Consider the following 57342-nt stretch of genomic DNA (forward strand, 5'->3'; position numbering starts at 1 on the left):
CGCGATCGAACAATCGCTCAGGCTGGGCAGTTCATCGATGATCCAGTGATCGAAACGCCTGCACAGTTCCAGGTAATCCATCACTGCGGTGGGTTGGTCGCACAGGTCGCTGAAGGTAAAAAAGACCGTTCGGCCTTCGTAGTAGCGGGCAGGCAGATGTCGCGTCCCGACCGGCAGCGCGAGGGCGGCGGTGCTTTCTGGCAGGTTCAGCGCCTGTCGCTGAGAGGGTGTCGCCGGCCAGACATATCGGCCCTCGGTGAATACCTGATGAGCGTGGGGTCTCGCCTGGCTTCTGTAGTCATGCGGACCGCCGACCTCCATGACCTGCATGCGTGTGTTGATCAGGTCGATCACCGGTTTGAAACGCGCATGGTAGAGCGGGTTGGGCAGCAAACCCTCCGGTGGGTAATTGGAGGTGACCAACAGCAGGATGCTCCGGCGAAACAACGCCTTGAACAGTCGGGCGATGAGCATCGCATCGCCGATGTCGTGGACGTGAAACTCGTCGAAACACAACACCCGGCAATCCTGCAATAGCTCGTCCAGGGTGGTCGCCAATGCGTCGGGTTGTTCGCGATGGCTGAACATGCCCTGATGCAATTGGGCGAAAAACTCGTGAAAGTGCAGGCGCTGCTTTTGGGCAATGGGGATGGCCTGGAAAAACCCGTCCAGCAACCAGCTCTTGCCGCGTCCAACAGCGCCATACAGGTATAGGCCCGGCAGGGTTTTCGCCGATGTCCCCAGCAGCGTTGTCGCCTGCTGGGCCATGCAGTCGATCACCCGTCGCTGGCTGTGACTGAGGGTATAGCCCTGCGTGAGCGCCTTGTGGTGAAAGTACTCGTGGATAACCCGGTGGCTGCCACTGCCGCTGACAGGCGGGACAACCGCCTTGCCAAGCAAACGGCGCAGTGCGGGCCAGCGCGGTGTGAGTCGTGAACGGATAGGCGGTCGAACGGCCACGATAATGTCCCCCGGGTTCTTCAAGCCGGCCCATCGAGCTGCGGCGGCGTAGTTTAACCATTTGGTGAATCGCCCTACCACCCGTGCAGATATTCACAGGATGCAGTGAGACAAAATTCTGCGGTGTGTACAGCTTATTTCCCTTGTGTGTTTCGGTGTTTTTCCAACAAATCGATACAAAATCCCTCCACTTTGCGCCGGCGCACGGGGGCGGATAACTGGCGAATTCCCGTTGCGTTGCTAACCTGATTTTCAGGAGTGACCCCTCGCAAGGAATGAGGCCGTGAAAGGACTTTGGTTTTTGGCAATCCTGGGCATGATGCCCGGCACACAGGCAGTGGCCGCAGAGTTGCAGGTGCAAGTGCGCGTGGACGTGCAGCGTGGCTGTCAGTTGGTCGCGCAACCGCGCAGCGCAGGCGTCGAGCAACTGGGCCTGCTGGATTTCGGCAGCACGGCGCGGCTGGATGACCCGGCCGGCCCCTTGAGCGCGGCGCTGATGAGCGAGCGCCTGCCGCGTCTGGAATGCAACCCCGACACCCCTTATCAATTACGCGTCGATGGCGGCCAGCACGGTGGCGTCGGCGATGTGCGCTACATGGCGGGTTCCGCCGAACACAGCAAACCCATTCCTTATCGGCTTTATCAGGACCCCGCGCGGCTGATCCCGCTGGCGGTAAATGTCCCGATGAGCGGCCGTGTGCCGGACTCCGGCTCCGTGGATTTACCTTTGTATGCCCGTATCGAGCGACTGGCGGAGATTCCCCGTGTCAGTCGTTATTCAGACCTGGTGAAGGTCACTGTCACCTGGTAGCAGCAACCGTACAACTTGCCCCCGACGGAATCGGGTGGCGCAGGGAAGGGGACGTTCCTCGTTGAGCGTCCGGGTTTTGATGTCCTGAGGGAATTGGGATTGGCACGATGACAAGCAAGCACTGGATGGTTATCGCCGTGGGCGTACTGTTGTTGCTCGCCGAGGACGCCTACGCGGCAGTCAGCGGGCAGATCCACGCGCGCCTGACCATCATCGCCGGGTGTGAAGTGACCAATGGCGCCAGCCCCGGCAGCCCCGGCAGCCCGGTCAGTGACTTCGGCAATCTGGATTTCGGCCAGCAAGGCCCGACCTGGACCAATCCGATCAAGGCCAGCCTCAGTGACAACGCCAGCGGCAAGTTGAATGTCGCCTGCAACCCTTCGGTCACCGGGTTCACCGTCACCATCGACGGCGGCGCCCATGGCGACGGCACCACGCGGCGCCTGAGCAACGGTAGCCAGACCCTCCCTTATCATTTGTTCCTCGATGCCTCGGGCAGTCAGAGCTACAGCATCGGCCAACAACACAATTTCGCTGTCACCAGCGCGGCCCAGGTACCGATCCCGGTATTTGGCTCGGTGGTGGCGAATACCCGCGCGGTACCGGCCGGGGTCTATACCGACACCCTCACGGTGACGCTCGATTGGTAAACCCGTAGAGGACGGACACCATGCATACGCTTGTATCAAGGATCGGTTTGTCATTGCTCGGCCTGACGCTGGCGTCCAGCGCCGGGGCGGCCACCACGGTCACCGGCCAGATCACCTCCAGCCTGATCCTGATCAGCAGTTGTCAGGTGAACGGCGCCGGGGGTTCCAGCGGCTTGAACTTCGGTGCGTTGAACTTCGGCACCGCCAACAGCCTGTTCACCACCGCTGATGCCCAGGTGCTCGGCGGCGGTGGCGGGGCGCTGTCGATTCTGTGCTCCAGCGGCACTTCACCGACGGTGAAAGTCCGGGCGGGCAGCCATGACGGGCAATCCACGGGGGGCACTCGGGCGTTGGCCGATGGCTCGGGCAACTTCGTGCCCTACGACTTTTACACCGACTCCGGTCACTCGCAGATCCTGGCCATCGACGGGGTGATCAACCTCGCGGCCAGCACCGGGGTGGCGCAGACCGTGAACATCTACGGCAGGGCCGTGGGCAAGGCCGGGTTGCCGGCCGGGACCTACTCCGACACCGTCGCCGTCGAACTGACGTTCTAGTGCGATGGCCCGCCATGGATGTGCGGCGCTGGCCCTGCTGTGTGCGAGCAGTCTGCCCTTGCCGCTGGCGGCGGTGACCAGCCAGAGCTTCCAGGTCAGCGCGACGATCACGGCCGGTTGCCTGGTGGTGGGAGGCGTGTCGAATTACGGCAGCCTCAACTTTGGCAGCCTCTCGGCCCTGGCCACCAACACCGTGCAAGTGTCGTTGAGCGGCGGTGTGCAGTTGCAATGCACGCCGGGGGTGACGCTGAACATGAGCGTCGATGGCGGCCAGTACAACAGCAGCGGGCGGCACATGCAGCTCACCACCGGCAGCAATCGCGTGGCGTATTCGCTGTTTCGCGATGCCGCGTTCAGCCAGAGCCTGGGCATCGGTCAGAGCGTGGCGGTGGCTTACACCGATGCGAACAACATCAGCCTGCCGATTTACGGGCAGGTGCAATTACCGGGCAATCAGCCTGGGGGGACGTACAGCGATGTGCTGCAGGTGCAGTTGTCGTGGTGATGGGGCGTTTGAAAAAGGAGCGGCAAAATGGGGTCACAGGTCTTGCGCTATACAGCGCTGGCGATGGTGTTACTGGGGGCTGCGAATGCGCAGGCCGCCAGCTCGGTGCTGATTTGGCCGATCGACCCGGTGCTGGAGGCCGATCAACAGGCCAGTGCCTTGTGGCTGGAAAACCGTGGCAGCGAGACCGCCAACCTGCAGATCCGCGTTTTCGCCTGGAGCCAGAGCGGTTTCAACGACCAGTACCAGAACCAGCGCGACGTGATCGGCAGCCCGCCGGTGGCCAAGATCGAACCGGGCCAGAAGCAGTTGGTACGGCTGACCCGCACCCGGGAAATTCCACCGGGCCAGGAACTGGCTTACCGCATCATCATCGACGAAATCCCCTCGGCCAGACCGCCCGCCGCCGAAGACGGCAAGACTGCGGCGGCGATCCGTTTCCAGATGCGTTATTCGGTGCCGCTGTTTGCCTACGGCGCCGGGCTGTGGAGCAAGGAAGACACCACCCGCCCGCGTGATCCCAAGGGCATCGGCCTGCCGGACCTGAGCTGGCGCACGGTGGCGGTGGACGGTCATGCCTATGTGGAGGTCCGCAACCAGGGCGCGGTGCATGCACGGCTGACTGATGTCGCGCTCAAGCAGGGCGGCCAGACCCAACCACTGGTGGAAGGCTTGCTCGGCTACGTATTGCCCGGCGCCATCATGCGCTGGCCCGCGCCAGGGCCGATGGCCGGGGAGCCAGCGTTGCAGGTGCGGGTGAATGGGGCGAGTCAGGTGCAAAGCATTGCGCCCGCGCGGTGACCACTTGTAGGAGCACGGCTTGCCGGCGATGGCGTCCTTGAAACCGTCATCGCGAGCAAGCTTCGCTCCTACAAAAAAGGATGTGGAGGGACCTGTCCATTGACGGACATAAAGCGCGAATGAGCCAGGGTTGGGCTCGCAGTTTCCAGTGTCCGTTGTGGGCGGCGACTTGCGCGTGTTGGCTGGTGATCGTCCCTCGTACCGAGGCCGGCGATCTGCCGCCACCGCCCAGCGGCATGGAGGCTGTGGCCGATGCACAGTTGTTTCTGGAGTTGGTGGTCAATCAGATGAATACCGGACGAGTCGTCGCGGTGGATCAACGGGGCGGGCGATTCTTTCTGCCCGCCACCGCTCTGCGCGACAGCGGCATGAAACTACCGGAAAACATTGGTGCCGAAGTCGACCTCGACAGCCTGCCCGGCCTGCACAGCGAGTACGACAGCGCCGGTCAACGCTTGCTGCTCAATGTGCCGCCGGACTGGCTGCCGGAGCAGTTCATCGGCAATCGCCAAGCTTATCCGCGCACCCCGGCGCTCAGCAGTTTCGGGGCTTTGCTCAACTACGACCTGTACCTCAACGACGCCGATGACGCCGGCACCTACCTCGCGGCGTGGAACGAAGTACGGCTGTTCGACGGTTGGGGCACGCTGTCCAACACCGGGCAGTACCGTCGCACCTTGTCGGGTGATGCGGTCGGCACCTTGAACAACGGCTACTTGCGCTACGACACCACATGGCGCTATTCCGATGACGAGCGTCTGCTGACCTATGAGGCCGGCGATCTGGTCAGCGGCGCCTTGCCCTGGAGCAGCTCGGTGCGACTCGGTGGGGTCCAGCTCTCGAGGGACTTCGGTGTCCGCCCGGACCTGGTGACCTACCCGTTGCCGCAGTTTGCCGGTGAGGCGGCGGTGCCGTCCTCGGTGGATTTGTTCATCAACGGCTACAAATCCAGCAGCGCCGACCTGCAACCGGGGCCGTACACCCTGACCAATATTCCGTTTATCAACGGGGCGGGCGAAGCGGTGGTCGTCACCACGGATGCGTTGGGACGGCAGGTCTCCACTACCGTGCCGTTCTACGTCACCAGCAGTTTGCTGCAAAAGGGCTTGAGCGATTTTTCCGTGGCGGCCGGTACGTTGCGTCGAAACTACGGCCTCAAGGATTTTGGCTACGGCCCTGGCGTCACCTCCGGCAGTTTGCGTTATGGCGTGAGCGACAACTTCACCCTGGAAAGTCACGCCGAAGCCTCGGACGCCCTGACCCTCGGCGGTTTGGGCGGCAACCTGCGCCTGGGCAATTTCGGCGTACTCAACACGGCGCTTAGCCAAAGCCAGTTCGATGGCGAAAACGGTCAGCAGTTGAGCCTCGGCTATCAGTACAGCAGCCAGCGTTACAGCTTCTCTTATCAGCGCTTGCAACGGCGTGACCAGTACGCCGACCTGACAGTGATCGACAGCCCTTACACAACCCTGAGCAAACGCAGCGAACAGGCGACCCTGAGCTTGAACCTCGACACCTGGGGCAGCCTCGGCGTCGGCTATTTCGACGTGCGCGCGGCGGACGATTCGCGCACCCGATTGCTCAACCTGACCTGGAGCAAACCGCTGTGGCGCAACACCAGTTTCTACCTGTCGGGCAACCGCGAGATCGGTGACAGCAACTGGGCGGTGCAGGCACAACTGGTGATTCCATTCGACCTGCGGGGCAGTCTGGCCATCAGCAGCGAGCGCAGCAAAACCGGGCAGAGTCAGCAGCGGGTCAACTACAGCCGTGCGGTGCCGAGCGAAGGCGGGGTCGGTTTTAATCTCGGTTACGCCCAGGGCGATGGGCCGGCGTATCGTCAGGCCGACCTGACCTGGCGCCTGCAATCGGTGCAATTGCAGGCCGGGGTGTATGGCACCAACGAGGCCGAAACCCGCTGGGCCGATGCCAGTGGCTCACTGGTGTGGATGGACCGCCAGGTGTTCGCGGCCAACCGCATCGACGATGCTTTTGTAGTGGTCAGCACCGATGGTTACGCCGACATTCCGGTGCGCTACGAAAACCAGCAGGTCGGCCAGACCGACCGTAACGGCCATTTGCTGGTGCCGTGGAGCAGCGCCTATTACCGTGGCAAATACGAAATCGATCCGCTGAACCTGCCGGCCAACGTGCGCAGCCCCAACGTTGAACAACGCATCGCAGTGCGCCGTGGTAGCGGCTATCTGCTGGAGTTTCCATTAAGCCGGGTGATCGCCGCGAGCATCGTGCTGGTGGATGCCCGGCAGCAGGATTTGCCCCTGGGCAGTGGCGTCGTCCACGAACAGAGCGGCACGCAGACTGTGGTCGGTTGGGACGGGCTGGTGTACCTGGAAAACCTCCAGGCGCAAAACAGCTTGAGGGTGACCCTGGCCGACGGCAGTACGTGTCAGGTGCAGTTTGCCGTGGACGTGAAACAGGACCAGATCCCGTTGATCGGGCCGTTGGTGTGTAAATGAAGGGGTGGTTATTGCTGGCGCTGTGGCTGCCGGGTTCGGCGTGGGCCTTGTGCTCGGTGGTCAGCACCACGCCGGTGGCGTTCGGTTCGTTGAGCTCAATTGCACTGCGCACCACCTCGCAGTCCAGTTCAACCACCAATGCGGGATTGAGTTGTACCGGCTCGTTGCTGTCGTTGTTGACCACCAATGACCATTTCTACGCCACGGTCACTTCCACGCAAACCGGGCTGCTTGGCCCGACCGGCGACATCATTGGCTACACGCTGTACGCCAACAACTCCACCAGTTACCCGCTGACCCGTGGCGTGGCGTTCGACTTTGCGCGCAACGGCATCATCGATGCGCTGGGATTACTCGGCAGTGTGGTGCCCAAGACCGCGCCGATTTTTCTGGGAACCACCGTTGGCAGCAACGTCGCGGCGGGCATTTATACCGAGACCCTGAGCATCGCCTGGAGCTGGAATTATTGCTCGGGCATTGGCGCCGGCAGTCTTTGCCTGGGCCGCGACATCAACAGCGGCAACACGACCCTGACGGTCAACCTGACGGTGGCCAACGACTGCACCATCACCGCGCCGAACATCAGTTTCGGCAGCGCCCCGGTGATCAGCGCATTCACCGCCGTCACCGGCCAGACCATCAACCTTGCGTGCACCAAGGGCAGCGCCTACACCGTGGGCCTGAGCGATGGTCAGCAAGCTGTGAGTGTGGGTGGGCGGCGACGGATGATTTCCGGCAGCAATTACCTGGCTTACGACATCTTCAAAAGCGCCGGCACCACGCGCTGGGGCAGTGTCGGCAGCGCACGCCGGGCCAGCTCCGATGCGGAGGTCAACCCTGGCAACGGACTGGGGACGGGCAGTCAGGTGTTCAACTACAACGCGAAAATCTACACCGACCAGACCACCCCGCCGGCCGGGACTTACCTCGACAGCGTAGTGCTCGACGTAGGTTTCTAATCTTGCGCACCCCCCCGTAGGAGCTGCCGAAGGCTGCGATCTTTTGACTTTGACCTTCAAGATCAAGATCAAAAGATCGCAGCCTTCGGCAGCTCCTACGGGACCCGTGTCGCCGTTCTAGCGTTCGATACTGCGATTCCACCGCGCATTCCACGCCGGGCGCTGTTCATTGACCTGGTCCCAATCAATCGCAATCGCCGTTTCCAGGTATTGCTTCATCGCCTCGACCTGGCCACGGGTCTTGTCGGTGGTCGGGGTGTTGGGGTTGGACGGGATCTGGTCGCCATCTTCAAGCGCTGCCGCTTGCGCGTCCGGTGTCAGCAGGAACGCCGCGAGTTTTTGCGCCAGTTCCGGTTGGGTGTTGTTGGCGATCGCGCATTCGGCGACGTTGAGCACCACAGCGCCTTCCTTCGGTTGCGCATACTCGACCGGCATGCCTTTGAGTTTCAGCGCGGTGACCTGGGTCGGCGTCAGTGGGAACAGCGCCGCCTCATCGGTTTGCAGCATTTCGGAAATCTTCGCCGAGCTTGGGATGTACTCCAGCACATTGCGCCCCACGGTGTTCGGCCAGGCTTTGAAACCCGGCTCGACGTCGGTTTCGCTGCCGCCCTGAATCCGGTTGAACATCAGGAAACCGTGCAGGCCGAAGGTCGAAGAGGCCATCGACTGGAACACCACTTTGTCCTTGAAGCGCGGGTCGGCCATGTCCATCCACGAGGTCGGCGCGGCCCAGCCTTTTTCCTTGAACAGCCGCGTGTTGTACGCCAATCCGGTGACCCCGAGGCTGACCGCCACGGCCTCATCCTTGATGCGTCCCTTGGCCGGAATCTGTGCCAGGGTCGGGCTGTCCTGGAGTTTGTCGCACAGGCCCATGGAGATCGCGCGGTACATGATGCCGTCGTCGAGGAACATCACGTGCAACTGCGGGTTGCCCTTGCTGGCCTGGACCTTGGCCAGGATGTCGGCGGAGGTGCCCGGCACGATCACCACTTTGACGTTGTTGGCTTTCTCGAACACCGGCAGCACCTTGTCGGCGTAGAGCCGCTCCATGGTCCCGCCGTTCATGCCCAGGTAAAGCGTCGGTTCGGCCTGGGCCTGAGTGACCGTGAGCAGGGCGCTCAGGCAGGACAATCCGAGCAGTGCAGTGCGTTTGACGTTATTCATTGGCGCGACCTTCCTCTATCAAGCTACGGAGATGGAGTGAAACCGGGTGATGGAAAACGCATCCAGCGACGTTGTTGACGCGCCGCTGCAGATGATCTCGGTGAGCGCCTGGCCCACCGCCGGGCCGATCTGGAAACCGGCGCCGGCAAAGCCAAACCCGTGCAACAGACCAGGTTGGGTGCCGCTGTGTCCGATCACCGGTTGGCGATCAGGCAAGTAACCTTCGGTGCCGCTCCAGGTGCGAATCGCCTGGGCGCCTTCAAGAAACGGGTAGAGCTCGACGGCTTGGCGGAGGATCTCCAGCACCGCGTGCTGGCCGGGGCGGGCGCGGGCATCGTCGAGGGCAAACCCCTGGCCGCCGCCCAGCACGCAATTGCCGCGCGTGACTTGGCGCGCGTAAATCCCACCGCCCTCGACGCCAGTGCTGGCGTTCATCACCAGGGGCAACGGCTCGGTGACCAGCATGGCCGGGTGTCCGGCGTGCATTGGCACCGCTTCGCCAAACTGTTCGGCCAATTTGCCGGCCCAGGCCCCGGCGCAATTCAGCAGCCACGGTGCGCGAAGCTCGAGGCCGTTCGCGGTGTTGACGCGGAAGCGCTGGCCGTCGTGTTCAACGGCGGTGACCGCGCATTGCTCATGAACCTGGGCGCCGTGACGCCGCGCCGTTTGGGCAAACGCCGGGGACACCAGTCGCGGGTTGGCGTGGCCGTCGTCGGGGCAGAAAGAAGCACCGACCGCCACATCACCGACCCACGGGAAACGTGCACGCAGTTCATTGCGGTCGAGAAGCTGCAAGTCGAGGCCAAAGCCCTGGCTGCTGGCGGCATAGTCCTGCAAGGCGCGCAGGTCGTTAATGCTGCGGGCCAGTTTCAAGTGACCGCTGCGCTGGTATTCGCCGTCGATGCCGAGCAACTGCGGCAGTTGCGCCCAGATCTCGTGAGCCTGTTGCGACAGTGGCAGTTGCGACAATGGTCGACCCTGACGCCGCACGCCGCCGTAGTTCACGCCGCTGGAGTGCGAGCCGCAAAAGTCCCGTTCCAGCAGCGCCACGCGACGGCCGGCCTTGCTCAGAAACAGGGCGGCCGAGGCGCCGACAATGCCGCCGCCAATGATGATGGCATCGACTTCGATCATGGCTCGACCTCCAGGCCAAACGGCAGCGGTTTGATCGGCGACTGAGCGCGCAAGCGACCGATGTCCGGCACGCCACGCTGGCTTTCGCAGGCGATGATTTCTGCGGCCGCGGCGCCGCACATCCGGCCCTGGCAGCGGCCCATGCCGACCCGGCAATGGGCCTTGACCCGGTTGATTTCCCAGTGGCCTTCACGCACCACCTGGCGGATCTCGCCGGCGCGTACTTCTTCGCAGCGGCAGATGATCAGGTTGTCGGCGGCGTTGGCGGCCCAGTCCTCGGGGAAGGCGAAGGCTTGTTCCAGTCCTTTGCGGAATGAGCCGATGCGGTTAAGGGCGTGTTCCAATTGATTGCCGCGTTGCGGTGGGATGAGGTAGCCGCTGTCTTCGAGCACTGCCAACGCGGCGCGCTCGCCGGCCATTTCGGCGGCGTCGGCACCCATGATCCCGGCACCGTCACCGGCCAGGTAGACCTCGGGGATACTGCTGCGCCCGGCGCTGTCTCGTTGCGGTAGCCAGGCGCGGTTGAGCGGGTTCCAGGCGAACTCGCAACCGAGCAAATCGGCGAGTTGGGTTTCGCTGCGCAGGCCATGGGCGAAGGCAACCGCGTCGCACTCGAGGTGCTGTGAGCCTTTGGCGTTGCGCCAGTTCAGCGATTGGACACGTTGTTCGCCGTTGACCTGAACCAGGCTGGCGCCCTGATGCACGGGAATGCCGTGGGCGGTCAGCCAACTGCGGTAATAAATGCCTTTGGCCAGGGTCGCTGGTTGCGACAGCAGGCCGGGCAGGGCGCGGGCCTGGGCGCTGAAGGGCGAGCTGTCGAGCACCGCCAATACGTTCGCTCCAGCCTTGGCGTATTGATAAGCGACCAGATACAGCAACGGACCGCTGCCGGCGAACACCACCCGCTCACCGATGGCGCAGCCCTGGAATTTCAGCGCAATCTGCGCCGCGCCGAGGCTGTAGACCCCCGGCAGCGTCCAGCCCGGCACCGGCAGAACCCGGTCGGTGGCGCCGGTGGCGACGATCACCCGGGAGAACTCCAGGCGCGTGGCGCGACCGTCGTGCAAGGTGTCGAGGGCAGCGGTTTCGGCGTTCCACACCAGGGTGTCCGGGCGGTAGTCGAGCTGCTCGCGCAGGTCGTCGATGGTTTGATGAATCGCACTAGCCTTGTGCGCTTCAAAGCCATACAGCTTGACCGCCGAACGCTTGAAGTTGGCCGGTTGCCGCCGATAAATCTGCCCGCCGCCGCGTGCAGCTTCATCCAGCAATATCGGCCGCACACCATGGGCCACCAGGGTTTGCGCGGCGCGAATTCCGGCGGGGCCGGCGCCAATGATAACCACCGGACTCATATCGACCTCTCGAATTTCAAGATCAAAAGATCGCAGGCTTCGCCAGCTCCTACAGGGGATCGCGTAAGGCTGCGATCTTTTGCGCGCACCGGATAAATGACGGTCATACGCGGCGCCCCGGTTCGCGGCTGATCTGTTGGCCAGGTTCGAGCAACGTTGCGCAGGCTCGCACCCGGCGGCCATCGCCCAGGCGCACCCAGCAATCCTGGCACGCGCCCATCAGGCAGAAACCGGCGCGGGGTTCGGCGCTGAAGTCGCTGCCGCGCAGGTGGTCGCTGCAGGTCAGCACGGCGGTCAGCACGGTGTCGCCGAGCAAACCGCTGGCAGGTTTGCCGTCGAGGGTAAAGTCCAGGGCCGGGCGGTCGCCTTCGGCCAATCGTTTCAGCAGAGCCATGGCGCCCTCATTGTTTACCCACCAGAACCCGATCCAGGCCATAGACCCGATCGAGCAGAATCATCGTCAATGCCGTCAGGCCAATCACCAGTGCCGACACCGCCGCCATCATCGGATCGATGGACTCGGTGGCGTACACGTACATCCGCACCGGCAACGTCTGCGTGGCCGGCGAGGTGACGAAAATCGACAACGTCACCTCATCGAAACTATTGATAAACGCCAGCAACCAACCCCCGGCCACACCGGGCAAAATCATCGGCAAGGTAATCTGCCGAAACAGCGTGAACCGCCCGGCCCCCAGGGATTGCGCGGCATGTTCGGCGCTGCGGTCGAGGCCAATCGCCGAGGCCAGCACCAGTCGCAGCACATACGGCGTAATCACCAGCACATGGGCGAAGATCAGCCAGCCGAAGCTGCCGTTCACACCCATCAGCGCAAACAGACGCAGCAGTGCCACGCCCAGCACCAAGTGCGGAATGATGATCGGCGACAGAAACAAGCCGTTGAAAAAGCCCCGTCCCGGAAACTCGAAACGGGTGATGGCCAGCGCCGCCGGCACCGCAATCAGCGTTGCCAGGGTGGCGGCGCAGAAGGCCAGGATCAGGCTGTTGTAGAACGCATCGACGAAATCGGCGCGCTCGAAAACCGCACGAAACCAACGCAGGGAAAAGTGCGTCGTCGGCAAGCTCAGGGTGTTTTCCGGGGTGAAAGCCACCAGGCACACCACCACCAGCGGCGCGAGCATGAACAGCACCACCAGGGTATGAAACAGCAGGGCGAAAGGACCGTTCTTGGACATGTCGAGTTATCCCAATGACTTCTTGTAGCGGCCTTCGATCATCCGGTTCCACGACAGCATGATCAGCAGGTTGAGCAGCAGCAGGGCCACGGCAATCGCCGCGCCCATCGGCCAGTTGAGCTCCGACAGGTATTGGTCGTAGATCAGCGTCGCGACCATTTTCAAGCGGCGCCCGCCGAGCAATCCGGGGATCGCAAACGAGCTGGCCGCGAGGCCGAACACAATCAACGTGCCGGACAACACGCCGGGCATGATTTGCGGCAGCACCACTTTGCGCATCACCGTGAGGTGGCTGGCACCCAGGGACAGCGCGGCTTGTTCGGCGGCCGGGTCGAGTTTCTGCAGCGAGGTCCAGACCGGAATGATCATGAACGGCAGCATCACGTGCACCAGCGCAATCACCACCGCGAACGGCGTGTAGAGCAGCTTCATCGGCGAGCCGCCGAGGGCTTGCAGGGTCTGGTTGACCAGGCCGTCGGCGCCGAGCAACAGGCTCCAGCCAAACGCGCGCACCACCACCGAAATCAGCAGCGGGGTGAGGATCAGAATCAGGAAAATCGAACGCCACGGCGTGCCCATGCGGCTGAGGATGTAGGCCTCGGGCACCCCGATCACCACACACAGCAGCGTGGTCAGGCCGCTGATCCAGAACGTGCGCAGGAAAATTTCGTAGAAGTACGGATCGCCCAGCAGGCTGCTGTAGTGGTCGAGGGTGTAGGCGTTGCTGTTGATCCCTGAGCTGTAGTCGAAGACGTTGAACGACAGCACCAGGGTCAGCAGCAAAGGAATAACCAGCAGGCACACATACAACGCCAGTGCCGGTGCCGACAGTAAATAACCCTGGCGTCCCTGACGGATCGAGGCGAACAGGCTCATGCCGACACCTCGTCCACACTCAGCACCCGCAGCAGCGCCGCGTCCCAGTCCAGGCCTACCGCCGTGCCTTCGGCCAGGGGTGCCGAACCGTCGTTGCGACGCACCACACTGAGTTCGCCCAGCGATGTCGAGACGCCGTACAACCATTGGCTGCCGAGGAAGAAGCGGCTGACGATGTTGCCTTGCAGACGGCCGAGTTCTTTATCCCGCAGATCAATTTTTTCCGGGCGCAGGCTCAGGGTCAGGTCGCCGCCGCTTTGCACTTGAACCACACCCGCCGCATCACGCGCGCCGGGCAACAGGTTGGCCTTGCCGACAAACCCGGAAATGAACTCGGTGCGCGGGTGTTCGTAGAGGGTGTAGGGCGCGTCGATCTGGGTGATACGCCCGGCCTGCATCACCACCACCCGGTCACTGATGGACAGCGCTTCGGACTGGTCGTGGGTGACCATCAACGTGGTGATCCCGACTTCACGCTGGATGCGGCGGATCTCGAACTGCATCTCTTCGCGCAGGTTGGCGTCGAGGTTGGACAGCGGCTCATCGAGCAGCAGCACCGGAGGCTCGATCACCAAGGCCCGGGCCAACGCGACACGCTGGCGCTGACCGCCGGACAACTCCCGTGGATAGCGTTCGGCGTGCTGGTCCAGGCGCACCAGTTTCAGCACCCGCGCCACCCGCTGCTGCAGTTCGGTGTTGGGCACTTTGCGCATCCGCAGGCCGAAGGCGACGTTGTCTTGCACGCTCATGTGCGGGAACAACGCGTAACTCTGGAACACCACGCCCAGGCCACGACTGGCGGGTTTGGCGTGGGTGATGTCGCGACCGTCCAACACAATGCGCCCGCTGCTGACGTCGACGAAGCCGGCGATCATTTGCAGGGTGGTGGTTTTACCGCAACCGGAAGGGCCGAGCAGGGAGACGAATTCGCCCTTTTCCACCGAGAGGTTGGTGGCGACGACCGCGTCGATTGCACCGTAACGTTTACCGAGGTTTTCAAGTTGCACAAAGGCCATAGCTGCGCTCCACCTGAGATTGTTATGCGCGGCCTGAAGGCGCGCTTTTTTGTATGGGCAGATACGAAAGGATGTTGCGGGGTGCGTTGGCGCTCGACTTGGGTCGGCTGCCGCTGTTGTTCGAATCGCCCCTGTATGGACGCAGAGTAGGACGAAGAATAGGATGGGCTCAATGGACAATTTCACTGAGACGATAACTATTTTCAGTTTCATTCGGTGAGTGAATTTTTAATCGAGAAAAACCATGTCTGATTCCATTGAACGGAATGAAAATAAAAATGAAGTCGGCGTCGGTGCGGTCTCCCGGCTCTTTGCGGTGCTGCGCAGCCTCGGTGATACGGTCGAGGGCGGCGAGCGGGTGACGCAACTGGCCCAGCGCATCGGTTTGTCGCAACCGACGACCCATCGGTTGCTGCGCAGCCTGATGGACGAGGGCATGGTCGAGCAGGACGCGCGCAGTAAACGCTATCGCTTGAGCCTGGACTTCTTTGCCCTGGCGGCCCGCGCCGGCAACACCGGCAACCTGCGTGAACTGGCGCGCCCGGCGTTGTTGCGGTTGTCGGCGTCGCTGGGGGATTCGTTGTTTTTACTGGCGCGCAGCGGGTTTGATGCGATCTGCCTGGATCGCAGCGAAGGGCCGTTTCCGATTCGCACCTTTACCGGCGATATCGGCGGCCGGGTGGCGTTGGGGGTGGGGCAGGGCAGCCTGGCGATCCTGGCGTTTCTGCCGGAGGAAGAGCGGGACACGGTGATTCACTACAACCTGCCGCGACTCAAGGATTTTCACCTGTATGACGAGGTATTCCTGCGCTCGGAAGTCGAGAACGTGCGAGCGCTGGGGTATGCCGGGCGTAACACCGGGGTGTTGCAGGGCATGGCCGGGGTGGCGGTGCCGATTCTGGATCGTGACGGGCGGGCGGTGGCGGCGTTGAGTGTGGCCACGATCAGCGATCGGCTGGGGCCGGATCGCCTGCCGACGGTGGTGGAGATGCTCAAGCGCGAAGCGGCATTGATCGGGCCGCGGATTAACCCGTTTGATCCGTTGTTGCGCCGGCCTTCGCAGGTGTTTGGGCAGGGTTGAAAAAGATCGCAGCCTGCGGCAGCTCCTACAGAAGCACGCGATCCCCTGTAGGAGTTGCCGCCGGCTGCGATCTTTTGATCTTCTAAAACTGCACGGTTTGCTTGAGCATCCGCGCCGCCGGCGTATCGCTCGGGCTGACCATCGCATAGTTGTACCCGGCCCCCGACCAATACTCGGCCTGTAACTCGCCGTCACTGCGACTGCCTCGGGGCAACAGGTAGTTTTTCGGGCCCGGCGGGCGGACATAGAAACTGATCTTGTGCCCGGTCGAGTCTTCGTAAACGACCATCGCCGCCGGCCCTTGCTCGGTGCTGAGCAGGCGCCCGCTGACCGGTTTGAAACCTGCGCCCGCCAGGTCCGGCAAGCGATTGGCCTGGGTGAAATACCGGTCCAGCCAGTGCTGCATGTCGCCGTCATCGCTGACCTTGTAGTCCGCCGGCAAGATGCCTTGCTGCGCAATCAAACGGTACGCCTGCAGGGCGTCGGTCATTGGCAGTTGAGTGCTGACCAGCGTCATCTCCCGCGCCTGCCAGCCACTGATTCCACCGACACTGACCGCCATCAGCAACACCGCCGCGCTGGCCAGATGTCGCCGGGATTGGCGTTTGAGGCGTTGGCGAATCAGCGCCGGATCGAGTTCCGGGTTGGCCGGTTGCTGCAACGCACCGCTCAACGCCGCGCGCAGTTGTTGAGCGTCCTGCTGCCAGGCGCGCACTTGCTCGGAAATTTCCGCGTTGCTGGCCAGAAAAGTCTCCACCAGACGTCGGTCGGCGTCGTTTAGCTGGTGGTCGACGTAGGCGTGCAGGTCACGTTCGCTTGGGGGCATGCTGATCATTTGAGTCTCCGCAGAGAAGGGCGGCTGATTTCGCCGTCGCTGAGTTCGCGCAAAGCCTGGCGGGCGCGGGACAGGCGGGACATCACGGTGCCAGTCGGGACGCCAAGAATCTCGGCGACCTCTTTATAGGTCAGGCCTTCCACCGACACCCACAGCAGCAGGGCGCGCTGTTCGGTGTTGAGCTGGTCGAAGGCTTGCAGGGTGGTTTGGGCAATCACCGTGCGCTCGGCCGAGGGTTGGGCATCGTCGCGGCCGGTGAAAAACTCGAGCATCCGCGCATAACGCCGGGAGCGCCGGTGAGCGTCGAGAAACTGCCGATACAGAATCGAAAACAGCCAGGCGCGCAGGTCGCCGTCGGGGCGTTTGTCGTTCCAGCTCGACAGCGCTCGCTCCAGACTGGCTTGCACGAGGTCGTCGGCACTGCTGGGGTTGCGCGTGAGTGACACGGCAAACCGGCGCAATCTGGGAATGATTTCACTCAGTTGTTCGTCGATATCGTTCATGAGTTTCTGGCTAGTCACTACGCTGGGACTAGGAAGACGCCCGGCACCTGAGGTTATTCCACGCCCGAAAAAATAAATACGGCGCGATGGAATAAAGCTGCGCGGGGTGCGTCTGCTTGGTTCTTCTTACTTGTGGCCGATGGCCCTGGAGTCTTTCATGGTAGATCGCTCATCACCGCCCAGCCGGCCGCCGCTGAGTGCCGCCAGCCTGACACTGCGCCTGGCCGGCATCGCCGTCATTGTTGCGGCAGTGGCCGGGGCTTTTGCCTACGTCAACGGCACCTTTGACCCACAGCGTCTGACGCCGAAAAAGCTGATCAACGTTTTGGAAACCAACAACGGCGTGCACCCGGGGTTTCGGCGTAACCATTCCAAAGGCGTGTGCGTGATCGGGCATTTCGAGAGCAGCGGCGAGGCGCGCAGCTATTCCAGCGCCCAGGTGTTCAATGAGCCACAGACTCCGGTGGTCGGACGTTTCGCCTTGCCGGCCGGCAATCCTTACGCGCCGGATACGGCCGTGCCGATTCGCAGTCTGGCGTTGCGCTTCACCCAGGCCAACGGTCAGCAGTGGCGCACCGGGATGAACAGCATGCCAGTGTTCCCGGTGGGCACGCCCGAAGCGTTCTATCAACTGCAACAGGCGCAGTCGCCGGACCCGGCCACGGGCAAACCCAACCCGGCGGCGGTCCCGGCGTTCTTTGGTTCACATCCGGAAGCGGGGCCTTTCCTGGCCTGGATCAAAACCGCCAAACCGTCGGCCAGTTACGTGACGGAAACCTACAACAGCATCAACGCGTTTTACCTGGTGAATGCGGCCGGGCAGAAGCAAGCGGTGCGCTGGAGCATGGTCCCGGTGGTCAAGGATGCGGCGGGTGCCACGGCGCCTGAAGGAAGTGATTTTCTTGAGAAGGATTTGGTGCAGCGTATCGCCTCGGGGCCACTGCGCTGGCAGTTGAACATCACCCTGGCCAACCCCGGTGATCCGGTGAATGACGCCAGCAAGACGTGGCCGGATGGCCGCAAAGTGATCAACGCCGGGACTTTGGTGCTCGAAGCGACCCAGCCACAACTCAACGGCGAGTGTCGTGACATCAATTACGACCCGCTGGTTTTGCCGGCCGGGATCGAAGGGTCCGACGACCCGCTGCTCGCCGCACGCTCCGCCGGTTATGCCAGTTCCTACCTGCGTCGCACCAGCGAAGTCAGCCAGTTGCCCGCCGCCAAACAGGAGGCTCAACAATGAGCGCCCAACCCAAGCATTTCGCCCCGCTGGCGCGCCTGCTGCACTGGCTGATGGCCCTGATGATCATCGCGATGCTGTTTATCGGCGCGGGCATGGTGGCCTCGGTGTCCGAACGGCATGAATGGCTGATCCACCTGCACAAACCGTTGGGCATTGCGATTCTGCTGCTGGTGATCGTGCGTTTGGCCGTGCGGTTTTCCACCCAGCAACCACCGCTGCCGGCGGACCTGCCGGGTTGGCAGGTGCTGGCGGCCAAGGCGTCCCATTTCTTGCTGTATGCGCTGATGCTGATTTTGCCGCTGCTGGGCTGGGCGATGATTTCGGCGGCGGGTGACCCGGTGATGCTCAGCAGTTCGTTACAATTGCCGTCGATCGTGCCGGCAAATGCGCAGATGTTTGCGTTTCTGCGCAAGGCTCACGGGTATCTGGCGTATCTGTTGTTCCTGACGGTGCTGCTGCATCTGGCGGCGGCGTTGTTTCATGGCTGGGTGCGTCGTGATGACGTGCTGGACAGCATGTTGCGGGGCAAGGATCGCGGCTGAGTTTCAGTTGCTGAGCCCCTGTGAGAGCGGGCTTGCTCGCGAAGTCGGAGTGTCAGTCGGTAGTTATGTCTCTGACAGAGCGCTTTCGCGAGCAAGCCCGCTCCCACAAGATTGCGGTGTTTTGGTCGCCAAGGTTCGCCACCAATAAAGTAACGCCACCGCGTTGATCCCTGCACCCAGCAGGCACACGCCCATCCACCCGCCCCACGCATACATCGCCGTGGAGGCAATCGACCCCAGCGCACTGCCCATCGAATAAAACAGCATGTAGCCAGCGGTCAATCGGCTTTGCGCTTGCGGCCGGACGCTGTAGATCATGCTCTGGCTGGTGACGTGCACCGCTTGCAACCCCAAATCCAGCGTAATGACCCCCAGCAACAGCGCACACAGCGACGATTGGGTGAAGGCGATGGGCAGCCACGACGCCAGCATCAGTAACAGCGACGCCCCACTGGTCCATTGCCCCAGACCACGATCAGCCAGATGTCCGGCGCGGGCCGCCGCCAATGCACCGGCCGCACCGGCCAGTCCGAATAATCCGATTTGCGTGTGGGACAACGACAGTGGCGGGGCGGCGAGGGGCAGCACCATTGGCGTCCACAGCACCATGGCGCTGGCGAAGGTCAGGAACGCGAGGATCGCCCGTTGGCGCAGCACCGGTTCTTCCTTGAACAAGATGAAGACCGAACTGATCAGCGCTATGTAAGTGTGGGGCGGTTGCGCGGTTTCTTGTTTGGGCAGCACACGAAACAACAGCGCCGCCATCAACAGGGTCAAACCCGCCGACAACAGATAGATCGAGCGCCAGCCCGACAGGTCCGCCATCCCGCCGGCCACGGTACGCGCCAACAGAATGCCGACGACAATGCCACTGGTGACCACGCCGACCACGCGCCCGCGCTGAGCCGGTATCGCCAAGGTCGCCGCGTACGCCACCAGCACCTGCGTCACCACCGCCAACAACCCGGTCAACGCCATGCCGATCAGCAACCAGGCACTGTTTTGCGCGAACGCGATTATCAGCAATGCCAGCGCCGACAGCAGCGTTTGCGTGACGATCAAGCGCCGCCGATTGAGCAAATCCCCCAGTGGCACCAGCAACAACAGCCCGACGCCGTAACCGATCTGGGTCAGGGTGACGACGATGCCGATGGTCGTCGGGTTCATGGCAAACGCCTCGGCCATGGCGTCCAGCAGCGGTTGGGCGTAATACACATTGCCGACGGCCAGGCCGCAGGCGACAGCGAACAGCAAGATCACGCCGCTGCTCAATGAATGGTCGGGTTTCATGCCGGGCTCCTAATATGGTTTCAAAATAAAACCAGTTGTACGGTAAGGAGGCTGGTTTTATATTGCAACCACATTTGCAGTCGGTGGGCGCAGTCATGGTTAAACGCACAAGCATGGAAAGCGCCGAATGCCCGGTCGCCCGGTCACTGGATGCCATTGGCGATGGGTGGTCATTGCTGATCGTGCGCGATGCGTTCGATGGGCTTCGCCGGTTCGGCGAGTTTCAGCGCAATTTGGGCATGGCCAAGAACATTCTGTCGACGCGATTGCGCACGTTGGTGGCCCACGGGATTTTCGATCTGGTGCCGGCATCGGATGGCAGCGCGTATCAGGAATACGTGCTGACGGAGAAGGGCAAAGGCCTGTTCCCGTTGATCATCGGGTTGCGGCAGTGGGGCGAGGCGTTTTTCTTTGAACCGGGGGAGGCGCATTCACGGGTGGTTGATCGTGAGCACGGGCGGCCAGTGCGAACGTTGGAATTGCGCGCCGAGGATGGGCGGTTGTTGGGGCCGGAGGATTGTGTGCGGGTGGCCGCTGAATAAACGATCAACAGATCGCGCCTTCGCAGGAGTTGCCGAAGGCTGCGATCTTTTGATCTTAAGGAGCAATCAACGCAAAGTACCCACCATCTCCGCAACGGTGGTCAGCAGGTCTTTACCCAACTGCTTGGAGCGTTTGCCCGACCAGCCCGTCAACGCATTCGGCGCATCGTTATTGTCCTTGAACGGCATCTCCAGGGTCAGCGACAGGCAGTCGAACTTCTTGCCGACGCTGTTGCAGGCCAGGGTCATGTTGGCTTTGCCAGGCAGGTCGCGGGTGTAGCCGTGTTTGGTCTGGAAGTCCTTGGTCAGGTGCTTCAGGTGATCGCGGAAATGGGTTTCGAGCTGCTCGATCCGCGGGGTGTAGCCGGGGTTGCCTTCGCAACCGGCGGTGAACACGTAGGGGATTTCTTCATCACCGTGGACGTCGATGAACAGATCGACGCCGTACTGTTCCATCTGCTGCTGCACAAACAGCACTTCCGGGCTCATCTCCTGGCTGGCGCTCTGCCAGGCACGGTTGAGGTCCTGGCCCATGGCGTTGGTGCGCAAGTGGCCGTGGAAAGCGCCGTCCGGGTTCATGTTCGGCACCAGGTACAGGTCGGCGCCGGCCAGTAGTTTTTTCAGTACAGGGTCGTCATGGTTTTCCAGACGTTCAATCACGCCTTCCATGAACCACTCGGCCATGTGTTCGCCCGGGTGCTGTTGCGCGATGATCCAGACCTTGCGCTGGCCCTCGGCGCCCGTGCCTTTACGCAGTAACTGAATGTCTCGGCCTTCAGCGCTTTTGCCGGTGGTCAGCAACTCGGTACCTGCCTTGGTCAGTGCCTGCTCGATCAGCCAGTCATGACGCCCACGGCTGTACGGTTCGAAGTAGGCAAACCAGGCGTGGGTGGCCGTGGCCTCGAGGCTGAAGCGCAGGCAATCGCCTTCAAAGATCGTCGGCACCCGGAACCAGTTGACGTGGTCGTAGGACGCCACTGCCTGATAACCGTCCCAGGCCTTGTTATACGAGGATTTGCTGGCGTTGTTCAGGCGAAACCAATGCTCTTGACCGACATGCAGACCGCTGGCCTTGAAGTGGAACCACTGGAAATGCTGGCTGCGGGTGTCTGGCTTGATCGCCAACAGGGCTTGCAGCGGATTGCTGATGTCCAGGACTTCAATGTTGCCGCTGTCGAAGTTGGCACTGATGTCGAAAGAGGATTTAGCCACGGTCATAGTCGATTCCTGATTATGATTTATGGCTGCTACTTTACACGCAAGGTGGGAATGAATCGGCGGAAAATTGCGGGGCGAAGCGGGGGGGCGTCCTCCTTGACGCCGAAGCAGCTTAGAGGCTGTGCGATTGATTCTCAAGTGCTATTTATCATTAGTTTGCCCCAATGCGGCCGGGCTTCTCTTGCCAACAGATATTCTTTTGATATCATACGCGCCATTGAATTTGCAGCACGTACAGTCTTCATTAGCCTGAAGCCAAAGCCAGAATAACTGGCAAAAAAAGACCCGGCAAAAAGCCGGGTCAAAAACCGTGATTAGCCTGATGAGGAGATAGTCCAGGAGACCGACCTAAGGTCCTCTGGTCCATCGACTGATCTCGCGACCAGCTGCATGCAATAATAATCATTCTCGTTTGCAAGTCAAATGATTTTATCTGCACGATTGGAAAATTCTTTCCTGTCCTCCTCGAAAATACCTTTGCCTCAGTCGTTCTGATCGCCATCCAGGGATCGGTCGACCATCGCCTGCGCCATATCGATCATGTGCACCACCGAAAACGCCAATGCGCGACTTGTGCCTTGCTGGTTGTTGGCGGACTCCTGGGCCGTGGCCGCTGCACAGCGCAGCAGATCGGACGCATGAACCAGCGCCTCTTCACTGCTGACGTTACGGTTGACGTCGAAAAATCGCGATTCGACCTCCACCTCTGAAACAGCCGGTTTCAAGTAATAATCCAGTGCGCGTTGCGCGGCGGCGTTGCCTTTGGGCGAGGTGAACGTGGTGTCGAATTGCATGTCGGGCAAGTCGTGGCTGGGGTTGGTCATGGCGCGGGTGTACTCCGTGATAGATTCAGATCCGTGAACTCATCCTAGTACGTACTGTATTTGTGACGAGAATTTAAATACTACAATTTGTGTTTTGAGGGCTGGAGGCCCACACGTATCGTGCCGCACATGGATAAATGGATTGAATTGGTCAAGGCCAAAATGAGTGAACTCAAAATCACTCAAGACGAACTCGCAGATCGCCTCGGGATGTCCCAGGGCGGCGTCGGCCACTGGCTGAACAAACGCCGCGACCCTGGCGTCGTCAACATGAACCGTGTGTTGAAGGCGTTGGGCATGGACTTTCTCGAAGTGGCGCTGGTGATCCGCGAACCCCTTGTCTCGGAAGACGACGAGATGCCCCTGGCGCACAAGTACAACCCGTACTTCCGCTACCCGGTCAGCGATTGGCGAGAGCCGGCGCAGATCCGTGATGGTGAGCTGACGGTGTACCGCAAGGAGGATCGCTTCGAGTTGACCGACTACCACGCCCAGGGCCCGGCCTTCTGGTTGAGTGTGGTGGGTGACGCGATGACCGCGCCGACTGGCATCGGCATCGCCGAGGGCATGATGATCCTGGTGGACCCGGCCATCGTGCCGGAGCCCGGAAAACTGGTGATCGCCCAGTGGCCGGACAGTTCGGAAGCGACGTTTCGCAAGCTGATCGAAGAGGGCGGGCAGCGTTACCTGGTCCCGCTCAATCCGACGTATCCGAAAGCCCTTTTCACCGACGAGTGCCGAATTATCGGCGTAGTGGTTCAGGCAACGGCCAAATTCTAATCAGATCGGTCCCCGCACTGCGTAGGACCGATCTTCATTTCACGCTTCTTCCAACTCCACCAAAGCGCTGCCTTCACTGACCATCTCGCCTTCCTGGCAATACAGCGCTTTGATCACCCCCGCATGGGGCGCACGAATGCTGTGCTCCATTTTCATCGCTTCCAGCACCACCAATTGCGCCCCGGCTTCGACCGTTTGCCCGGCCTCCACCAACACCCGCACGATGCTGCCATTCATCGGCGCCGTCAGGCCGCCCTGATGGCTGTGACTGGATTCGACGGCAGCAATCGGGTCGTAGGTTTCGACGCGACGCAGTTCACCTTCCCATTGCAGATACAGCACGTCGCCACGACGGATCGCCCGATGCTGGCGGCGCACGCCGTTGTGTTCGGTCAGCAACTGTTCGCCCTTGAGCTGCGCGCTGCTCACGTCACCCAACGTCAACGCACGATCCTGACCTTCGCAACTCAGATGCAAGGTGATTTCTGTCGGCAATCCGAGGCGCAAACCACTGTTGATCGCCCACGGCGAACTCGGATCATCGGCCCGCAACACCGCCGCTTGCCCCTGGGCAAACGCCTGCGCCGCCGTGTGCCAGAACTCATCGCTGAGCTCCGCAGGCGCTGGCAGCAGTTGCTCCTGATAACGCGGGATGAAACCGGTATCGAGTTCCGCCGCCGCAAACGCGGGATGGCCAACAATGCGGCGCAGGAAGTTGATGTTGGTCTTGAGCCCGCCAATGGCGAACTCATCGAGCATGCTCAACAACCGCAGGCGTGCCTGCTCACGGTCCTCGCCCCAGGCAATCAGCTTGCCGAGCATCGGGTCGTAGAACGGCGAGATCTCATCGCCTTCCTCGACGCCGCTGTCCACGCGCCGTCCCGGACCTTCGGCCGACTCTCGATACAACGCCAGCCGCCCGGTGGCCGGCAGGAAATCATTGCCCGGATCTTCGGCATACAAACGGACTTCAATCGCATGGCCAATTAGCGGCACTTCAGCCTGGGTCATCGGCAACGCTTCACCCCGCGCCACGCGAATCTGCCAGGCCACCAGGTCCAGGCCGGTGATGGCTTCGGTGACCGGGTGTTCAACTTGCAGGCGCGTGTTCATCTCCATAAAGAAGAACTCGCCGCGCGAATCCAGCAGAAACTCCACGGTGCCGGCGCCGACGTAACCGATGGCTTGCGCCGAACGCACCGCCGCTTCACCCATGGCCCGACGCAACTCCCCGCTCAGGCCCGGTGCCGGCGCTTCTTCGACGACTTTCTGGTGCCGGCGCTGGATCGAGCAATCCCGTTCATTCAGGTACAAACAGTTGCCGTGTTGATCGGCGAATACCTGGATTTCCACGTGACGGGGTTTGAGCAGGTACTTCTCCACCAGCATCCGCGAATCGCCGAACGAGGATTTTGCCTCACGCTGGGCGGAGGCCAGGGCTTCGGCCAGTTGGCTGACGTCCTCGACCACTTTCATGCCTTTACCGCCGCCACCGGCCGTAGCCTTGAGCAACACCGGATAGCCGATGCGTTCACAGGCATCGCGGAAGGTGTCCAGGTCCTGGGCCTCGCCGTGATAGCCCGGCACCAGCGGCACGCCGGCAGTTTCCATCAAGGCTTTGGCCGCCGATTTGCTGCCCATGGCGTCGATGGCCGAGGCGGGCGGGCCGAGGAAGATCAGGCCGGCCGCTTCGATGGCGCGGGCGAACCCGGCGTTCTCGGATAAAAAACCATAACCGGGATGAATCGCCTGGGCGCCGCTGGCTTGGGCGGCGGCGATCAGTTTGTCGATTTGCAGGTAACTGTCGGCGGCTTTGCTGCCACCCAGATCGACGCGAATATCCGCTTCGCGGCTGTGCCGGGCGTCACGGTCGGTGGCGCTGTGCACGGCGACGGTGGTCAGGCCCAGGGCCTTGGCTGTGCGCATCACGCGGCAAGCAATTTCGCCACGGTTGGCCACCAGCAGGGTGGTGAGAACAGGTGCGCTCATCAACGCGGCTCCTTGGTGGTTTCGGCTTGCCAGGTCGGCGGACGTTTTTGCAGAAAGGCGCGCAGGCCTTCCTGACCTTCAGGGCTGACGCGAATGCGCGCGATGGCATTTTCGGTGTAGCGGCGCAGGGCCGGGGTCAGCGCGCCATTGCCGACTTCGCGCAGCAAGTCCTTGCTGACGCGCATGGCCGCCGGGCTGTTGAGCAACAAATTGTCGATCCACTGTTCGACCTTTTGCTCCAGCTCAGCGACCGGATAACTCTCGGACAACAAGCCGATTTCCCGCGCCCGTTGCCCGCCGAAACGTTCGGCGGTCAGGGCATAACGCCGCGCCGCGCGTTCACCGATGGCTTGCACCACGAACGGGCTGATCACCGCTGGCGCCAGGCCGATGCGCACTTCTGACAGGCAGAACTGTGCGTCATCGGCGCCAATGGCCATGTCGCAGCAACTGATCAGGCCCAAGGCACCGCCATACGCGGCGCCTTGCACCACGGCCAGGGTCGGGATTTTGAGCTTGGCGAGGTTGTACATCAGCTCCGCCAGTTCCCGGGCGTCGTCGAGGTTGGTGTGGTAATCGAGTTCGGCGGATTGCTGCATCCAGGCCAGGTCGGCACCGGCGCTGAAATGCTTGCCGCGTCCACGCACCAGCAGAAACCGCAGGCGGGTGTCGCCCGAGACTTTGTCCAGGGCGAGGATCAGTTCGCGGATCATCTCGGCGTTGAAGGCGTTGTTCTTTTCTTCACGGCTGAGCCACAGGGTGGCGAAGCCCCGGGGGTCGGTCAGCAGTTCGAGGGTGTTGAAGTCGCTCATATTTGTCCGTCTCCACAACTCTTACTTGTAGGAGCGAGGCTTGCCCGCGAAAGCAATTTTTCAGTCACATCTATATTGGATGTACCGACGCCTTCGCGGGCAAGCCTTGCTCCTACAGATCACATCCGGAACACGCCGAAGCGGCTCGGTTCGATTGGTGCGTTCAGCGACGCGGACAGGGCCAGGGCCAATACATCGCGGGTCTGGGCCGGGTCGATGACGCCGTCGTCCCACAACCGTGCGCTGGAATAGTAGGGGTGACCCTGCTCTTCGTATTGATCGAGGATCGGCTGTTTGATCTCGGCTTCCTGCTCGGCGCTGAAAACCTGGCCACTGCGCTCGGCTTGCTCGCGCTTGACCTGGACCAACACGCCAGCCGCTTGCTCGGCGCCCATCACGCCGATGCGTGCATTCGGCCACATCCACAGGAAGCGCGGATCGTAAGCCCGCCCGCACATGCCGTAGTTACCGGCACCGAAGCTGCCGCCGATGATCACGGTAAATTTCGGCACCTTGGCGCAAGCCACGGCGGTCACCAGTTTGGCGCCGTGCTTGGCGATGCCGCCGGCCTCGTATTTCTGGCCGACCATGAAGCCAGTGATGTTTTGCAGGAACAGCAGCGGAATACCGCGCTGGCAGGCCAGTTCGATAAAGTGCGCGCCTTTTTGCGCGGCTTCGGCGAACAGAATGCCGTTGTTGGCGAGGATCGCGATCGGGTAACCGTGCAGGTAGGAAAAGCCGCACACCAATGTAGTCCCGAATAACGCCTTGAATTCGTCGAACACTGACCCGTCTACCAAACGCGAGATGACTTCGCGCACATCGAACGGCTGCTTGGCGTCGGCTGAAACCACGCCATACAACTCATCGCTGCTGTACAGCGGCGCAATCGGCGCACGTTGTTGCAACTCGCCGAGCTTGCGCCAGTTGAGGTTGGCCACGCTGCGTCGGGCGAGGGCGAGGGCGTGTTCATCGCTCTCGGCGTAATGGTCGGCGACCCCGGAAATCTTGCAGTGCACATCGGCCCCGCCGAGGTCTTCGGCACTGACCACTTCACCGGTGGCGGCTTTCACCAGCGGCGGGCCGGCGAGGAAAATCGTTGCCTGATTGCGCACCATGATCGCTTCGTCGGCCATCGCCGGCACGTAAGCGCCGCCAGCGGTGCACGAGCCCATCACCACGGCAATCTGCGGAATGCCCATGGCGCTCATGTTGGCCTGGTTGAAGAAGATCCGCCCGAAGTGCTCACGGTCCGGGAACACTTCGTCCTGGCGCGGCAGGTTGGCGCCGCCGGAGTCCACCAGATAAATGCACGGCAAGCGGTTCTGTTGGGCGATGGTTTGGGCGCGCAGGTGTTTTTTCACGGTCAGCGGGTAGTACGAGCCACCCTTCACCGTGGCGTCGTTGGCGACGATCATGCACTCGACGCCTTCGACCCGGCCGATTCCGGCAATCACACCGGCCGCCGGGACGTCTTCGCCGTACACCGCGTACGCCGCCAGTTGGCTGATTTCCAGAAACGGCGAGCCTGGGTCGAGCAGGCGATTGATCCGCTCACGGGGCAGTAATTTGCCCCGGGACGTGTGGCGTTCTTGCGCCTTCGGGCCGCCACCTTGCTGCACCTGGGCGAGCAGGGTGTGCAGGGCGTCGACCTGTTTGAGCATCGCCGCGCTGTTGGCGGCGAACTCCGCCGAACGGGGGTTGAGCTGGGTATGCAGGATAGCCATGGACAGCTCCGTTTAGCGGGTTTCGTTGAACAGTTCGCGACCGATCAGCATGCGACGAATCTCACTGGTGCCGGCGCCGATTTCATACAGCTTGGCGTCACGCAGCAGACGACCCGCCGGGAATTCATTGATGTAGCCGTTGCCGCCGAGAATCTGGATCGCGTCGAGGGCCATTTGTGTGGCGCGCTCGGCGCTGTAGAGGATCACGCCCGCCGCATCCTTGCGCGTGGTTTCCCCACGCTCGCAAGCCTGGGCGACCGCGTAGAGGTAAGCGCGGCTGGCGTTGAGCTGGGTGTACATGTCGGCGACTTTGCCCTGGATCAGCTGGAATTCGCCGATGCTTTGGCCGAACTGTTTGCGATCGTGGATGTACGGCACGATCAGGTCCATGCACGACTGCATGATCCCGGTCGGGCCGCCCGACAGCACGACGCGCTCGTAGTCGAGGCCGCTCATCAGCACTTTCACGCCGCCATTGAGCACGCCGAGGATGTTTTCTTCCGGCACTTCGACGTCATCGAAGAACAGCTCGCAGGTGTTGGAGCCGCGCATGCCGAGCTTGTCGAACTTGTTGCTGCGGCTGAAGCCTTTCGAGTCGCGCTCAACGATGAATGCGGTGATGCCGTGGGGGCCTTTTTCCAGGTCAGTCTTGGCGTAGATCACGTAGGTGTTGGCGTCGGGGCCGTTGGTGATCCAGGTTTTGCTGCCGTTGAGCACGTACTTGTCACCGTGCTTGTCGGCGCGCAGTTTCATCGACACCACGTCGGAACCGGCGTTCGGCTCGCTCATGGCCAAGGCGCCGATGTGCTCGCCGCTGATCAGTTTGGGCAGGTATTTGGTTTTCTGTTCGTGATTGCCGTTGCGGTTGATCTGGTTGACGCAGAGGTTGGAATGCGCGCCGTAGGACAACGCCACCGAGGCCGAGCCACGGCTGATTTCTTCCATGATCACCACGTGGGCCAGGTAACCCAGGCCGGCACCGCCGTACTCTTCCGGCACGGTGACGCCAAGCAGGCCCATGTCGCCGAATTTGCGCCACAGGTCAGCGGGGAACAGGTTGTCGATGTCGATCTGAGCCGCGCGCGGGGCGATCTCTTTGGCGACGAAGGACTGAACCTGATCGCGCAGCATGTCGATGGTTTCACCGAGGGCAAAGTTCAGGGATGGATAGCTCATGGGGCACCTTTTGGCTTTTTTGTAGGGTAGGGAGGGCCGTGATTCAGCTCTCACCTTTACGTTAACGTAAGCCTGTGACGAATGGCTGTCAATCACCCTTTACGTTAACGTCAACTTGAGCGACTCTGTAGGAGCAAAGCTTGCTGGCGAAGAACGATAACGCGGTCCTACAGCGACACCGCAGTGCTCCTATCGCCGGCAAGCCGTGCTCCTACAATAAAGACAATAGGGGTCGTCATGGATCAACCCAGTGCAAACCCGCAGCGCAGCTATACCCGCGGTTCCCAGGACAAAGCCTTGCTGGCGATGACCATCGGCGAGAAGTTCGATCACACCGTCAAGCAATACCCGGACGGCGAAGCGCTGGTCGTGCGTCATCAACAGTTGCGTTACACCTGGCAGCAATTGGCCGACACCGTGGACCTGCATGCCCGGGCACTGCTGGCGCTGGGCTCGCAAACCGGCGACCGCCTCGGCATCTGGGCGCCGAATTGCGCGCAGTGGTGCATCAGTCAGTTCGCCAGCGCAAAAATCGGCGTGATCCTGGTCAACATCAACCCGGCGTATCGCAGTTCCGAACTCGAATACGTATTGAAACAGTCCGGCTGCCAGTGGCTGGTCTGCGCCGGGGCCTTCAAGACCTCCGACTATCACGCAATGCTGCAAGGCCTGGTGCCGGAGCTGGCCGAGCAATCCATCGGTCAGTTGCAGAGTGAACGCTTACCGGATTTGCGTGGCGTTATCAGCCTGGATGCGCAGCCGCCCTCGGGTTTCCTGCCGTGGTCGCAACTGGCGGATCTGGCGGCCAGCGTCTCGGTCGAGCAGTTGAACGAACGCCAACACAGCCTGCATTTCGATCAGCCGGTGAACATTCAGTACACCTCCGGCACCACCGGTTTCCCCAAGGGCGCGACCCTCAGTCACTACAACATTCTCAACAACGGCTACATGGTCGGTGAAAGCCTGGGCCTGAGCGCCCGTGATCGGCTGGTGATTCCCGTGCCGCTTTATCACTGCTTCGGCATGGTCATGGGCAACCTCGGTTGCATCACCCATGGCAGCACGATGATTTACCCCAACGATGCCTTCGACCCGCTGCTGACCCTGACCACCGTCGCGGAAGAAAAAGCCACCGCGCTCTACGGTGTGCCGACCATGTTCATCGCCATGCTCGATCAGCCGCAACGTGGCGAATTCGATCTGTCGAGCCTGCGCACCGGGATCATGGCCGGGGCGACCTGCCCGATTGAGGTGATGCGTCGGGTCATCAACGAGATGCACATGAGCGAAGTGCAAATTGCCTACGGCATGACGGAAACCAGCCCGGTGTCGCTGCAGACCGGTCCGTCAGACGAACTGGAATTGCGCGTCACCACCGTCGGCCGCACCCAGCCGCAACTGGAAAGCAAGATCATCGACGAGGCCGGCAACCTGGTGCCGCGCGGCACCATCGGCGAACTGTGCACCCGAGGTTACAGCGTGATGCTCGGCTACTGGAACAACCCGCAAGGCACCAGCGAAGCCATCGATCAGGCCGGCTGGATGCACACCGGCGACCTGGCGAGCATGAACGATGAGGGTTATGTGTGCATCGCCGGGCGTAACAAGGACATGATCATCCGTGGCGGTGAAAACGTTTACCCACGGGAGCTGGAGGAGTTTTTCTTTACCCATCCGGCGGTGGCGGATGTGCAAGTGATCGGCATTCCCTGCTCGCGTTACGGTGAAGAGATCGTCGCCTGGATCAAATTCCACCCCGGCCACAGTGCAACCGAAGAAGAATTGAAAACCTGGTGCAAGTCGCGCATCGCGCACTTCAAGACGCCGCGTTACTTCAAGTTTGTAGAAGAGTTTCCGATGACGGTGACGGGCAAGATCCAGAAGTTCCGGATGCGCGAGATCAGTATCGAGGAACTCAAAGCGATACCGTAGGAGCTGCCCAAGGCTGCGATCTTTTGATCTTGCTCTTTTGAAGAGCAAAAGATCGCAGGCTGCGCCAGCTTCTACGGGGGATTTGTGTTGGGTCAGACGGCGATGTTGAGTTGAAATCCAAATCACAGAAAGCACAAAGGGGAGCCGAAGCTCCCCTTTAATTTGTCGTTGCGCGTGCTCTTTTTTTATTATTGAGGGGCGGTCTATTGTTGTTTTTGGCAACCGTGGCCCTTTACCGCTGTTTTAGTCGACCCCCATCCGGGGTCAAGAGCAAACGTATTTTTTTGAGCGCTGATCTGCTTTTTCGCCGAGCGATCCAACCAGTTCGGGAGCTACCTGAAGGTAGTTTTATTGTTCTCTGCCCGGTTGCGGGTTACTCCGAAAAGCACCCTGAAAAGCACACCTTCTCCAAAAAAATCTGTTAGCTGCGTCTCTGCCGTGTTGTTTTTGTTATGTCAGAGTCGTTACGTCTTATTTTTATTAGGTTTGCTGCTTTTTATTCTTGTTATGCCATAGAGATAGCAGAAGCCGTGCCAACTTTAAAAAATCCTTTTAAATCAAAAGCTTAAAATTTTGTAGGATTTTTCAGTCGGCTCGCGCCAGACAATTTGTTTCCGTGTTACTCGTTTTGTACCCGCACGCCAGACACAGCGGTAACACCCGGACACATCCGAGCCGTTACCGGGCGCTGCGAGCCTTCGCCACGCGGGAACCGGTCGGGCGCCCCAGCACGGTGCAAATTTGCTGACCCGCGAGAATCAAGGCGTCCAGGTCGATGCCGGTCTCGATTCCCAGGCCATTGAGCAGGTACACCACGTCTTCGGTGGCAACGTTACCGCTGGCGCCCTTGGCATACGGGCAGCCGCCGAGGCCGGCGATAGAGCTGTCGAACACTGCAATGCCTTCGAGCAGGCTCGCATAGACATTGGCCATGGCCTGGCCATAGGTGTCGTGGAAGTGCCCGGCCAGTTTGTCCCGTGGCACATCGGCCGACACTACTTCAAACATCCGCCGGGTCGCGCCGGCGGTGCCAGTGCCGATGGTGTCACCCAGGGAGACTTCGTAGCAGCCCATGGCGTAGAGCTCGCGCGCGACCAGGGCGACTTGCTCCGGCGCGACATGACCTTCATAAGGGCAGCCCAGCACACACGAGACGTAACCGCGCACGCTGACGCCATGCTGCTTGGCCGCATCCATGATCGGCACGAACCGCGCCAGGCTTTCACTGATCGAGCAATTGATGTTGCGCTGGGAGAACGCTTCGGAGGCGGCGGCAAACACCGCGACTTCCTTGACCCCGGCGGCGATGGCGTCCTCGAACCCGCGCAGGTTCGGCGCCAATGCGCCGTAGGTCACGCCGGGCTTGCGCTGGATCTGCGCGAACACCTCGGCGGAACCGGCCATTTGCGGCACCCACTTGGGCGACACGAAACTGCCGACTTCGATATAGCCCAGGCCGGCGGCGCTCAAGGCATCGACCAGTCGCACCTTGTCCGCGACGCTGATGGGTTGGGCTTCGTTTTGCAGACCGTCGCGGGGGCCGACTTCGATCAGGCGTACGTGAGAGGGGAGGGACATGGCTTAGGACCTGTTGTAATTGTCAGAAAGTTCGCAGAACCCTGTAGGAGCAAAGCTTGCTCGCGATCGCGGTGTGTCATTCAGCATTGATGCCGATTGATCTGACGCTTTCGCGAGCAAGCTTCGCTCCTACAGGGGATCGCGTAAGTCTTATTGAACGGGCTGCTGGCTTTTGATCGTCTGTTCCAGCGCTTGGGTGCAGCGTTCCTGTGCAGTGTCGAGTTCCAGCTTCATCTGCTCGATGTCGAGCATCTGCTGTTCAAGCTGTTCACGGCGCTCAGCAATTTTGGTCAGCATGGTTTGCAGTTGCTTCTGATTGCCGCCGGTGGGGTCGTAGAGTTCGATCAGTTCGCGGCATTCAGCCAGGGAAAAACCGATGCGCTTGCCCCGCAGGATCAGCTTCAGGCTGACCTTGTCCCGGGGCGAATAGATGCGCTCCTGACCACGGCGTTCAGGGCTGAGCAGGCCTTGCTCTTCATAAAAACGGATGGCGCGGGTGGTGATGTCGAGCTCGCGGGCGAGGTCGGAAATGCTATAGGTCTGGCTGCTCATGGGCGCGCTCGAAGAAGGTCATGGCGCTAAGCTAATGTCAGGTTGACGTTTACGTCAAGGGAGAAAAGATCGCAGCCTTCGGCAGCTCCTACAGACAGAACACAATTGCCCTGAGGCGCTGCCGAAGGCTGCGATCTTTTGATCTTTGTTTAACTTGGCTGCTTATCGAGCTTCTTCTCATGCGCCGTCACCTGCTGACACAACTCGATCATCTGCTCGCGCATCCAGCGGTTGGCCGGGTCCTGGTCGGTGCTTTCGTGCCAATACAGGTGGGTTTCCACCGGCGGCACATCGTTGACCGGCAGATTAAACGCGTGCAATTCATGACGACGGGCGAAACGCTCCGGCACGGTCATGACCATGTCGGTCTGCTGCAACACTTGCGACGCCATCAGGTAATGCTGGGAGCGCAGGGCGATCTTGCGCTGAATCCCCATTTTCCCCAGCGCCAGGTCCACGTGCCCCAAACCGCTGCGACGACTGGAAATGTGGATGTGGGTCAGCGACAGGTAATCGTCGAGGGTGAATTTCTCTTTGCCCGCCAGCGGATGGCCCTTGCGCATGGCGCACACGTAGCGGTCTTCCATCAACTTGACGTGGCGCACTTGCGGGTCGGTGTTGAGCGGTGCATCCACCGCGAAGTCGAGGCGACCGGCCGCCAGTTCCTTGGTGGTCTCGCGGCGCTTGGACAGAAAACTCTCGATGATCACCGTCGGTGCGAGGCGGCGCAGGCGCTGGAACAGCGGCGGCAGGATCACGGCTTCGGTGAGGTCGGTCATGCTGATGCGGTAGGTCTTGACCGCTTGCAGCGGGTTGAAAATGCGGCTTTCCTGCACCGACACCCGCAGCAGCGAGAGGGCGTTGCGCACCGGGCCGATGATGTTCTGGGCCATCGGCGTTGGCACCATGCCTTGGGCGGTGCGCACGAACAACGGGTCGTTGAAGGTTTCGCGCAAACGGGCCAGGGCGTTCGACACCGCAGGCTGGGTAATGCCGACAATCTGCCCGGCGCGAGTCAGGTTGGCTTCGGTGTAGATCGCGTCGAAGACGATGAAAAGGTTGAGGTCGACCTTGCTCAGATTCATTGCGCTGCACTCTTATTGTTGGTTCTCAATCACCCGATCATATATCGGTGATGAATGTTAATACACGCCGAGAATAGGCTAGGTAAATTATCAACGCTGTTCTAGCATCGATTGCATGCCCTAAACAACCTCCCGAAAGAAGGTAGCTGCCCATGGATTTCGCTTATTCGCCCAAGGTTCAGGAACTGCGTGAGCGCGTGACTGCGTTCATGGACACCTACGTTTATCCCGCTGAAGCCGTGTTCGAGCGTCAGGTCGCTGAAGGCGATCGCTGGCAGCCGACGGCGATCATGGAAGAACTCAAACTCAAGGCCAAGGCCGAAGGGTTGTGGAATTTGTTTCTACCTGAGTCCGAACTTGGCGCCGGCCTGACCAACCTTGAGTACGCGCCTCTGGCCGAAATCATGGGCCGCTCGCTGCTCGGGCCTGAGCCGTTCAACTGTTCGGCGCCGGACACCGGCAACATGGAAGTGCTGGTGCGTTACGCCAACGAAGAACAGAAGCAGCGTTACCTCGAACCGCTGTTACGCGGCGAGATCCGTTCGGCGTTCGCCATGACCGAACCGGACGTGGCTTCGTCCGACGCCACCAACATGGCCGCCCGCGCCGTGCGTGATGGCGACGAGTGGGTGATCAACGGCAAGAAATGGTGGACCTCCGGCGCCTGCGATCCGCGCTGCAAGATCCTGATCTTCATGGGCCTGAGCAACCCCGATGCGCCGCGCCATGCCCAGCACTCGATGATTTTGGTGCCGGTGGATGCGCCCGGCGTGAAGATTGTTCGTCCACTGCCAGTGTTCGGCTACGACGATGCGCCCCACGGGCATGCCGAAGTGCTGTTTGAAAATGTCCGGGTGCCGTACGAAAACGTCCTGTTGGGCGAAGGACGCGGCTTCGAAATCGCTCAGGGTCGCCTTGGCCCGGGCCGGATTCACCACTGCATGCGTTCGATCGGCATGGCCGAGCGTGCGCTGGAATTGATGTGCAAACGTGCGGTGAGCCGTACCGCGTTCGGTAAACCGTTGGCGCGACTGGGTGGCAATATCGACAAGATCGCCGACTCGCGGATGGAAATCGACATGGCTCGGCTGTTGACGTTGAAAGCCGCATACATGATGGACACCGTGGGCAACAAGATCGCCAAGAGCGAAATCGCCCAGATCAAAGTGGTTGCACCGAACGTTGCCCTAAGGGTGATCGATCGGGCGATCCAGATTCATGGCGGGGCCGGGGTGTCCAATGACTTCCCGTTGGCCTACATGTACGCCATGCAGCGCACATTGCGTCTGGCCGACGGGCCGGACGAAGTGCACCGGGCGGCGATTGGCAAATTCGAGATCGGCAAGTACGTGCCGAAAGAGATGATGCGTAGCAGTCATTAAGACCGCGTCGCCTGCCATTCGCGAGCAAGCCCGCTCCCACATTTGGAATGCATTCCAAGTGTGGGAGCGGGCTTGCTCGCGAAGGCGTCAGTCAATCCCGACACATCTAGTTCAATACACCCAAACCTCAACCCGCCGATTCTTGATCCGCCCCTCATCCGCGCTATTGGCCGCCACCGGCATTTCGGCGCCAAAGCCGCGAATTTCGCGAAACACCACACCGCTTTTCACCAGTTCCCGCCGCACCGCCATCGCCCGCAGCTTCGACAGCAGATCGGCCCGCGCCGGATCACTCTTGGCATCGCCAAACCCCACCAGCGTCACCTCATGGTTGGTCTTGTCGTGCTGCTTTATATAGTCGAGCACCCGCGACAAATCCTGCCGAGCTTTGTTATCCAGCGTCGCGCTGCCTTCTTCGAAACGAAAATTCACCGTCAAGCGCTGGGCATGCCGACTGAGCGCCTGATAACCCTCGGGCATCAGCGCATTGGGCGTGACACTCATCGCTTGCACTGTCTGGGCGATAAACCCGTTGGCCGCGACAATCGCCTGGCCCTTGCTGCTTTGCGCGAACGCCACCAGCGCCTCGGCCCAGGGGTTTTTCCCATTGGGCGGCAGGTAAAAGAACAGCCGCCGGGACAACGGATAGTCCTCGGTGGCAATCAAGCTATTGAGCGGCAACATTGCCTGGGACTGGCCGTCGACGATGGCCACGGCTTTGGCCTGGCGCACGTAGGGCAGGCCGATGAAGCCGATGCCTTGCGGGTCCTGGCTGACTGCGTCCGACAGTTGTTCGCTGGACTCGAAGCGTTTTGCCGCGCTGCTCAGGGTTTTCCCGCGACGGCTAAGGACTACTTCCTTGAACGTGTCATAGGTGCCTGACTGATCATCCCGCGCATACAAGTGAATCGTCCCGCCACTGCCACCGAGTTCTTCCCACGTACTGGCCTCGCCACTGAAAATGCGCGCCAGTTGCTCGGTGTTGAGTTGGTTCAGCGGATTTTGCGGGTGGAGGATGATTGCCAGGCCATCGATGGCAATGACTTGTTCGGCAGCGGGGCTTTTCAGGTCGCCCAAAGATTTGAGCTCCGTGACTTCACTGTCCTTGATCGGTCGCGAAGAGGCGGCCAGGTCGGCGGATGCGTTTTTCAGTGCGGCGAAACCGGTGCTGGAACCGTGGGCGGCGACTTCGATCACCACGCGGCGACCTTGGGCCGTTTGCCCTACCACCCGTTGTTCGTTGGCCTTGTCCGGGGTTTCGCTGTGGACCTTGAGCAGGCCTTGTTCGCGCATCAAGCCTTCGGCCAGCGCCGGGCCCAATGCCGCGCCAATGGTATTGGAACCCTGGATGCGCAGCGCCGGGCCATGTTCGGGCGTCGGTAAATCGCCAGCCGACACCGTGAAGGGCAAGCCTGCGCAGAGCATCAACAGGAACAAAACGCGCAGGGTCATGCCGGCACCTTATAAGGACGTAGAAAGTGCCGGGAGAATAAGTCAGTAAGATTTCAGTCGGATGACAGAGCAAAAGATCGCAGCCTTCCGCAGCTCCTACAGGGTGTACGCCAACCCAATGTAGGCGCTGCCGAAGGCTGCGATCTTTGCTTTAAAGCAATATCAGCTCAATTCAAGCCAGATCGGCGCATGATCGGAGGGCTTTTCCATGGCGCGCAGATCGTAATCGACGCCGGCGTCCTTCACCCGTGGCATCAAGCCATGGGACGCCATGATCACGTCAATCCGCAGCCCACGTTTGGGTTCATCTTCAAACCCGCGGCTGCGGTAGTCGAACCAACTGAAACGGTCGGCCACGTCCGGGTTCAGGTGCCGGAAGCTGTCCACCAGGCCCCAGTTTTTCAGACGGGCCATCCACTCGCGTTCTTCCGGCAGGAAGCTGCACTTGCCGGTTTTCAGCCAGCGCTTCATGTTGTCCGGGCCGATGCCGATGTCGCAGTCTTCCGGGGAAATGTTCACGTCGCCCATCACCACCAGCGGCTGGTCGTTGCTGAACTGGCTTTCCAGCAGGTGCTGCAAATCGTTGTAGAAACGCTGCTTGGCCGGAAACTTGGTCGGGTGGTCGCGGCTTTCGCCCTGTGGGAAATAGCCGTTCATGATCGTCACCGGTTCGCCATTCTCATCGGCGAAAGTGCCCCAGATGAAGCGCCGCTGGGCATCTTCTTCATCGGTGGCGAAGCCTTTGTGCAGGGCAATCGGCTCCTGGCGCGAGAGCAGGGCAACGCCGTAATGACCTTTCTGGCCGTGGAAATACACGTGATAACCGAGGGCCTGAACCTCGGCCAACGGGAACTGATCGTCGTGGACCTTGGTTTCTTGCAGGCCAATGACGTCCGGTTGATGTTTCTCGATCAGCGCCGCCAACTGATGGGGGCGAGCGCGCAGCCCGTTGATGTTGAAGGAGACGATCTTCATGGTCGGCAGTCCTGGCAAAAGGGCGATGCTAGCTGACATGTAGGAATGGGGCCAGCGTGGGGTGAGGGGATTTGTGCTTGCCCGTAGGAATGTGGTGGTAGAACTGGCGCCTTCGCGAGCAAGCCCGCTCCCACAGGAGGCGAGTCTGGTCTATACCTGTGTGGGAGCGGGCTTGCTCGCGAAGACGGCTTAAGCATCGACACTGATTCGGATCAGCAGGGAACTGTGCCAGCGCTATAGGCTCGTAACCAGAAGAGTGCCGTCATTTGAACGGTGCCCCGGGGAGAAATACCGTTATGCCTGAAACCTCGACCGCCATCGCCGATGTCCACATGCTCGACAGCGGCTACTCCCGCGAAGCGCGCTCCCTGCTGTACCAGGCTTATCGCCACGAGCCGACGTTCGGCTATCTATTCGAAGCCGAGCGCCCGGGCTACGAACAGCGGGTACGGGCGACGGTGCGCGAACTGGTCAAACAGCATTTTCTCCAGGACTTGCCGGCCATTGGCCTGCTGGTCAACGACCGCTTGATCGGCATTGCCCTGATCGCGCCGCCGCAGCGCCGGTTGGGCATCACCGAAAGTTGGGCCTGGCGCCTGCGCATGGTGCTCAGCACCGGGTTCCGCTGCACCCGTCGCTACCTCGAATACCACGACGCCGTCGCGGCCTGCGTACCGTCCGATGCCGTGCATGTGCTGCCGTTGTTGGGGATTCACCCGCAATTCCAGGGCAAACACTTTGGCGAGCAACTGTTGCAAGCGGTGCATAACTGGTGCGCGGTGGATGAACACTCGGAAGGGGTGATCCTCGACACCGGGAATCCTCGCTATCTCGACTTCTATAAGCGTCAGGGCTATGAGGAAATCGGCGAAGTGGCCGTAGGACCAATCCGCGAGCACGTGTTTTTTCACGCCAATCCCCAGGTGTTACAAACAGCAACGGCATAAAGGTAGAACTTTCCCGGCACCCCAGGCTCTATCACGCTCCCACGCTCGTGATAGCATCCGCGCCTATGAAGTTTCCAGGAAGATTTACCAGTGGCGTGCTCATGCTGTTATCCAGCTGCGCGGCGCTGGCGCAAAGTGAATTGGATGTGCGGATCAAACCGTCCAACGATGAACTGAAAGCCAATATAGAGGGCTATATCGGCAGCCTCGGCGATCGTGACGAAGAAGCCTTGCTGCGCTTCAGTCGTGGCGCCGAGGAACAGGCGCGCAAGGCTGCCCAGGCCTTGGGCTATTACCAGCCGCAAATCGACAGCGAAGTGAAGGGCGGCGACAAACCGCGCCTGACGCTGAAAATCGACCCTGGCGAACCGATCCATTTGCGCAACGTCACCGTGCGCATCGACGGCCCGGCCAGCTCCCTCAAATCCTTTCGCAAACCGCCGCCGGAGCTGCTCAAACCCGGCGCGGTGCTCAATCATGGTCATTACGAAGACGCCAAGCGCCTGATCCAGAACCAGGCCTCGCGCTTCGGCTTTTTCAGCGGTCACTTCACCAGCCAAAAACTGTCGGTGGACCCCCGCGCCGGGGTGGCCGACGTCGAACTGATCTACGACAGCGGCCCGCGCTACGCCCTGGGCAAGGTCACGTTTGAGGGCGACACGCCGTTCGACGAAGACCTGCTGCAACGCATGGTGCCGTTCAAGGCCGGCGCGCCTTACGACTCCGAACTGATCGCCGAACTCAATCAGGCCCTGCAATCGAGCGGTTACTTTGAAGGCGTGCGGGTGGATGCCGCGCCAACCGCGTCCAAGGACGATGTGATCCCGGTGGCGGTCAAACTCGACACCCGCAAACCACGGACCATGGGCCTCGGTTTGGGCTATTCCACGGACGTTGGCCCGCGAATCAAGGCCAACTGGACCCGGCACTGGGTCAACCCCCAGGGCGACAGCTATGGCTGGGAAGCCGAACTGTCGGCGCCACGGCAGAACGTCGGGGTGTTCTACGACATTCCGCTGGACCCGCCGCTGACCGACAAACTGCGCTGGGCCGCCGGTTACCAATATGAAGACATCGACGGCTCCGACACCCAAAGCAAACTGCTGACCCTCGGCCCCGAGTGGCACAGCAAGTTGCCGAGCGGCTGGCAACGGGTGGTGTCGCTCAAATGGCAACGCGAGGAATACACCCTCGGCGATGACTCGGGCCTGAGCACTTTGCTGATGCCGGGTGTGAGCTATTCGTATCTCAAAAGCGACAACCGCATCGACCCGCACAACGGCTATCGCCTGACCTTCGAAACCAAAGTCGCCAAGGAGGGGCTGGGTTCGGACACCAATCTGGTTTACGGCACGGCGCTGATCAAAGGCCTGACCACGGTGTTCGATAACCACCGTTTCCTCGCCCGGGTACAGGTCGGCGGCAGCGCCACCAACGGCTACAAATCCGTGCCGCCGTCCCTGCGTTTCTTCGCCGGTGGCGATCAGAGCGTGCGCGGTTACGACTATCAGAGCCTGTCCCCGGAAAACTCCGAGGGCGACCGCATCGGTGGCCGCTACATGGTCGCGGGCAGCGTCGAGTACCAATACTCCATTGCCGAGAAATGGCGGGTCGCGACCTTCGTCGACCAGGGCAACTCCTTCAACACCCTCGAACTGCCCAACCTCAAGACCGGGGTCGGTATCGGCATCCGCTGGGTCTCGCCGGTCGGGCCTTTGCGCCTCGACCTGGCCCATGCGCTGGACGATGACGGCGGCATTCGACTGCACTTTTCCATGGGGCCTGAGCTGTGAATCGTGGTTTGAAAATAACGCTGCTGGCGATCCTGGCGCTGCTGATGCTGATCGTCCTGGCCGTGGCCACGGTGCTGGGCACGGCGACGGGCAGTCGTTGGGCCCTCGGTTTTGTGCCGGGTTTGAGCGTCGACAATTTCCAGGGCCGTTTGGGCGGACAGTGGAGCGCCGATCATCTGCTGTGGCAGCAAGACAGCAGCCGGGTTGAACTGAATAAGGTGATTTTCGCCTGGTCGCCGCTGTGCCTGACCCGCATGACCCTGTGCATCGAGCAGTTGCAGGCCGATCAGGTCAGCCTGCAATTTCCTCCGGGTGCGGAAGAGGCAAGCAGCGGTCCGATCAAACTTCCGGATCTAAAACTGCCGCTGGCGATTGAGTTGGGCGACGTCAAAGTCGGCAGCCTGTTGTTCAACGGCAGCGAAGAGCTTAAGGGCCTGCAACTGGCGGCGCACTGGACCGACAAGGGCATGCAGATCCACTCGGTGCAATTGCAGCGCGACGATCTGAGCCTGAACCTCTCCGGCCTGCTGCAACCCGGCGGCAACTGGCCGTTGAACGCCGAAGGCACGCTGACCCTGGCGACGCCCGCGCCTTGGACGCTGGCCTTGAAAGTTGACGGCGACCTGCTGAAAACCCTGAACCTGAAAGCCGACAGCAGCGGTTACCTCAACGGCCAACTGACCGGCGAACTGCAACCGCTGGCGGACAATTTGCCGGCCAAGGTACGGATCACCGCCGACGGCTTCAAACCCTCCGCCGATCTGCCGGACACCCTGCAACTCAATCAACTGGAACTCACCGGCGAAGGCGACCTGAAAAACGGTTACCAATTGCGCGGCACTGCCACGTTGCCCGCCGAAAAAGGCCCGGTCGCGCTGTTGCTGCAAGGCAAGGTTGACGCCAACGGCGCACAGATTGCCGGACTGGATCTGACCGCCAACGACAAACAAAGCCTGAAACTCACCGGCAACCTCGACTGGAGCAAAGGTTTCAGTGCCCAGGCGCACATCGACTGGCTGGACTTCCCGTGGCATCGGCTCTATCCGCTGATCGACGAGCCGCAAGTGGCGTTGCGCAGTTTCAACGGCGACGTTTCCTATACCGACGGCACCTACCTCGGCAATTTCAAAGCCGCGCTGAATGGCCCGGCCGGGGCGTTCAGCCTGAGCAGCCCGTTCAGCGGCGACCTGACAAAAATCTACCTGCAACAATTCGCCCTCGAAGCCGGGCAGGGCAAGGCCGAAGGTCACCTGAACCTGCAATTCGCCGATGGCATCGCCTGGGACACCGCCCTTGATCTGTCGGCGATCAACCCGGCGTACTGGATGGCGGAATTGCCTGGCACCCTGGCCGGGCCGTTGCGCAGCAAAGGCGAGATGAAGAACGAAAAACTCAGCCTGACCGCCGACCTCGATTTGAAAGGCAAACTGCGCGGCCAACCGGCGGTGATCCAGGCCAAGGCCGATGGCGGCGGCGAGCAATGGAACCTCAATGCCTTGCAGATTCGCCTCGGTGACAACAGCATCAGCGGCCAGGGCCGCCTGCAACAGAAGCTCGCCGGCCAGATCGACATTAAAATGCCGCGCCTGGCCCAACTCTGGCCGCAACTGCGCGGCCAGCTCAATGGCCGCATCGATGTCGCCGGCACGCTCAAGGCCCCCCAAGGCAAGCTCGGGTTGCAAGGTTCGCAACTGGCTTTCGAAGACAATCGCCTGCAAAGCCTCAACCTCGACGCGACGCTCGACAGTGCGCAGCGGGCGAAAATCGATCTCAAGGGCAGCGGCATCCAGGCTGGCGACACCGCGCTGGGTACCCTGACCGCCAGCGGCCAGGGCGATATCAAAAACCAGAAGCTCGCCCTCGACCTGCAAGGGCCGAAGCTGAAACTCGCCCTCGGGCTGGACGGCGCACTGGACAAAGGCAACTGGCGCGGACGTTTGGCCAGCGGTGACATTCAGGCCGGTGGCCAGGACTGGAAGCTGCAAGGGCCGGCGAAGCTTGAGCGATTGGCCGACGGCAAAATCAATTTCGGCGCCCACTGCTGGATGTCCGGCCCGGCCAGTTTGTGCGGCGAAGACCAGCGTCTGATGCCGGAACCGAAGCTGCGTTATCACCTCAAGCAATTCCCGATCGACAGCCTCGCCCAATGGTTGCCAAAGGATTTTGCCTGGAAGGGCAGGCTCAACGCCGACCTGCAACTGGACCTGCCGGCCAGCGGCCCGAACGGCCAGATCAGCATTGATGCCAGTGGCGGCACGTTGCGCATGAAAGAGAAAGATCAGTGGCTGGACTTCCCCTACCAGACCCTGAAACTCACCAGCAAACTCACGCCCAAGCGCATCGACACTGACCTCAACTTCGTTGGCGGCAAACTCGGCGAGTTGATGGTGCAAGCGCAGATCAACCCGCTGGCGAAGAACAAACCGCTGAGCGGCTCGTTCCGCCTCAATGGCCTGGACCTGTCGGTGGCGCGGCCGTTTGTGCCGATGGTCGAGAAACTCACCGGTCGCTTGAACGGCAGCGGCACCTTGTCCGGCGGGCTCCTGGCGCCGCTGGTCAACGGCAACCTGGTACTCAGCGACGGCGAGGTGTCCGGCGCTGAACTGCCGATGGATATTGAGGCTTTGCAACTGCAAGCGGTGATCGCCGGCGAAACCGTGCAATTGAACGGTGGCTGGAAAAGCGGCAAAACCGGGCAGGGCAGCTTGAACGGCAACATCGCTTGGGGCCAGGCGCTGGTCGTCGACCTGGCGCTCAAAGGCACGCAATTGCCGGTTACCGTCGAGCCTTACGCCAAGCTCGAAGTGGCGCCGGACCTGAAAATCTCGATGAAGGGTGATGAGTTGTCCATCGCCGGCAAAGTGCTGGTGCCCAAGGGGGAGATCACCGTGCGCGAATTGCCGCCGTCAACGGTCAAGGTCTCTGATGACACGATCATCGTCGGTGCGCAGACCGAGGAGGGCAAACCGCCGATCGCCATGAAAATGGACATCGATGTGGTGGTCGGTGATGACAAACTTGCCTTCGCCGGGTTTGGCCTGACCGCGAATGTGCAAGGTCATGTACACATCGGCGACAACATGGATACGCGCGGCGAGCTCTGGCTCAACGACGGTCGCTACCGCGCCTATGGCCAACGCCTGACGGTGCGGCGTGCGCGGCTGTTGTTCGCCGGCCCCATCGATCAGCCCTACCTGGACATCGAAGCCATTCGCCAGACCGATGACGTGATCGCCGGCATTCGGCTGAGCGGCAGCGCCGAGCAGCCGACCACGCAAATCTTCTCCGAACCGGCCATGAGTCAGGAGCAGGCCTTGTCCTATTTGGTCTTGGGGCGTCCACTGAGCACCACCGGCGAAGACAACAACATGCTGGCTCAAGCGGCGCTCGGGTTGGGGTTGATGGGCAGTTCGGGGGTGACCAGCGGCTTGGCCAAGGACCTGGGGATTCAAGACTTCCAGCTCGACACCCAGGGCAGCGGCAACACCACCAGCGTGGTGGCCAGCGGCAATATCTCTGAGAAGCTCAGTTTGCGGTATGGCGTCGGTGTGTTTGAGCCGGCCAACACCATTGCCTTGCGGTACAAGCTGAGCAAGAAGGTTTACCTCGAAGCGGCCAGTGGTGTGGCGAGTTCGCTGGATATTTTCTACAAGCGGGATTTCTAGACCCCTCAAGATCAAAAGATCGCAGCCTTCGGCAGCGCCTACAGAATCGTGTCCGCCCGCATTTATCGGGTGTACGCGATCCCGTAGGCGCTGCCGAAGGCTGCGATCTTTTCGCTTTTAACCCCACCACTCATCAATCAAATACAAAGCAGCCTAACTATTACGTTGACATTCGCTGCCTAGGCAGTAACATCTCGACATACATTCTCTGCCTAGGCAGCTAATTGGTGGTCAGATGAAGCATTTCACCCCGGAACAATTCAAGCATTGCCACCTCGGCCTCTTGCTCGGGCGCGCTGCGCTGCTCAAGGACCGGATCATCGACACGCACATGGAACCCCACGGCATCACCGCCGCGCAGTTCAAAGTGCTGATCATCATGGCCCAGTACGGCGTCGATACCCCGGCCGAACTGTGCCGTCACCTGTCGTTGGACAGCGGTTCGATGACTCGCATGCTCGATCGTCTGGAACAGAAAGGTTTCCTCGCCCGCCAACGCTCCGAAGCCGACCGCCGACAGGTGCAACTGGTGCTGACAGAGCTTGGCCAGCAACTGGCCGACCGTTTGCCGGACATCGGCGCCGATGCGATGAATGAGCTGGCCGGCGCCATCACGCCGGACGAGTTGAGAACCCTGGAACAGATTCTGAAGAAAATCTTGGTGGCAGCTGGTGACTCGATCACGTTGCTGCGGGTAGGTGATAAATGAGCAGTAAAACCTTGCGTACCGGCCTGAGCCTGGTGCTCGCGGCCATGACCCTGGCCGGTTGTGCCAGCTACAGCGGCCTGACCACCGAAGGCAAAAGCCTCGATGCGAAAACCCTCAAGGCCGGGCAATCCCTCACGGGCGTGACCTTGTCGCCGGCAGCCTGGCCGCAAAGCGACTGGTGGAAAAGCCTCGGCGACCCGCAACTCGACGGCTTGATCCGCGAAGCCCTGCACGACAGCCCGGACATGCAAATCGCCGAAGCCCGCGCCCATCAGGCCAGCGCCGCCGCGTATGCCGCCGATGCCGCGCGGATGCCGACCCTCGATGCCAGCGCCGGTATCAGCCGTTCGCGCCTGGCCAAGGATCAGGACCCGCTAGGGCAGGGCGATGCTTACGCCACTGTGCGTAATATCAGTGCCAGTTTCAATTACAACTTCGACCTCTGGGGCGGTCAGCGTGACGCCTGGGAAGCCGCGTTAGGCCAGGCCCGTGCTGCCGAAGTCGATCAACAAGCCGCGCAATTGACCTTGGCCGCCGACGTCGCCCGTGCCTACAGCGATCTGGGGCAGGCGCACATTGTGTATGACCTGGCGAATGACGACCTCAAACGCACCAAGCAAATGCTGGATCTAAGCCAGCGTCGCTTGAGCTCCGGGATCGACAGTCAATACCAGTTCCAGCAAACCGAAAGCCTGGAAGCCAGCTCCGAAGCGAGCCTGATCGACGCGGAAAAACGCCTGAACAGCGCCAAAATTGCCTTGGCCGTGCTGCTGGGCAAAGGCCCGGATCGCGGCAATGAAATCGCCCGGCCGAACATCCTCCAGGCCAGCGCCGTGGCGTTGCCGTCGGTGCTGCCGGCCGAGTTGCTCGGTCGTCGCCCGGACCTGGTCGCCGCACGCTGGCGGGTCGAGGCGGCGAGCAAGAACATCGCCGCGAGTAAAACCCAGTTCTATCCCAACTTGAACCTCACGGCCGCTGCCGGTGCCGAATCTTTGTTGGGGGACGCGATGTTCGGTTCCGCCAGTCGCTTCTTCAACATTGCCCCGACCATTTCGGTGCCGATCTTCGACGGTGGCCGCTTGCGCGCCAACCTCGATGCCCGCGACGCCGACTATGACCTGGCGGTGGCGCAGTACAACAAGAGCCTGGTCAAGGCGCTGGGGGATGTCAGCGACACCATCAACCAGTTGCGCGATATCGGCCGGCAAATCGGGGCCCAGCAGCACGCCACCGAGATTGCCCAGGACTCTTACAACACCGTGGTCCAGCGCTACGGTTCCGGCATCGGCAATTACCTGGACGTGCTCAGCATCGAACAGCAATTGCTCCAGGCCCAGCGTCAACTGGCGAACCTGAATGCCGAGCGGATCGATCTGTCGATCCAACTGATGCAGGCGCTCGGCGGCGGCTTTCAAGCCCAGACCATCGCCTCGGCCAACCCAGCTCCAGCCAAGCTGAACAACTAATTCAAGGTATTTGTCATGGCCACTGCCGAAACAACCAAAGCTCCTGAAAACGCTCAAGACACCAGTAACCCGCGCAAACGCAAAGTCATGCTCACGGTGCTGGCGATTCTGGTGATCCTCGCCGGTGCCGGCGTCTGGGCGTATCACGAATTCTACGGTCGCTGGAACGAAAGCACCGACGACGCCTACGTGAACGGCAACGTGGTGGAAATCACCCCGCTGGTCACCGGCACCGTGGTCAGCATCGGCGCCGACGACGGCGACCTGGTCCATGAAGGCCAGGTTCTGGTCAACTTCGACCCGAACGACGCCGAAGTCGGGCTGCAAAGTGCCCAGGCCAACCTGGCTCGCACCGTGCGCCAGGTGCGCGGCTTGTACAGCAACGTTGACGGCATGCGCGCCCAGGTCAACGCCCAGCAGGCTAACGTGCAAAAAGCCCAAGACAACTTTAATCGCCGGAAAAACCTCGCCGCCGGTGGCGCGATTTCCCAGGAAGAACTGTCCCACGCTCGCGACGACCTGACCTCGGCGCAAAACGCCCTGGCCAATGCTCAGCAGCAACTGAAAACCACTAGCGCGCTGGTGGATGACACTGTGGTGTCGTCGCACCCGGACGTGATGTCCGCCGCCGCGCAATTGCGCCAGGCCTACCTGAACAACTCCCGCAGCACCTTGATCGCGCCGGTTACCGGTTACGTGGCCAAACGCTCGGTGCAACTGGGCCAGCGGGTTCAGCCGGGCACCGCGTTGATGGCGGTGATCCCACTGGATCAACTGTGGATCGACGCCAACTTCAAGGAAACCCAACTGCGTGACATGCGCATCGGCCAACCGGTGGACATCGAAGCCGACCTGTACGGCAGCGACGTGAAATTCAGCGGCACCATCGACAGCCTCGGCGCCGGCACCGGCAGCGCGTTTGCCTTGCTGCCGGCGCAGAACGCCACGGGTAACTGGATCAAGATCGTGCAGCGCGTGCCGGTGCGGATTCACATCAATGCTGAAGAACTGGCCAAGCACCCCTTGCGCGTCGGCCTCTCGACCCAGGTCGATGTGAACCTGCACGACCAGAGCGGCCCGGTACTGGCGCAACAGCCGCCACAAAAGGCGTCGTTCAGCACCAACGTGTATGACCGTCAGTTGGCTGAAGCCGACGCGATGATCACCCAGTTGATCCACGACAACAGCGCGGCGGTCAGCAAGACCGCGCAACGCTGATTCGCCATCACGCCGCCCCTGTGGGAGCGAGCTTGCTCGCGATCGCGGATTAACATTCAACATCGTTGTTGATTGATTCACCGCGATCGCGAACAAGCTCGCTCCCATACGTTCAGCGGCGCCGGTTAAACGGCGCCGCGCACGCCACGTTTCAAAGGATTCGCGATGAGCAATAACGCGTCTTTCACGCCGCCCAGCCTGCTGCTCAGCACCATCGGCCTGTCGCTGGCGACCTTCATGCAAGTGCTCGACACCACCATCGCCAACGTGGCGTTGCCGACGATTTCCGGCAACCTGGGCGTGAGTTCGGAGCAGGGCACGTGGGTGATCACTTCGTTCGCCGTGAGCAACGCCATTGCGCTGCCGCTGACCGGTTGGCTCAGTCGGCGTTTCGGTGAGGTGAAGCTGTTTCTCTGGGCCACGATTCTGTTTGTGCTGGCCTCGTTCCTTTGCGGTATTTCGACCTCGATGCCGGAATTGATCGGCTTCCGGGTGCTGCAAGGCTTGGTGGCCGGGCCGTTGTACCCGATGACCCAAACGCTGCTGATCGCGGTGTATCCTCCGGCCAGGCGCGGCATGGCCCTGGCGTTGCTGGCGATGGTCACGGTGGTGGCGCCGATTGCAGGTCCCATCCTCGGTGGCTGGATTACCGACAGCTATAGCTGGCCGTGGATCTTCTTTATCAACGTGCCGATCGGGATTTTCGCGGTGATGGTCGTGCGTTCGCAGCTCAAGGCGCGTCCGGTGGAAACCAGTCGCCAGCCGATGGATTACGTCGGGTTGATCACGCTGATCATTGGCGTCGGTGCGTTGCAGGTGATCCTCGACAAAGGCAACGACCTGGACTGGTTCGAATCGAACTTCATCATCATCGGCGCGGCGATTTCGGTGATTGCCCTGGCGGTGTTCATCATCTGGGAAATGACCGACAAGCACCCGGTGGTCAATCTGCGGCTGTTCGCTTACCGCAACTTCCGCATCGGCACCATTGTGTTGGTGTTGGGCTACGCCGGTTTCTTCGGCATCAACCTGATCCTGCCGCAATGGCTGCAAACCCAAATGGGCTACACCGCGACGTGGGCAGGGTTGGCGGTGGCGCCGATCGGGATTCTGCCGGTGCTGATGTCGCCGTTTGTCGGCAAGTACGCGCACAAGTTCGACCTGCGACTGCTGGCCGGTCTGGCGTTTCTGGCGATTGGCTTGAGCTGCTTCATGCGCGCCGGGTTCACTAATGAAGTGGACTTCCAGCACATCGCTCTGGTGCAACTGTTCATGGGGATTGGCGTGGCGCTGTTCTTTATGCCGACCTTGAGCATCCTGATGTCAGACTTGCCGCCCAGCCAGATCGCCGACGGCGCGGGCCTGGCGACGTTCCTGCGGACGTTGGGCGGTAGCTTCGCGGCGTCGCTGACCACCTGGATCTGGATTCGCCGGGCCGATCAGCACCATGCGTACCTGAGCGAAAGCATCACCTCCTACGACCAACCGACCCGGGATGCCTTGAACACCCTGGGCGGGGCGAGTACCCCGGCGTATGCGCAACTGGATCATGTGCTGACCAGCCAGGCGTACATGCTCTCCACCGTGGATTACTTCACGCTGCTGGGTTGGGGCTTCATGGGGTTGATGCTGATTGTGTGGCTGGCCAAACCGCCGTTTGCGGCGAAGGCCGGGCCTGCGGCTTCCGGTCATTGATTTAGCGGTGTTTGTTAAAAGATCGCAGCCTTCGGCAGCTCCTACAGGGTCATGCGTACCGTCGTAGGAGCTGCCGAAGGCTGCGATCTTTTGATCTTCAAGGCGTCACAAAATCAAACGGCGCCAACGCAAACCCTTGCTCATCCACCTGCAACGCCCAACCCTGACGATCCCAATCCCCCAGCACAATGCGCTTGGCCGCTTGTTCGCCAATCTGCAACTTGTGGATGGCCGGGCGATGGGTGTGCCCATGGATCAGGGTTTTCACGCCAAATGCCTGCATGATTCGCGGCACTTCTTCCGGCGTCACATCAACGATGTCATTGGCCTTCATCCGCGTTTGCGCACGGCTCTCGCTGCGCAGTTTGCGCGCCAGTTTATGCCGGGTGCTCAGGGGCAGGTGCCGCAGGATGAACAGGGTGATGGGGTTGCGCAGGTAGCGGCGCAGCTTCATATAGCCGACGTCGCGGGTGCAGAGGCTGTCGCCGTGCATCAACAGCACCGGCTCGCCGTAAAACGGCACGACACTCGGGTCCTTCAGCAGCGTGCAGCCGGCTTCTTTGCAGAACGCCTTGCCGAGCAGGAAGTCACGATTGCCGTGCATCAGAAAAATGGCCGTGCCGCTGTCGCTGAGATTGCGCAGGGCCTGGCAGATGGAGCGCTGGAACGGCGTCATGGCGTCGTCGCCAATCCACGCTTCGAAAAAATCGCCGAGGATGTACAACGCACTCGCCGAACGGGCGCGTCCGGCGAGCAAATCCAGAAACGCCCGGGTAATGTCCGGGCGCTCCTCTTCCAGATGCAAGTCTGAAATCAGCAGTATCACGCTTCGATGATCTCGGCTTTCTCGATGATCACGTCGTCTGCCGGTACGTCCTGGTGGCCGGATTTCATGGTGGTGGAAACACCTTTGATCTTGTCCACGACGTCAGTGCCGGCAACCACTTTGGCGAAAACGGCGTAGCCCCAGCCCTGGGTGGTCTTGGCGCTGTGGTTCAGGAAGCTGTTGTCCGCCACGTTGATGAAGAACTGGGCGGAAGCCGAATGCGGCTCCATGGTGCGCGCCATGGCCACGGTGTACTTCTCGTTCGGCAGACCGTTGTCGGCTTCGTTCTGGATGCTTGGGCGCTTGTCTTTCTTTTCTTTCATGCCTGGCTCGAAACCGCCGCCCTGGATCATGAAGTTACCGATGACGCGGTGGAAAACGGTGTTTTCGTAGTGACCGGCTTTAACGTACTCGATGAAGTTGGCAACGGTGATCGGAGCCTTTTCAGCGTTCAGTTCCAGGACGATGTCGCCATGGTTGGTGGTCAGTTTGACTTGGGTCATGATCGGTACTCTTTATATGAATTCGTGGGTTTCGGGGCGTTCAGGCCCGCAACCGGTCTGGTCTGTTTCGACCAAGGTGCGCAGTTTAGCGTGCCGGGCGCGAATTTCGAGGCTGTTTTTCATCCCCAACCGATTAAATGCGACCGTTTGCAAGCGCGCTCTGTCAGGCGCTTGACAGCATCGGCTATGATAGCGGCTTTGTTTTGTCAGGCCTTTCGTTCCGGCCGCGCACTTGTACGTTCAAGGATCTTATGAGCAAGCCCACTGTCGACCCTACCTCGAATGCCAAGACCGGCCCTGCCGTGCCGGTCAATTTCCTGCGCCCGATCATCCAGGCGGACCTGGACTCGGGTAAGCACACGCAGATCGTCACCCGTTTCCCGCCTGAGCCCAACGGCTACCTGCACATCGGTCACGCCAAGTCGATTTGCGTGAACTTTGGCCTGGCCCAGGAATTTGGCGGCGTCACGCACCTGCGTTTCGACGACACCAACCCGGCCAAGGAAGACCAGGAATACATCGACGCGATCGAAAGCGACATCAAATGGCTGGGCTTTGAATGGTCCGGCGAAGTGCGCTACGCCTCGCAGTATTTCGACCAGTTGCACGACTGGGCCGTCGAGCTGATCAAGGCCGGCAAGGCCTACGTCGATGACCTGAGCCCGGAGCAAGCCAAGGAATACCGCGGCACCCTGACCGAGCCGGGCAAGAACAGCCCGTTCCGTGACCGCTCCGTGGAAGAAAACCTCGACTGGTTCGCCCGCATGAAGGCCGGCGAATTCCAGGACGGCGCACGGGTGCTGCGAGCCAAGATCGACATGGCTTCGCCGAACATGAACCTGCGCGACCCGATCATGTATCGCATCCGCCACGCGCATCACCACCAGACCGGCGACAAGTGGTGCATCTACCCGAACTATGACTTCACCCACGGTCAGTCGGACGCCATCGAAGGCATCACCCACTCGATCTGCACCTTGGAATTCGAAAGCCACCGTCCGCTGTACGACTGGTTCCTCGACGCGCTGCCAGTGCCGGCGCACCCGCGCCAGTACGAATTCAGCCGTTTGAACCTGAACTACACCATCACCAGCAAGCGCAAGCTCAAGCAACTGGTCGATGAAAAGCACGTGTTCGGCTGGGACGACCCGCGCATGTCCACGCTGTCGGGCTTCCGCCGCCGTGGCTACACGCCGGCGTCGATCCGCAATTTCTGCGACATGGTCGGCACCAACCGTTCCGACGGCGTGGTGGACTTCGGCATGCTCGAGTTCAGTATTCGTCAAGATCTGGACCAGAACGCCCCGCGCGCCATGTGCGTGCTGCGTCCGTTGAAGGTGGTGATCACCAATTATCCGGAAGACCAGGTCGAGAACCTCGAATTGCCGCGTCATCCGCAGAAAGAAGAACTGGGCGTGCGCAAGCTGCCATTCGCCCGTGAAATCTACATCGACCACGATGACTTCATGGAAGAGCCGCCAAAAGGCTACAAGCGTCTTGAGCCAAACGGCGAAGTGCGTTTGCGCGGCAGCTACGTGATCCGCGCCGACGAAGCGATCAAGGACGCCGATGGCAACATCGTCGAACTGCGTTGCTCCTACGACCCGGAAACCCTGGGCAAGAACCCTGAAGGCCGCAAGGTCAAAGGCGTGGTGCACTGGGTGCCGGCAGCGGCCAGCATCGAGTGCGAAGTGCGTCTGTACGATCGTCTGTTCCGCTCGCCAAACCCTGAAAAGGCTGAAGACAGCGCCAGTTTCCTGGACAACATCAACCCTGACTCGCTGCAAGTTCTCACTGGTTGTCGTGCTGAGCCTTCGTTGGGCAATGCACAGCCGGAAGACCGTTTCCAGTTCGAGCGCGAAGGTTACTTCTGCGCGGATATCAAGGACTCGAAACCGGGCGCTCCGGTCTTCAACCGTACCGTGACCTTGCGTGATTCGTGGGGCCAGTGATTCCAGGAAATGACTAAAGTGCTAACGATCTACAACACGCTCACCAAGAGCAAAGAAGTGTTCAAGCCGCTGGATGGCAACAATGTGCGCATGTACGTCTGCGGGATGACCGTGTACGACTACTGCCACATTGGCCACGGCCGCAGCATGGTCGCGTTCGACCTGGTAACCCGCTGGTTGCGCTTCAGCGGTTACAACCTGACGTATGTACGCAACATCACCGACATTGAAGACAAGATCATCAATCGGGCCAAGGAGAACGGCGAACCGTTCGACGTGCTGACCGAGCGCATGATCACCGCGATGCACGAGGACGAGGCGCGCCTCAACATCCTCAAGCCGGACATGGAACCCCGGGCCACCGACCACATCGCTGGCATGCAGACCATGATCCAGACCCTGATCGACAAGGGTTACGCCTACGCCCCGGGCAATGGCGACGTGTACTACCGCGTCGCCAAGTTCATGGGCTACGGCAAGCTGTCGCGCAAAAAGATCGAAGACCTGCGTATCGGCGCGCGGATCGAAGTCGACGAGTCGAAACAGGACCCGCTGGACTTCGTGCTGTGGAAAGGCGCCAAACCGGGTGAGCCGAGCTGGCCATCGCCGTGGGGCGACGGTCGTCCGGGCTGGCACATCGAGTGCTCGGTGATGTCGACCTGCTGCCTGGGCGAGACCTTCGACATTCATGGCGGCGGCAGCGACCTTGAGTTCCCGCACCATGAAAACGAAATCGCCCAGAGCGAAGCGGCCACTGGCAAGACCTACGCCAACGCGTGGATGCATTGCGGCATGATTCGCATCAATGGCGAGAAGATGTCCAAGTCCTTGAACAACTTCTTCACCATTCGCGACGTGCTGGAAAAGTACCACCCGGAAGTCGTGCGTTACCTGCTGGTGTCGAGCCACTACCGCAGCGCGATCAACTATTCGGAAGACAACCTCAAGGACGCCAAAGGCGCACTCGAGCGTTTCTACCACGCGTTGAAAGGCTTGCCGAGCGTCGCTCCGGCGGGCGGCGAAGCGTTTGTCGAGCGCTTCACCCAAGTGATGAACGACGACTTCGGCACGCCGGAAGCGTGTGCGGTGCTGTTCGAGATGGTCCGCGAGATCAACCGTCTGCGTGAGAGCGATCTCAACGCGGCGGCCGGTCTGGCGGCACGCTTGAAGGAACTGGCGAGCGTGCTGGGTGTGTTGCAGCTTGAAGCCGATGACTTCCTGCAGGCTGGCGCTGAAGGCCGGGTTGATGCGGCTGAAGTGGATGCGCTGATTGCCGCGCGTCTGGCCGCTCGTGCCGGCAAAGACTGGGCCGAATCCGACCGCATCCGCGACCAGCTCACCGCCATGGGCGTGGTGCTGGAAGACGGCAAGGGCGGCACGACCTGGCGTTTGGCGGACTGATTGCTGCGCTGGCTACAAAACAAAACCCGCCTTGTGCGGGTTTTTGTTGGTTTGGCTGAAGATCAAAAGATCGCAGCCTTTGGCAGCTCCTACATGTAGATCGCGTACACCCCGTAGGAGCTGCCGCAGGCTGCGATCTTTTGATCTGCGCTGCTAACCCTCCGACTGTCGCAACCGCTTGTAAAGGGTATTGCGACTAACCCCCAACCGCCGCGCCAAATGCGAAATATTGCCCCCCGCCGCCTGCAACAACCGATTCAAATCCTCGGCATCATTCAAATCCACCGCCAACGGCTCGGCGGACTCCACGGGTTCCATCTCCAGATCGACAAAAAAATCATCCGGCAAATGTTCCGGCCGCACCGGTTGCTCTTCGGCCATGGCCAGCGCCACCTGCATCACGCTGCTGACCTGACGCAAATTCCCCGGCCACGGATGACGGCCAAACAACTCCATCACCTCACGACTCAAACCGGCCCATTGCGATGGCTCGCGGTGCTGTTCCCACAGGCGCTTGAACAGTGCCTGCTTGTCGCTGCGTTCCCTCAGGGGCGGCAGTTCCAGGGTCAAACCGCCAATCCGGTAGTACAGGTCCTCGCGAAAACGCCCCAATTGCACCTGTTCGCGCAGTGAACGGTTGGTCGCCGAGATGATCCGGATATCCACGGCAAACAACTCGCTGCTGCCTACCGGTTGTACGCAGCGCTCCTGCAACACCCTTAACAGGCGAGCCTGGGTCGGCAGCGGCATGTCGCCGATTTCATCGAGGAAGAGGGTGCCCTTGTCGGCCTTGCGGATCAGCCCGATGCTGCCTTTCTGGTTGGCGCCGGTGAACGCACCTTTCTCGTAGCCAAACAACTCGGATTCCACCAGTTCGGCGGGGATCGCCGCACAGTTGACGGCAATGAACGGCTGTTTGCTGCGGGAGCTGGCCTGGTGCAGGGCTTTGACGAAGACTTCCTTGCCGACCCCGGTTTCGCCATGGATCAGCAGCGGAATGTCTTTCTCCAGCAAGCGCTCGGCTTGGCGCACGGCTTTTTCCACGCGGCTGTCACCGAAATGCAGGGTGTTCAGGCTGATCGCGGTCGGGGGCGCGACGGTGGCTTCGGCGCATTTAGTTTCGGTAAACACTCGGGCCTGAATCGGTGCCTGTTTCGGCCGCTTCAGCACACACTGGAAACGGTTACGTCCCGACGCTTGCAGGGCGAACGGCAAGCCATCGGGCTGGTTCAGCAACTCCAGCAAGGACACTTTGAACAAACTCTCGACGCTGACCCGCGACAGACTGATGCCCAGCAAGTTATCGGCCCGGCGGTTGGCGGAGAGCACTTGGCCGGTCTCGTCGAAAATCAGCAACCCGGCCCATTGGCTGTCGAGGTTGTTCAGTCCGGTGTTAAACGTCAGTTGAAAGTGCTGGCCGTGGAACAGGTTGAGGATCAGCCGGTTTTCCACGGTCTGGCTCATCATCTTGACCATGCCCAAGGTGTGGGACGGCGGTAGATAGCTGTCGCTGGACACATCCAGTACCGCAATCACCTTGCGCTCGGCATCGAAAATCGGCGCGGCGGACCCGGTCATGAAGCGGTTGGCTTTCAAAAAGTGTTCATCGTGCTCGATGTGCACCGCTTGCTCGCAGGCCAGGGCGGTGCCGATGGCGTTAGTGCCGCTGCAACGCTCCATCCAACTGGCGCCGGCACTGAAACCCCGGGTCAGGCTCGGCTCGATAAAACGCTGAGTGCCCCAGGACGTCAGCACTTGGCCCTGGTTGTCGGCGAGCATGATCAGGCAATTGGAATTGCTCAGGATGTTTTCGTAATACGGCAGGACTTCCTGATGGGTGGTCTGCACCAGGGAATGCTGGCTCTCCAGCAAATGCGCAATGTCGTCAGCCGGGAGCTGGTCGAAGGTCGGCGCACTGTGGTGATGGAGACCGAACGCGCGACAGCGGGACCAGGAGTCCTGAATGAGGGCGTCGTGGGAGAGCGGCAAGGCAGGTGTGGCCATGGCAGTCGATCTCTGAACAAAGCTTTTATTGTTTTTATGGGCACTTCTGTCGCACGCAATCCCCCGGGTAGGAGCTGCCGAAGGCTGCGATCTTTTGATCTTGATCTTCGAAACCTTACGGACGCCAAGATCAAAAGATCGCAGCCTTCGGCAGCTCCTACGCCGGGGGCGTGAGCGGTGTGTAGATTGTTGTTCACTATTGTTCATTGTCAATCGCTGAACTGTTCAATTGTTCAGTCGTGGTTGTTCATTTCTGTTCAGCAATGAACGCGGTTCTCCGCTCTTCTCAAGGATTTCCAAGCAGGATCAACAGCTTGTGATTTCTGGCACGAATGTCGCTCTATTGCTCCGGTCGCTTGACTCCAAATAATAAAAAAGGCCGAGCCATGTCATTAACCCTGGAGCACGTCAGCCGTACCGTCGAGGGCCAGACCTGGATCGACGATGCGTGCCTGGTTTTCGAACCCGGATCTTTCAACGTTTTGCTCGGGCGCACGCTGTCCGGCAAAACCAGTCTCATGCGCCTGATGGCCGGTCTCGACAAGCCTGACAGCGGTCGCATCCTGATGAACGGAGTGGATGTCACCCAGCGCCCGGTGCGTCTGCGCAATGTGTCGATGGTCTATCAGCAGTTCATCAACTACCCGACCATGACCGTGTTCGAGAACATCGCCTCGCCGTTGCGCCAGGGCGGTGTGTCCAACGAACTGATCCAGAGCAAAGTCCTCGAAACCGCGAAAATGCTGCGCATCGAGAAATTCCTCCAGCGCCATCCGCTGGAGCTCTCCGGTGGTCAGCAACAGCGCACGGCCATGGCCCGGGCGCTGGTCAAGGATGCCGAACTGATCCTGTTCGACGAACCGCTGGTCAACCTCGACTACAAGTTGCGCGAAGAACTGCGCCAGGAAATGCGCGAGCTGTTCGCGGCGCGGCACACCATCGCGATCTACGCCACCACCGAACCCAACGAAGCGCTCGCGTTGGGCGGCACCACCACCATTCTTCACGAAGGCCGGGTGATTCAGAGCGGCAAGTCTTCCGAGGTGTATCACCAGCCGCAAACGGTGCTGGCGGCAGAGTTGTTCTCCGAGCCGCCGATCAACCTGATGCCGGGCCGGATTGCCGGCAACGAAGTGAGCTTCGCTAACTTCGTGCATTTCCCGCTCAACGTCGATTTGCGCCCGGTG

General features: G+C 61.0%; 49 protein-coding genes (2 of these 49 cut by a window edge). 24 read left to right on the forward strand and 25 right to left on the reverse strand.

Features of this window, described 5'->3' with window-relative positions; all coding sequences use genetic code 11:
• Nucleotides 1–960 carry the 5' portion of a cell division protein ZapE gene (gene zapE / locus V5E99_RS10070; RefSeq protein ID WP_499802327.1) on the reverse strand. 168 nt of this gene lie to the left of the window's left edge, so 960 of the gene's 1128 nt are visible here — the first part of the coding sequence; the start codon lies at nt 958–960; its stop codon lies beyond the left edge, outside the window.
• 283 nt (nt 961–1243) lie between these two features.
• On the opposite strand from zapE, the gene V5E99_RS10075 reads away from it, so the two are divergent.
• The 7 genes from V5E99_RS10075 (at nt 1244) to V5E99_RS10105 (ending at nt 7720) form a co-directional block, all read left to right on the forward strand.
• Nucleotides 1244–1771, forward strand: coding sequence for a Csu type fimbrial protein (locus V5E99_RS10075; protein WP_499802328.1), 528 nt, complete (start codon nt 1244–1246; stop codon nt 1769–1771).
• Nucleotides 1772–1878: 107 nt separating this feature from the next.
• The gene (locus V5E99_RS10080) at nt 1879–2421 is read left to right on the forward strand and encodes a Csu type fimbrial protein (protein ID WP_499802329.1); all 543 of its coding nucleotides are present in this window, start codon (nt 1879–1881) and stop codon (nt 2419–2421) included.
• A gap of 20 nt (nt 2422–2441) precedes the next feature.
• Nucleotides 2442–2978: a Csu type fimbrial protein gene (locus tag V5E99_RS10085; RefSeq protein ID WP_499802330.1), complete on the forward strand. Its 537-nt coding sequence runs from the start codon at nt 2442–2444 to the stop codon at nt 2976–2978.
• Nucleotides 2979–2982: 4 nt separating this feature from the next.
• Nucleotides 2983–3483, forward strand: coding sequence for a Csu type fimbrial protein (locus V5E99_RS10090; RefSeq protein ID WP_499802331.1), 501 nt, complete (start codon nt 2983–2985; stop codon nt 3481–3483).
• Between the two features lie 27 nt (nt 3484–3510).
• Entirely contained in the window at nt 3511–4284 is a 774-nt protein-coding gene (locus tag V5E99_RS10095) for a fimbrial biogenesis chaperone (RefSeq protein ID WP_499802332.1), read from the forward strand.
• Between the two features lie 119 nt (nt 4285–4403).
• Nucleotides 4404–6761, forward strand: coding sequence for a fimbria/pilus outer membrane usher protein (locus tag V5E99_RS10100; RefSeq protein ID WP_499802333.1), 2358 nt, complete (start codon nt 4404–4406; stop codon nt 6759–6761).
• Nucleotides 6758–7720, forward strand: a complete 963-nt coding sequence (locus tag V5E99_RS10105) for a Csu type fimbrial protein (protein WP_499802334.1) — start codon at nt 6758–6760, stop codon at nt 7718–7720. The genes V5E99_RS10100 and V5E99_RS10105 overlap by 4 nt, the downstream gene beginning before the upstream one ends.
• A gap of 117 nt (nt 7721–7837) precedes the next feature.
• Here the strand turns inward: V5E99_RS10105 and V5E99_RS10110 are convergent, their stop codons facing one another.
• The 7 genes from V5E99_RS10110 to V5E99_RS10140 all read right to left on the reverse strand — a co-directional run bounded on the left by V5E99_RS10110 (nt 7838) and on the right by V5E99_RS10140 (nt 14458).
• Nucleotides 7838–8884, reverse strand: coding sequence for an ABC transporter substrate-binding protein (locus V5E99_RS10110; RefSeq protein WP_499802335.1), 1047 nt, complete (start codon nt 8882–8884; stop codon nt 7838–7840).
• Between the two features lie 18 nt (nt 8885–8902).
• Nucleotides 8903–10018 (reverse strand): NAD(P)/FAD-dependent oxidoreductase, encoded by a 1116-nt coding sequence (locus V5E99_RS10115; protein ID WP_499802336.1) that lies wholly within the window; start codon nt 10016–10018, stop codon nt 8903–8905.
• On the reverse strand, nt 10015–11370 hold the full coding sequence (locus V5E99_RS10120) for an FAD/NAD(P)-dependent oxidoreductase (protein ID WP_499802337.1): 1356 nt from the start codon (nt 11368–11370) through the stop codon (nt 10015–10017). Before V5E99_RS10120 ends, V5E99_RS10115 begins: the two co-directional genes overlap by 4 nt.
• Before the next feature lie 103 nt (nt 11371–11473).
• On the reverse strand, nt 11474–11764 hold the full coding sequence (locus V5E99_RS10125) for a (2Fe-2S)-binding protein (RefSeq protein ID WP_499802338.1): 291 nt from the start codon (nt 11762–11764) through the stop codon (nt 11474–11476).
• 7 nt (nt 11765–11771) lie between these two features.
• Nucleotides 11772–12566 (reverse strand): ABC transporter permease, encoded by a 795-nt coding sequence (locus V5E99_RS10130; protein ID WP_201197080.1) that lies wholly within the window; start codon nt 12564–12566, stop codon nt 11772–11774.
• 6 nt (nt 12567–12572) lie between these two features.
• Entirely contained in the window at nt 12573–13442 is an 870-nt protein-coding gene (locus V5E99_RS10135) for an ABC transporter permease (protein WP_499802339.1), read from the reverse strand.
• Nucleotides 13439–14458 (reverse strand): ABC transporter ATP-binding protein, encoded by a 1020-nt coding sequence (locus tag V5E99_RS10140; protein WP_499802340.1) that lies wholly within the window; start codon nt 14456–14458, stop codon nt 13439–13441. The genes V5E99_RS10135 and V5E99_RS10140 overlap by 4 nt, the downstream gene beginning before the upstream one ends.
• 244 nt (nt 14459–14702) lie before the next feature.
• On the opposite strand from V5E99_RS10140, the gene V5E99_RS10145 reads away from it, so the two are divergent.
• Nucleotides 14703–15539 (forward strand): IclR family transcriptional regulator, encoded by an 837-nt coding sequence (locus V5E99_RS10145; protein WP_499802341.1) that lies wholly within the window; start codon nt 14703–14705, stop codon nt 15537–15539.
• 82 nt (nt 15540–15621) lie between these two features.
• Here V5E99_RS10145 and V5E99_RS10150 read toward each other — a convergent pair whose 3' ends face one another.
• Both V5E99_RS10150 and V5E99_RS10155 read right to left on the reverse strand, forming a co-directional pair.
• Nucleotides 15622–16374 (reverse strand): anti-sigma factor family protein, encoded by a 753-nt coding sequence (locus V5E99_RS10150; protein WP_499802342.1) that lies wholly within the window; start codon nt 16372–16374, stop codon nt 15622–15624.
• On the reverse strand, nt 16371–16877 hold the full coding sequence (locus V5E99_RS10155; RefSeq protein ID WP_499802343.1) for an RNA polymerase sigma factor: 507 nt from the start codon (nt 16875–16877) through the stop codon (nt 16371–16373). Before V5E99_RS10155 ends, V5E99_RS10150 begins: the two co-directional genes overlap by 4 nt.
• A gap of 157 nt (nt 16878–17034) precedes the next feature.
• On the opposite strand from V5E99_RS10155, the gene V5E99_RS10160 reads away from it, so the two are divergent.
• Together V5E99_RS10160 and V5E99_RS10165 are read left to right on the forward strand one after the other, a co-directional pair.
• Entirely contained in the window at nt 17035–18120 is a 1086-nt protein-coding gene (locus V5E99_RS10160; protein ID WP_499802344.1) for a catalase family peroxidase, read from the forward strand.
• The gene (locus tag V5E99_RS10165; RefSeq protein ID WP_499802345.1) at nt 18117–18662 is read left to right on the forward strand and encodes a cytochrome b; all 546 of its coding nucleotides are present in this window, start codon (nt 18117–18119) and stop codon (nt 18660–18662) included. The genes V5E99_RS10160 and V5E99_RS10165 overlap by 4 nt, the downstream gene beginning before the upstream one ends.
• A 63-nt stretch (nt 18663–18725) precedes the next feature.
• Here V5E99_RS10165 and V5E99_RS10170 read toward each other — a convergent pair whose 3' ends face one another.
• On the reverse strand, nt 18726–19952 hold the full coding sequence (locus V5E99_RS10170; protein WP_499802346.1) for an MFS transporter: 1227 nt from the start codon (nt 19950–19952) through the stop codon (nt 18726–18728).
• A 95-nt stretch (nt 19953–20047) separates the two neighbouring features.
• On the opposite strand from V5E99_RS10170, the gene V5E99_RS10175 reads away from it, so the two are divergent.
• Nucleotides 20048–20494, forward strand: coding sequence for a winged helix-turn-helix transcriptional regulator (locus V5E99_RS10175; protein ID WP_499802347.1), 447 nt, complete (start codon nt 20048–20050; stop codon nt 20492–20494).
• Between the two features lie 66 nt (nt 20495–20560).
• On the opposite strand, the gene V5E99_RS10180 is transcribed toward V5E99_RS10175, so the two are convergent.
• Together V5E99_RS10180 and V5E99_RS10185 are read right to left on the reverse strand one after the other, a co-directional pair.
• A complete protein-coding gene (locus V5E99_RS10180; protein ID WP_499802348.1) occupies nt 20561–21712 on the reverse strand; it encodes a M14 family metallopeptidase in 1152 nt (383 codons plus the stop codon).
• A 482-nt stretch (nt 21713–22194) separates the two neighbouring features.
• Nucleotides 22195–22536 carry a DUF6124 family protein gene (locus V5E99_RS10185; protein WP_499802349.1) on the reverse strand — a complete coding sequence of 114 codons (342 nt, stop codon included), beginning with the start codon at nt 22534–22536 and terminating at the stop codon, nt 22195–22197.
• Nucleotides 22537–22665: 129 nt separating this feature from the next.
• On the opposite strand from V5E99_RS10185, the gene V5E99_RS10190 reads away from it, so the two are divergent.
• On the forward strand, nt 22666–23316 hold the full coding sequence (locus V5E99_RS10190) for a LexA family protein (RefSeq protein WP_499802350.1): 651 nt from the start codon (nt 22666–22668) through the stop codon (nt 23314–23316).
• 39 nt (nt 23317–23355) lie between these two features.
• Here V5E99_RS10190 and V5E99_RS10195 read toward each other — a convergent pair whose 3' ends face one another.
• From V5E99_RS10195 to V5E99_RS10210, 4 genes are all read right to left on the reverse strand, one after another.
• The gene (locus V5E99_RS10195; protein WP_499802351.1) at nt 23356–25305 is read right to left on the reverse strand and encodes an acetyl/propionyl/methylcrotonyl-CoA carboxylase subunit alpha; all 1950 of its coding nucleotides are present in this window, start codon (nt 25303–25305) and stop codon (nt 23356–23358) included.
• On the reverse strand, nt 25305–26117 hold the full coding sequence (locus tag V5E99_RS10200; protein WP_499802352.1) for a gamma-carboxygeranoyl-CoA hydratase: 813 nt from the start codon (nt 26115–26117) through the stop codon (nt 25305–25307). The genes V5E99_RS10195 and V5E99_RS10200 overlap by 1 nt, the downstream gene beginning before the upstream one ends.
• A 119-nt stretch (nt 26118–26236) precedes the next feature.
• Nucleotides 26237–27844, reverse strand: coding sequence for a carboxyl transferase domain-containing protein (locus V5E99_RS10205; RefSeq protein ID WP_499802353.1), 1608 nt, complete (start codon nt 27842–27844; stop codon nt 26237–26239).
• A gap of 12 nt (nt 27845–27856) precedes the next feature.
• Nucleotides 27857–29020 carry an isovaleryl-CoA dehydrogenase gene (locus V5E99_RS10210; RefSeq protein WP_499802354.1) on the reverse strand — a complete coding sequence of 388 codons (1164 nt, stop codon included), beginning with the start codon at nt 29018–29020 and terminating at the stop codon, nt 27857–27859.
• A 237-nt stretch (nt 29021–29257) separates the two neighbouring features.
• On the opposite strand from V5E99_RS10210, the gene V5E99_RS10215 reads away from it, so the two are divergent.
• The gene (locus V5E99_RS10215; RefSeq protein WP_499802355.1) at nt 29258–30952 is read left to right on the forward strand and encodes an AMP-binding protein; all 1695 of its coding nucleotides are present in this window, start codon (nt 29258–29260) and stop codon (nt 30950–30952) included.
• A 678-nt stretch (nt 30953–31630) separates the two neighbouring features.
• Here V5E99_RS10215 and V5E99_RS10220 read toward each other — a convergent pair.
• The 3 genes from V5E99_RS10220 to V5E99_RS10230 form a co-directional block, all read right to left on the reverse strand.
• A complete protein-coding gene (locus V5E99_RS10220; protein WP_499802356.1) occupies nt 31631–32530 on the reverse strand; it encodes a hydroxymethylglutaryl-CoA lyase in 900 nt (299 codons plus the stop codon).
• A gap of 150 nt (nt 32531–32680) precedes the next feature.
• A complete protein-coding gene (locus tag V5E99_RS10225; RefSeq protein WP_123410046.1) occupies nt 32681–33082 on the reverse strand; it encodes a MerR family transcriptional regulator in 402 nt (133 codons plus the stop codon).
• 149 nt (nt 33083–33231) lie between these two features.
• Nucleotides 33232–34167: a LysR family transcriptional regulator gene (locus V5E99_RS10230; protein WP_499802357.1), complete on the reverse strand. Its 936-nt coding sequence runs from the start codon at nt 34165–34167 to the stop codon at nt 33232–33234.
• Nucleotides 34168–34319: 152 nt separating this feature from the next.
• Here V5E99_RS10230 and V5E99_RS10235 point away from each other — a divergent pair, with 152 nt between their 5' ends.
• A complete protein-coding gene (locus tag V5E99_RS10235; RefSeq protein ID WP_201204657.1) occupies nt 34320–35549 on the forward strand; it encodes an acyl-CoA dehydrogenase in 1230 nt (409 codons plus the stop codon).
• 111 nt (nt 35550–35660) lie between these two features.
• Here the strand turns inward: V5E99_RS10235 and V5E99_RS10240 are convergent, their stop codons facing one another.
• Nucleotides 35661–37001 (reverse strand): substrate-binding domain-containing protein, encoded by a 1341-nt coding sequence (locus tag V5E99_RS10240; RefSeq protein ID WP_499802358.1) that lies wholly within the window; start codon nt 36999–37001, stop codon nt 35661–35663.
• A 162-nt stretch (nt 37002–37163) separates the two neighbouring features.
• The gene (xthA, locus tag V5E99_RS10245; RefSeq protein ID WP_499802359.1) at nt 37164–37976 is read right to left on the reverse strand and encodes an exodeoxyribonuclease III; all 813 of its coding nucleotides are present in this window, start codon (nt 37974–37976) and stop codon (nt 37164–37166) included.
• Between the two features lie 296 nt (nt 37977–38272).
• Between xthA and V5E99_RS10250 the strand changes: the two genes are divergently transcribed.
• The 7 genes from V5E99_RS10250 to V5E99_RS10280 all read left to right on the forward strand — a co-directional run bounded on the left by V5E99_RS10250 (nt 38273) and on the right by V5E99_RS10280 (nt 49469).
• Nucleotides 38273–38923: a GNAT family N-acetyltransferase gene (locus V5E99_RS10250; RefSeq protein ID WP_499802360.1), complete on the forward strand. Its 651-nt coding sequence runs from the start codon at nt 38273–38275 to the stop codon at nt 38921–38923.
• Nucleotides 38924–39024: 101 nt separating this feature from the next.
• Entirely contained in the window at nt 39025–40716 is a 1692-nt protein-coding gene (locus V5E99_RS10255) for an autotransporter assembly complex protein TamA (RefSeq protein ID WP_499802361.1), read from the forward strand.
• Nucleotides 40713–44381, forward strand: a complete 3669-nt coding sequence (locus tag V5E99_RS10260; RefSeq protein ID WP_499802362.1) for a translocation/assembly module TamB domain-containing protein — start codon at nt 40713–40715, stop codon at nt 44379–44381. Before V5E99_RS10255 ends, V5E99_RS10260 begins: the two co-directional genes overlap by 4 nt.
• Before the next feature lie 235 nt (nt 44382–44616).
• Entirely contained in the window at nt 44617–45090 is a 474-nt protein-coding gene (locus V5E99_RS10265; RefSeq protein WP_499802363.1) for a MarR family winged helix-turn-helix transcriptional regulator, read from the forward strand.
• Nucleotides 45087–46556: an efflux transporter outer membrane subunit gene (locus V5E99_RS10270; protein WP_499802364.1), complete on the forward strand. Its 1470-nt coding sequence runs from the start codon at nt 45087–45089 to the stop codon at nt 46554–46556. Before V5E99_RS10265 ends, V5E99_RS10270 begins: the two co-directional genes overlap by 4 nt.
• A gap of 15 nt (nt 46557–46571) precedes the next feature.
• Nucleotides 46572–47774 carry an HlyD family secretion protein gene (locus V5E99_RS10275; protein WP_499802365.1) on the forward strand — a complete coding sequence of 401 codons (1203 nt, stop codon included), beginning with the start codon at nt 46572–46574 and terminating at the stop codon, nt 47772–47774.
• A gap of 165 nt (nt 47775–47939) precedes the next feature.
• Nucleotides 47940–49469 (forward strand): DHA2 family efflux MFS transporter permease subunit, encoded by a 1530-nt coding sequence (locus V5E99_RS10280; RefSeq protein ID WP_499802366.1) that lies wholly within the window; start codon nt 47940–47942, stop codon nt 49467–49469.
• Nucleotides 49470–49566: 97 nt separating this feature from the next.
• Here the strand turns inward: V5E99_RS10280 and lpxH are convergent, their stop codons facing one another.
• Both lpxH and V5E99_RS10290 read right to left on the reverse strand, forming a co-directional pair.
• Entirely contained in the window at nt 49567–50295 is a 729-nt protein-coding gene (gene lpxH / locus V5E99_RS10285; protein ID WP_499802367.1) for a UDP-2,3-diacylglucosamine diphosphatase, read from the reverse strand.
• Nucleotides 50292–50798 (reverse strand): peptidylprolyl isomerase, encoded by a 507-nt coding sequence (locus tag V5E99_RS10290; RefSeq protein ID WP_499802368.1) that lies wholly within the window; start codon nt 50796–50798, stop codon nt 50292–50294. The genes lpxH and V5E99_RS10290 overlap by 4 nt, the downstream gene beginning before the upstream one ends.
• A 251-nt stretch (nt 50799–51049) precedes the next feature.
• Between V5E99_RS10290 and V5E99_RS10295 the strand changes: the two genes are divergently transcribed.
• Together V5E99_RS10295 and cysS are read left to right on the forward strand one after the other, a co-directional pair.
• A complete protein-coding gene (locus V5E99_RS10295) occupies nt 51050–52750 on the forward strand; it encodes a glutamine--tRNA ligase/YqeY domain fusion protein (protein ID WP_499802369.1) in 1701 nt (566 codons plus the stop codon).
• A 9-nt stretch (nt 52751–52759) separates the two neighbouring features.
• Nucleotides 52760–54151: a cysteine--tRNA ligase gene (cysS, locus tag V5E99_RS10300; RefSeq protein ID WP_499802370.1), complete on the forward strand. Its 1392-nt coding sequence runs from the start codon at nt 52760–52762 to the stop codon at nt 54149–54151.
• 153 nt (nt 54152–54304) lie between these two features.
• Here the strand turns inward: cysS and V5E99_RS10305 are convergent, their stop codons facing one another.
• Nucleotides 54305–56155, reverse strand: a complete 1851-nt coding sequence (locus V5E99_RS10305) for a sigma-54-dependent Fis family transcriptional regulator (protein ID WP_499802371.1) — start codon at nt 56153–56155, stop codon at nt 54305–54307.
• A 386-nt stretch (nt 56156–56541) separates the two neighbouring features.
• On the opposite strand from V5E99_RS10305, the gene V5E99_RS10310 reads away from it, so the two are divergent.
• Nucleotides 56542–57342, forward strand: the 5' portion of a protein-coding gene (locus tag V5E99_RS10310) for an ABC transporter ATP-binding protein (protein ID WP_499802372.1). The gene runs 294 nt beyond the window's last position; only the first 801 of its 1095 coding nucleotides appear in the window; its start codon is at nt 56542–56544; its stop codon lies beyond the right edge, outside the window.

Origin of the sequence: Janthinobacterium sp. LPB2021202312-11-4 (assembly GCF_037049705.1) — a bacterium.
Lineage (GTDB): Bacteria > Pseudomonadota > Gammaproteobacteria > Pseudomonadales > Pseudomonadaceae > Aquipseudomonas.

Bases quoted from the DNA above. Each gene is read 5' to 3' on its own strand.
- V5E99_RS10150 (WP_499802342.1), bottom strand. From the start codon at position 16,374: ATGATCAGCATGCCCCCAAGCGAACGTGACCTGCACGCCTACGTCGAC.
- V5E99_RS10120 (WP_499802337.1), bottom strand. From the start codon at position 11,370: ATGAGTCCGGTGGTTATCATTGGCGCCGGCCCCGCCGGAATTCGCGCC.
- V5E99_RS10280 (WP_499802366.1), top strand. From the start codon at position 47,940: ATGAGCAATAACGCGTCTTTCACGCCGCCCAGCCTGCTGCTCAGCACC.
- V5E99_RS10175 (WP_499802347.1), top strand. From the start codon at position 20,048: ATGGTTAAACGCACAAGCATGGAAAGCGCCGAATGCCCGGTCGCCCGG.
- V5E99_RS10155 (WP_499802343.1), bottom strand. From the start codon at position 16,877: ATGAACGATATCGACGAACAACTGAGTGAAATCATTCCCAGATTGCGC.
- V5E99_RS10105 (WP_499802334.1), top strand. From the start codon at position 6,758: ATGAAGGGGTGGTTATTGCTGGCGCTGTGGCTGCCGGGTTCGGCGTGG.
- V5E99_RS10295 (WP_499802369.1), top strand. From the start codon at position 51,050: ATGAGCAAGCCCACTGTCGACCCTACCTCGAATGCCAAGACCGGCCCT.
- cysS (WP_499802370.1), top strand. From the start codon at position 52,760: ATGACTAAAGTGCTAACGATCTACAACACGCTCACCAAGAGCAAAGAA.
- V5E99_RS10215 (WP_499802355.1), top strand. From the start codon at position 29,258: ATGGATCAACCCAGTGCAAACCCGCAGCGCAGCTATACCCGCGGTTCC.
- V5E99_RS10095 (WP_499802332.1), top strand. From the start codon at position 3,511: ATGGGGTCACAGGTCTTGCGCTATACAGCGCTGGCGATGGTGTTACTG.
- V5E99_RS10080 (WP_499802329.1), top strand. From the start codon at position 1,879: ATGACAAGCAAGCACTGGATGGTTATCGCCGTGGGCGTACTGTTGTTG.
- V5E99_RS10220 (WP_499802356.1), bottom strand. From the start codon at position 32,530: ATGTCCCTCCCCTCTCACGTACGCCTGATCGAAGTCGGCCCCCGCGAC.
- V5E99_RS10270 (WP_499802364.1), top strand. From the start codon at position 45,087: ATGAGCAGTAAAACCTTGCGTACCGGCCTGAGCCTGGTGCTCGCGGCC.
- V5E99_RS10275 (WP_499802365.1), top strand. From the start codon at position 46,572: ATGGCCACTGCCGAAACAACCAAAGCTCCTGAAAACGCTCAAGACACC.
- V5E99_RS10090 (WP_499802331.1), top strand. From the start codon at position 2,983: ATGGCCCGCCATGGATGTGCGGCGCTGGCCCTGCTGTGTGCGAGCAGT.
- V5E99_RS10255 (WP_499802361.1), top strand. From the start codon at position 39,025: ATGCTGTTATCCAGCTGCGCGGCGCTGGCGCAAAGTGAATTGGATGTG.
- V5E99_RS10305 (WP_499802371.1), bottom strand. From the start codon at position 56,155: ATGGCCACACCTGCCTTGCCGCTCTCCCACGACGCCCTCATTCAGGAC.
- V5E99_RS10200 (WP_499802352.1), bottom strand. From the start codon at position 26,117: ATGAGCGACTTCAACACCCTCGAACTGCTGACCGACCCCCGGGGCTTC.
- V5E99_RS10085 (WP_499802330.1), top strand. From the start codon at position 2,442: ATGCATACGCTTGTATCAAGGATCGGTTTGTCATTGCTCGGCCTGACG.
- V5E99_RS10115 (WP_499802336.1), bottom strand. From the start codon at position 10,018: ATGATCGAAGTCGATGCCATCATCATTGGCGGCGGCATTGTCGGCGCC.
- V5E99_RS10100 (WP_499802333.1), top strand. From the start codon at position 4,404: ATGAGCCAGGGTTGGGCTCGCAGTTTCCAGTGTCCGTTGTGGGCGGCG.
- V5E99_RS10265 (WP_499802363.1), top strand. From the start codon at position 44,617: ATGAAGCATTTCACCCCGGAACAATTCAAGCATTGCCACCTCGGCCTC.
- V5E99_RS10235 (WP_201204657.1), top strand. From the start codon at position 34,320: ATGGATTTCGCTTATTCGCCCAAGGTTCAGGAACTGCGTGAGCGCGTG.
- V5E99_RS10140 (WP_499802340.1), bottom strand. From the start codon at position 14,458: ATGGCCTTTGTGCAACTTGAAAACCTCGGTAAACGTTACGGTGCAATC.
- V5E99_RS10165 (WP_499802345.1), top strand. From the start codon at position 18,117: ATGAGCGCCCAACCCAAGCATTTCGCCCCGCTGGCGCGCCTGCTGCAC.
- V5E99_RS10125 (WP_499802338.1), bottom strand. From the start codon at position 11,764: ATGGCTCTGCTGAAACGATTGGCCGAAGGCGACCGCCCGGCCCTGGAC.
- V5E99_RS10130 (WP_201197080.1), bottom strand. From the start codon at position 12,566: ATGTCCAAGAACGGTCCTTTCGCCCTGCTGTTTCATACCCTGGTGGTG.
- V5E99_RS10190 (WP_499802350.1), top strand. From the start codon at position 22,666: ATGGATAAATGGATTGAATTGGTCAAGGCCAAAATGAGTGAACTCAAA.
- V5E99_RS10110 (WP_499802335.1), bottom strand. From the start codon at position 8,884: ATGAATAACGTCAAACGCACTGCACTGCTCGGATTGTCCTGCCTGAGC.
- V5E99_RS10230 (WP_499802357.1), bottom strand. From the start codon at position 34,167: ATGAATCTGAGCAAGGTCGACCTCAACCTTTTCATCGTCTTCGACGCG.
- xthA (WP_499802359.1), bottom strand. From the start codon at position 37,976: ATGAAGATCGTCTCCTTCAACATCAACGGGCTGCGCGCTCGCCCCCAT.
- V5E99_RS10160 (WP_499802344.1), top strand. From the start codon at position 17,035: ATGGTAGATCGCTCATCACCGCCCAGCCGGCCGCCGCTGAGTGCCGCC.
- V5E99_RS10205 (WP_499802353.1), bottom strand. From the start codon at position 27,844: ATGGCTATCCTGCATACCCAGCTCAACCCCCGTTCGGCGGAGTTCGCC.
- V5E99_RS10185 (WP_499802349.1), bottom strand. From the start codon at position 22,536: ATGACCAACCCCAGCCACGACTTGCCCGACATGCAATTCGACACCACG.
- V5E99_RS10135 (WP_499802339.1), bottom strand. From the start codon at position 13,442: ATGAGCCTGTTCGCCTCGATCCGTCAGGGACGCCAGGGTTATTTACTG.
- V5E99_RS10210 (WP_499802354.1), bottom strand. From the start codon at position 29,020: ATGAGCTATCCATCCCTGAACTTTGCCCTCGGTGAAACCATCGACATG.
- V5E99_RS10170 (WP_499802346.1), bottom strand. From the start codon at position 19,952: ATGAAACCCGACCATTCATTGAGCAGCGGCGTGATCTTGCTGTTCGCT.
- V5E99_RS10290 (WP_499802368.1), bottom strand. From the start codon at position 50,798: ATGACCCAAGTCAAACTGACCACCAACCATGGCGACATCGTCCTGGAA.
- V5E99_RS10250 (WP_499802360.1), top strand. From the start codon at position 38,273: ATGCCTGAAACCTCGACCGCCATCGCCGATGTCCACATGCTCGACAGC.
- V5E99_RS10225 (WP_123410046.1), bottom strand. From the start codon at position 33,082: ATGAGCAGCCAGACCTATAGCATTTCCGACCTCGCCCGCGAGCTCGAC.
- V5E99_RS10145 (WP_499802341.1), top strand. From the start codon at position 14,703: ATGTCTGATTCCATTGAACGGAATGAAAATAAAAATGAAGTCGGCGTC.
- V5E99_RS10180 (WP_499802348.1), bottom strand. From the start codon at position 21,712: ATGACCGTGGCTAAATCCTCTTTCGACATCAGTGCCAACTTCGACAGC.
- V5E99_RS10240 (WP_499802358.1), bottom strand. From the start codon at position 37,001: ATGACCCTGCGCGTTTTGTTCCTGTTGATGCTCTGCGCAGGCTTGCCC.
- V5E99_RS10195 (WP_499802351.1), bottom strand. From the start codon at position 25,305: ATGAGCGCACCTGTTCTCACCACCCTGCTGGTGGCCAACCGTGGCGAA.